The following is a 50,674-nucleotide window of genomic DNA, read 5'->3' as shown; positions in this document are numbered from 1 at the left end:
GAAGGCCACGAGGCCGAGGATCGTGTTGTGCTGCTCGAGCGTGTAGTCGGTGTCCTCGACCGTGTCGTGCAGCAGCGCGGCGACCAGGGTGGCCCCCGTCATGCCCAGCTCGGCGAGGATCGTGGTCACGGCCACGGGGTGGGTGATGTAGGGGTCCCCGCTCTTGCGCTTCTGCCCCTCGTGGCACTTCTCCGCGACCTTGAACGCGCGCGCCAGGACCTCGATGTCCTCTTCCGGGTGGGTGGCGCGCACGGTGTGCAGCAGCACACGTCAGCTCGACGACCGGGGCGGCGGCCGCACGGCCGCCGCCCCGGTCGTCGATGGGAAGGGAGCTACGGCCATGAGCTCGTCCGACGACGGGGGCGTCCCCGCCGGTCAGGGCACCGCCCCGACACCGCCGCGCCGTTCGGACATGGCCGGCACGCACTACGTCGTGCCCGCCTCCCGGCCGCTGCAGGGCCGGGCCGTGTTCCCGGGCCGCAGTGACCGCACCCGCTCGAGCCTGTCCTACCTCTCCGGCCGGCCGATGGACCACTCGCCGATCCTGGAACCGCTGCTGCACACCGTGCGCGCCACCCACCCGGAAGAGGACATCGAGGTCCTGGCGCGCGCGTTCAAGGTCGCGGAGAAGTGCCACGAGGGGCAGAAGCGCAAGAGCGGGGACCCCTACATCACCCACCCCGTGGCCGTGACCACGATCCTCGCCGAGCTGGGCATGACGGGGGCCACCCTGGTCGCCGCGCTGCTGCACGACACGGTCGAGGACACCGACTACACGCTCGAGCAGCTGCGCGCGGAGTTCGGGGACGAGGTGGCCGCGCTCGTCGACGGCGTGACGAAGCTGGACAAGGTCCAGTACGGGGACGCCGCGCAGGCCGAGACGGTGCGCAAGATGATCGTGGCGATGGCCAAGGACATCCGCGTGCTCGTCATCAAGCTCGCCGACCGGCTGCACAACGCCCGCACGTGGCGCTTCGTCTCCCAGTCCTCCTCCTCGAAGAAGGCGCGGGAGACCCTGGAGATCTTCGCCCCGCTGGCGCACCGGCTGGGCATGAACACCATCAAGTGGGAGCTCGAGGACCTGGCCTTCGCGGCGCTCTACCCCAAGGTCTACGAGGAGATCGTGCGGATGGTGGGGGAGCGCCAGCCCCAGCGCGAGCGCTCCCTGGCCAAGATCCGGGAGCGGATCGCCCTGGACCTCTCCGAGGCGGGGATCGAGGCGACCATCACGGGCCGGCCCAAGCACTACTACTCGATCTACCAGAAGATGATCGTGCGCGGGAAGGACTTCGACGAGATCCAGGACCTGCAGGCGGTCCGGGTGCTCGTGAACACGGTGCGGGAGTGCTACGCGGCGCTGGGCGCCCTGCACGCGCGGTGGCGGCCGCTGCCGGGGCGGTTCAAGGACTACATCGCCATGCCGAAGTTCAACATGTACCAGTCCCTGCACACCACGGTGATCGGCCCGGACGGGCGGCCGGTGGAGATCCAGATCCGCACCCACGAGATGCACCGGCGGGCGGAGTACGGCGTGGCCGCGCACTGGAAGTACAAGGACCAGGCCAACCAGGCGAACTCCGCCACGCCCAAGGCGCAGGAGGGGGACCTCGCGTGGCTGAGCTCCCTGGTCTCCTGGCAGGAGGAGACGCAGGACTCCTCCGAGTTCCTCGACTCGCTGCGCTACCAGATCAACACCTCCGAGGTGTACGTCTTCACGCCCAAGGGCGAGGTCATGGCCCTGCCGGCCGGCTCCACGCCGGTGGACTTCGCCTACGCGGTGCACACCGAGGTGGGGCACAAGACCATCGGCGCCCGGGTCAACGGCAAGCTCGTGCCGCTGTCCTCGGAGCTGCAGCACGGGGACTGGGTGGAGGTGCTCACCTCCAAGTCAGAGCACGCCGGGCCCTCCCAGGACTGGCTGAAGTTCGTGAAGTCCCCGCGGGCCCGCAACAAGATCCGGCAGTGGTTCTCCAAGGAGCGCCGCGAGGAGGCCATCGAGAAGGGCAAGGACGCCCTCACCCGCGCCCTGCGCAAGCACCACCTGCCGCTGCAGCGCACCCTCACCCAGGAGTCCCTGCTGGCGGTGGCCCAGGACTTCCACCGCACCGACATCAGCTCGCTCTACGAGGCGATCGGCTCGGACGTGGTCAGCGCCCAGGACGTGGTGGAGAAGATCGTCGGCAACCTGGGCGGGGCCGACGGCGCGGAGGAGGACTTCGCGGAGACGACCATCGCCACCCAGCCGGTGCGCCCGCGCGTGTCCGACTCCGGGGTCGTGGTCAAGGGCGCCACGGACGTCTACGTCAAGCTCGCCCGCTGCTGCACCCCGGTGCCGCCGGACGAGATCATGGGCTTCGTCACCCGCGGCGCCGGCATCTCGGTGCACCGCAAGGACTGCGTCAACATGCTGGCGCTGACCTCCACCGAGCGGGTGGTCGAGGTGGAGTGGGCCCCGACGCAGTCCAGCGTGTTCCTGGTGGAGATCCAGGTGGAGGCCCTCGACCGGAAGTCCCTGCTCTCGGACGTCACCCGGGTGCTCTCGGAGAACCACGTCAACATCCTCGCCGCCTCGGTGCACACCTCCAAGGCCCGGCTGGCCATCTCCCGGTTCGCCTTCGAGATGGGCGACCCGCGCTACCTGGACCACGTGCTCAACCAGGTCCGCCGGATCGACGGGGTCTACGACGTCTACCGCACCTCCGGCAACCGGCCCATCTCGGAGCCGTCCTCCCGCTGACCCGGTGGGCCGGGCGCCCGCGGCGCCGGGTCACGGCACGGGCCGGCCGATCGTCCGCGCGGCGCGGCGCACCCGCAGCAGCGCCGCCTGCCGTCCGGGCATCCGCTCGAAGCTCTCGAGCGCGGCCTGCACCAGCGGCGGCGGGCAGTGCAGGTGCGGTGCGTGCATCAGCCGCTCCAGGGCCGTCAGCCCCTCATGCTCGGGGACGTGCAGGGCGAGGTCCACGGCCGTGCGCAGCGGTGTGGTGACCCGCACGGGGCCGGCGTCGTGCACGTCGTAGCCCCCCAGGGTGACCTGGTGCAGCGCCATCCCGTCCGGCACCGGGGACATCGTGGTGCGCCGCAGCTTGTCCAGCAGCACCGGGAGCACGGTGGGGCGCGGGGCGCAGTCGTAGAACCACGCGGCCGAGAGCCGCCCGAGCACCCCGCGGCCCAGCAGGTGCGGGGGCAGCTGCGCCTCGAGGGCCGCGAGCTTCACCGCCCGCGTCACCGGGCGCCCGCGCAGCACGTGGGCCTCCAGCACCACGGGCACGAGCACGCCGTCGGCGACGAGGGCGGAGAGCTCGCCGCGGGAGAAGGGCCGGTCCGGCAGCAGCAGCGTGTCCGGGGTCCAGGGCGGGTCGTGCATGGGGCCAGCCTCGTCTACGGGCCGGGCACGGGGAAGGCCCCGGGCCGGTGCTGTGGACAGCACGGGCCCGGGGCCTCCCGGGCGCCGCCGACGACCGGCGCGGGCCGGTGCGGCCCGGCCGATCCGGGTGGTTCGGCAGTAGCGGTTCGGCGGTACCGGTCAAGCGTCGGCGGTACGGCGCCGGTGGTGTCAGCGCAGGTCGGCCGAGGAGCGGCGCAGGGTCTCCAGCCACTGCCGGCTGGTGGCGAGCTCGCCCTCCAGCTTGGCCGCGCGCCGGGTGTCCCCGGTGGCCTGCGCCTTGGCCAGGGCGGCCTCCTGGTCCTCGATCTTCGTCTCGAGCTGGCTGAGCATCGAGTTGGAGCGGGCCTTCGTCTCGGGGTTGGAGCGCTGCCACTTCTCGTCCTCGGCCTGGCGCACGGCGTCCTCGACGGTGCGCAGCTCGGCCTCCACCCGGCGCATGTGGGCGCGCGGGACCTTCCCGGCCTGCTCCCACCGGTCCAGGATGTCGCCGAGGGTGCGCTTGGCGACCTTGAGGTCCGCGACGGGCAGCAGGGCCTTGGCCTCGGCGAGCAGCTGCTCCTTCACCGCCAGGTTGCCCTCGAACTCCTCGTCGATCCGGTCGTTGTCGGCCTTGCGGGCCTCGAAGAACCTGTCCTGGGCGGCGCGGAAGCGGGCCCAGAGGGCGTCGTCGTCCTTCTTCGACGCCCGCTTGGACTCCTTCCACCGGTCCATGAGCCGGCGGTACTCCGCGGCCGTGGCGCCCCAGTCGGTGGAGCCCGAGAGGGCCTCGGCCTCGGCGATGAGGGCCTCCTTGGCCTTCTTGGCCTCGGCGTTGTCGGCGTCGAGCTGGGAGAAGAACGCGCGGCGGTGGCGGTCGAAGGTGGTGCGGGCGGTGCGGAACCGCTTCCACAGCGCGTCCTCCGCGGCCCGGCCCAGCCGGATCCCGGACTTCTGGTGGGCCTTCCACTGATCGAACAGCTCGGCCATCCGGGCGGAGGACTGCTTCCACTGGGTGCGCTGCGGCTCCTGGGCGGCGATCTGCTCCGCCTCCGCGACGATCGCCTCGCGCGCGGCGACGTTCTGGGCCCGCTGGGCCTCGTGGGCGGCCCGCTCGGCCGCCTCGAGCTCGCGGATCGCCGGGCGCAGGGCCTCGAGCCGTCCCTCGAGGCCGCGGATGTCCCCGAGCATGTTGCGCTGGCCCACCTGCTCGGCGAGGTGGTCGAGGGTGGTCAGCATGTCCGCCGAGGGGGCGCCGGCCGACACCCGCTGCTCGAGCAGGGCGACCTGCGCCTCGACGTCGTCGTACTTGCGGGCGAAGTAGCCCAGCGCCTCGTCCTCCGTGGCGTCGGGGAACTGCCCGCACAGCACCTCCTCGCCGTCCACGACGACGTAGACGTGCCCGTCCTCGGTCACCCGCCCGAAGGCGCGGGCCCGGGCCACGGACTCCGGCGAGGCCAGCGCGGGAGCCGCCGCCGGCGGGGCCGCCACGGGCTGCGCGGCGCCCGGCTGGACGGCCGCCGGGCCGGGGGCGGGAGCCGCCGGGACCGCGGGGCGGGGCGCACCGGGCTTGGGGGCGCCGGTCTTCGCGGTGCCGGGCTTCGGCACGCCGGGCTTCGGCGCGGCTCCGGGGCCGGGAACGGGGCGGGGGGTGGGCTGGTCGTCGGATTCGAGACGTTCTGTCACCGCTACAACTCTTTCGCTCTCGCCGGGCCGGCACCGACATCGGATCCGGCGCCGTCGCCCGGCTTCGGACAATCGTCCTGTCCATACTACCGAGGCCGCGCCCTCACCACGGCGGCCCGCGAGCCCGTCCCGGGGCCCGCCGCGGGGCCCGGTCCGGGGCGGGCGAGGGCCGGGGCGCCGTGCCCTGCTCCGGGCCGTGCTCCGGGCCGTGCTCCGGGCCGTGCTCCGGGCCGGGCTTTGGGCCGGGCGGGGGCGGCTCTCTAGGATGAGGGCGGAACCGACCGGCCCCATCCGCCCGCACGGTCCGCCCGCCCACCACCGTCCCACCCGAGGAGCACCTCCCCATGGCCCGCAAGACGTCCCTGTCCGGTTTCCCCGAATGGCTTCCGGAGGAGCGTCTGGTCGAGCTGCACGTCCTGGACGTGCTGCGGGAGACCTTCGAGCTGCACGGCTTCTCCTCGATCGAGACGCGGGCGGTGGAGACGGTCGAGCAGCTGCTGCGCAAGGGCGAGATCGACAAGGAGGTCTACGTCGTCTCGCGCCTGCAGGAGGACGAGGACGCCCCCGAGAAGGACGACGCCCGGCTGGCCCTGCACTTCGACCTCACCGTGCCCTTCGCCCGGTACGTGGTCGAGAACGGCGGGCACCTCACCTTCCCCTTCCGCCGCTACCAGATGCAGAAGGTCTGGCGCGGCGAGCGCCCGCAGGAGGGCCGCGCCCGCGAGTTCACCCAGGCGGACATCGACGTGGTCGGCGACGGCGCCCTGCCGTTCCGCTACGACGTGGAGCTGGCGCTGGTGATGATCGACGCGCTGGCGAAGCTGCCGATCCCGCCGTTCGTGCTGCGGGTCAACAACCGCAAGCTGGCGGAGGGGTTCTACCGCGGCATCGGCCTGCAGGACACGGCCGGCGTGCTGCGCAACATCGACAAGCTCGAGAAGATCGGCCCCGAGAAGGTCGCCCAGGCCCTCTGCGACGAGCTCGGGGCGTCGCCCGAGCAGGCCCGGGCCGCGCTGCAGCTGGCGTCCATCCGCACCGAGGACACGTCCTTCGTGGAGCAGGTCCGCGCGCTCGGGGTGAACACCCAGCTGCTCGAGGAGGGACTGCAGGAGCTCGCCGAGGTGGTGGGCGAGGCCTCCCGCCGGGCCCCCGGGACGGTGGTGGCCGATCTGTCCATCGCCCGCGGCCTGGACTACTACACGGGCACCGTCTACGAGACCGTGCTGGTGGGCCACGAGCAGCTGGGCTCCGTGTGCTCCGGCGGGCGCTACGAGTCCCTGGCGTCCACGGGCAAGAAGACCTATCCCGGCGTGGGCCTGTCCGTGGGCGTCACCCGCCTGGTCTCCCGCATCCTCGCCCAGGGCATGGCCGAGGCCTCCCGGAAGGTCCCCACCGCGGTCCTGGTCTCGCTCGTGGACGAGGAGTCCTGGTCGCAGGCCCAGGACGTCGCCGGGCAGCTGCGCGCCCGCGGCATCGCGTGCGAGGTCTCGGCCAGCGCCGCGAAGTTCGGCAAGCAGATCCGCTACGCCGAGCGCCGCGGCATCCCCTACGTGTGGTTCACGGTCCGGGCCGAGGACGGGTCCCTCGCCCACGAGGTCAAGGACATCCGCTCCGGCGAGCAGGTCCGCGCCGACCCCGCCGCCTGGGCCCCGCCGGCCGAGGACCTGCGCCCCGTGGTGCGCCCCGCCGGAGCCTGACCGTTCCGGTCCGCCCGGCGCCCGCCGAGCCCCCGCGTCCCCGGCTGCGGGCCGCGGCGGCGGGTGTGCGGGTCCGGCTCAGCGCCGCCGGGACAGGGCCACGGCGCGGCCGGCCAGGCCGACCGCGAACACGCCGAGCATCGTCAGCACCGAGGCCGCCGGGAGCGTGAAGGCCAGCAGCAGGCAGCCGGCCAGGCCCAGGGCGTTGACGGCCCGCGGCGCCCAGCCGGGACGCTCGGTCAGCGTGAGGGCGGAGAGGTTGGCCAGGGCGTAGTAGACGAGCACCCCGAAGCTGGAGAACCCGATCACGGTGCGCACGTCCCCGGCCAGCACGAGCACCACCACGACCCCGGCCACGGCCAGCTCCGCGGCCCACGGCGCCCGGTGCCGCTGGGAGACCGCGCCCAGCCGGCCGGGCAGGTCCCGCTGCCGGGCCATGGCCAGCACCGTCCGTGAGATCCCGGCGACCAGGGCCAGCAGCGCCCCCAGCGTGGCCAGGGCCGCGGCGGCGGTGACCAGCACGGCGCCGGCGGCCGTGGTCCCGGCGGACCATCCCGCGCGCTCGACCACCGTGAGCAGCGGCGCGGTCGCCGCCGCGAGCCGGTCCGCCCCGAGGAACCGGAGCAGGCCCAGCCCCAGCGCAGCGTAGAGCAGCAGGGTGAGCGCCAGGGCGCCGAGCACCGCCCGGGGGATGGTCCGGGCCGGGTCGCGGACCTCCTCGCCGAGGGTGGCCACGCGGGCGTAGCCGGCGAAGGCGAAGAAGAGGGTCCCCGCCGCGGGCAGCACGCCCCATCCGCTGCCCTCCCACCCGGGCACCGCGCCGGCCGCCGGGCCCGGGACGGTGTGGAGCAGCACCACCACGGCCAGCAGCACGGCCAGGACGGGGACGACCAGCAGCTTCGTCAGCCGGGCGGTGCGGCTCACCCCGCCGAGGTTCACCGCCGTCAACCCCAGGACGGCGACGACGGCGAGCAGCCGCGCCCCGGCGTCGCCGGCCCCCAGCAGCTCGGCGGTGTACAGGCCGAAGGTCAGCGACATGGCCGCCGCGGAGGCGGTCTTGCCGGTGACGAAGCCCCACCCGGCCACGAAGCCCGGCCACGGGCCGAGCTGCCGGTTCGCGTAGAGGTAGGTCCCGCCCGAGGCCGGGTGCACGGCGGCCAGCTGGGCGGTGGACGTCGCGTTGCACCAGGCGACCACCGCCGCGAGCAGCAGCGCCGCGGGCAGCCACGGCCCGGCGTGGGCGGCGGCCGGGGCGAACGCCACGAACACCCCCGCCCCGACCATGGAGCCCACCCCGATCACGGTGGCGTCGAAGGTGCCCAGACGGCGGGCGAGGGCCGGCTGGCCGGAGGCGCTGCTCATGGGTGGTCCTGTCGTCGTCCCGGGGCCCGGAGGGCGGGCTGTAAACTCGTTCCCGAACGAGAGTAGGGGCACCGGGTGAACCCCCGGCAAACGCGCGATCCGCGCGGCCCCGTCCGGACCTCCCGAACAACGAAGGGTTTTTGAGTGCTGCGCACACACAACCTCGGCGAGCTGCGCGCCGAGCACATCGGAGAGACCGTCACGCTGGCCGGCTGGGTCGGCCGGCGCCGCGACCACGGAGGGGTGGCCTTCCTGGATCTGCGCGACGCCTCCGGGGTCGCGCAGATCGTGGTGCGCGACGAGGCGGACTTCCACCACCTGCGCAACGAGTTCGTGCTCCGGATCACCGGCACCGTGGAGCGCCGCCCGGAGGGCAACGAGAACCCGGCCCTGGCCACCGGCGAGGTCGAGGTCATCGCCGAGACCGTGACCGTGCTCAACACCGCGGCCGCGCTGCCCTTCCAGATCGACGAGCACGTGGAGGTCGGCGAGGACGCCCGCCTGCGGCACCGCTACCTGGACCTGCGCCGGCCCGAGCCGGCCCGCATCATGCGGCTGCGCTCCGACGCCAACCGGGTGGCCCGGGATCTGCTGCACGAGGACGGGTTCACGGAGGTCGAGACCCCCACGCTGACCCGCTCCACCCCCGAGGGCGCCCGCGACTTCCTGGTGCCGGCCCGCCTGGCCCCCGGCTCCTGGTACGCCCTGCCGCAGTCCCCGCAGCTGTTCAAGCAGCTGCTGCAGGTCGGCGGGATCGAGAAGTACTACCAGATCGCCCGCTGCTACCGGGACGAGGACTTCCGCGCCGACCGCCAGCCGGAGTTCACCCAGCTCGACATCGAGGCCTCCTTCGTGGAGCAGGACGACGTCATCGCCCTGGGCGAGCGCATCGTGGCCGCCCTGTGGAAGCTCATCGGGGTGGAGATCCCCACCCCGATCCGCCGGATGACCTACGCCGAGGCGATGGCGAAGTACGGCTCCGACAAGCCGGACCTGCGCTTCGGCCTCGAGCTCACCGAGCTCACCGACTACTTCCAGGACACCACCTTCCGCGTGTTCAAGGCCCCCTACGTGGGTGCCGTGGTCATGCCCGGCGGGGCCTCCCAGCCGCGCCGCACCCTGGACGCGTGGCAGGAGTGGGCCAAGCAGCGCGGCGCCAAGGGCCTGGCCTACGTGCTGGTCGGGGAGGACGGCACGCTGAGCGGTCCCGTGGCCAAGAACATCACCGAGGCCGAACGCGAGGGCCTGCCCGCCGCGACCGGCGCGCAGCCCGGGGACTGCATCTTCTTCGCCGCCGGTGAGAAGAAGTCCTCCCGCGCCCTGCTGGGGGCGGCGCGCGTGGAGATCGGCCACCGCACCGGGCTGATCGACGAGGACGCCTGGGCGTTCGTGTGGGTCGTGGACGCGCCCCTGTTCGAGTCGGCCGCCGAGGCCGTGGAGTCCGGCGACGTCGCCGTGGGCGCGGGCCAGTGGACCGCCGTGCACCACGCGTTCACCTCGCCCAAGCCCGAGTTCCTGGACACCTTCGACCAGGACCCCGAGCACGCCCTGGCCTACGCCTACGACATCGTGTGCAACGGCAACGAGATCGGCGGCGGCTCCATCCGCATCCACCAGCAGGACGTCCAGCGGCGGGTCTTCGAGGTCATGGGCATCGGCCAGGAGGAGGCCGACGAGAAGTTCGGCTTCCTGCTCGAGGGCTTCAAGTACGGCGCGCCCCCGCACGGCGGCATCGCCTTCGGCTGGGACCGCGTGGTCGCCCTGCTGGCCGGGACCGACTCCATCCGCGAGGTCATCGCGTTCCCGAAGACCGGCAACGGCTACGACCCGCTGACGGCCGCCCCGGCGCCGATCACCCCGCAGCAGCGCAAGGAGGCCGGGGTCGACGCCAGGCCCGAGCCCAAGGCCGCGTCCCAGGGCAAGCAGGCCGAGGGCAAGCAGGCCGAGGGCAAGCAGGCCGACGGCCGGGCGTCCGGAACGCCGCGGGGCGAGGACGTCCGCGCCGCACAGGACGTCACGGAGCAGGCCACCGGCGGCGGGTTCGGGGCCGCGGCCACGCCCGCGCAGTAGGCTACGGCTCACCGGAGGGCCGGGCCCCGTCCTTCCGGACGGGGCCCGGCCCTCGCCGTGCGGTCCGGTCCCGGCCGCCGCGATCCAGGGGGATGCCGTGACCCGAGACCCTGCCGCCGCCCGCGCCGCCTTCCTCGAGGCCGGGGCGTGGTTCGCCGAGCTCGTCGAGGAGCTGCGGCCGCACCACTGGACCCGCCCCGCGCTGGGCTCCTGGGACGTCCGCGCCCTCGTGGGCCACACCCACCGGGCCCTCGTCACCCTCGCCGACTACCTGGGCACGCCGGCGGAGGAGGCGGTGTGCACCGCCACCGGGCAGTACTACGCCCTGTCCGCCGCGGCCACGGATCCAGCGGAGGTCGCCGCCCGCGGCACGGCGGCCGGCCAGGAGCTGGGCCGGCACCCGGGGGCCACGGTCCGGGCGTCCCTGGAGCGGGCCCGCCGGGCGCTGGCCCGGGTGCCCGTCGAGGAGGACCCGGTGATCCGCACCGTGGTCGGCGGCACGCGGCTCGGCGCCTACGTCCCCACGCGCACCTTCGAGCTGGCCGTCCACGGCCTCGACGTCGCCACGGCCTGCGGCCTGGACCGCCGGCCCCCGGAGGCCGTGCTGGCCGACGCCGGGCACACCGCGATCGAGATCGCGGTACCGGCCGGACGGCTGCCCGAGATGCTGCTGGCGCTCACGGGCCGACGGGGGCTGCCGCCGGGCTTCACCGTGCTGCCCTGAGCCCGGTGCTGGGCTGAGCGCACGTCCGTTGTGCGTCCCGTGCCGCTGTGCGACCCGGCCCGCTGCCGGCGCCCTGTAGCTGCCCGCCCGTCGCCCGGCGAGCGCCGTGCTGCTGCCCGTCCCTCGCCGCCGTGGGAGCACTGCCGCCGCGAACTCCGTCCCGCGGCGTGCCTTCCGGCGCTGTGGGCGCGCTGCTGCCGCGAGCCCCGCTGCTCGCAGCCCCGTGCCGCTCCCGGCGCACCGGTCAGTTGCGCAGGCTCTCCAGGTGCGGGGCGCGCTCGTGCGCGCCGGGCAGCGGCTCGCGGCCACGGCCCAGCAGGAACCACAGCGGCACCACCAGCAGCACGAGGACCGCGCCCGCCCACACCCAGGCGGCCGAGAGCACGTACTCCAGGCCCGTCAGCACCAGGGCCACGGCCATCAGCGCGGCCCCGGCCGCCCCGAGGAGGCGGGCGCCCGCCGTGCGCGCGAGCTTGGCGGTGGCCGCGCAGGCCAGCCCGTAGTACAGCGCCACGAGCACCGAGATCACCCCGACCGTGTCGTCGAAGAGCCGGCCCGAGAACGTCATCCAGGCCGCGGCCACGGCCGCGGTGGTCCACGTCGCGAAGGACAGGGACAGGAACCGCCGGGGCAGGTGCCCGCCGCGCGCCATCGACATCAGCCCGCGCGAGGTGGGGATCATGGTCGTCCCGATCGAGGCGGCCGCCGAGACCGCCACGAGCCCGGCCAGCAGCGGTGAGCCCACCGAGGCCCCGGGCACGTAGGACCAGCCGATGACGGCGTAGACGGCGGCGACCACCGTCAGCGCGATCCACGCCGAGACGCGCGGCGCGCGCTGGGTGGTGGACTCCTCGGTGAGGGAGAACGTCGAGTCCCAGCCCCAGTACAGGAACAGGGCCAGGAGCAGGGCGGCGGCCACGTTGCCCGCCGTGAGCTCCCCGCCGGCCAGGACGGCGGTGTAGAAACCGCTCCACTCGCCCCCGGCCTCGGCCGCGCCCTCGACGACGGGGGCCGTGCGCGTGGCCCACACCAGCAGCCCCACCCCGGCCAGCTGCAGGGCGGCGAAGACCGCCTGCACGGCCGCGGAGACGCGGATCCCGGTCGAGGAGATCGCCGCGAAGACCGCCATGAGCGCCGCGGCCACCGCGGTGACGGCCCACGGGCCGGGCTCGGCGCCCAGGGCGAAGAGCGCCGAGTCGGCCGTGACCCACGCCAGGGAGGCGAGCACGAGGGTCGCGGAGAGCCACAGCCCCCACCCGCCCAGGAAGCCCACGAACGCCCCGTAGGCCTCCCGGGCCCAGCGGTAGACGGTGCCCTGGTCCTCGTAGAGCTCGTCCAGCCGGGCGAAGCAGACGGAGACGACCGCCATCGGGACCACCGCGGCCACCAGCACCACCGGGGTCCACCGGCCCACCAGGGCGTGCATGAGCCCGAGCGTGACCACCACGGAGTAGAGCGGGGCGATCGAGGTCGCGCCGATCACGGCGGAGGTGGCCGTGGAGATGGACCGGGGGAGCAGGTGGGCGGTCACAGCAGGCCCTTCTTGTCGATGATGTTGGGCACGAAGCGGCACCAGTAGTCGGTGAGCGGGCCGTCGGACTCGCGGATGCCGATGCCGGCGGCGCCGTCGTCGCCGACCACCCAGGAGCCCACCACGGGGTGGTTGGGCGCCCCGTCCGAGCCGGGGAAGTTCCGCAGCGGCACGTAGGCCTGCCACACGTCCATCGGGGAGTCGTGGGGGCGCGGGGAGCGCACGTGCACGTCCCGGGCGCGGATCTCGATCCCGTCGCCCTCGCGGCCGAAGATGGGCTTGCGCACCCATTCCGCCAGGCCGTTCGGCCCGTCCGTGTAGGCGGGCAGCAGCAGGGGGTGGTCGGGGAAGCACCGCCACAGCGCCACGAGCAGCAGCTTGGTGGAGCAGAACATCTTCCAGGCGGGCTCGTACCAGTGGTGCATCAGCAGCGGGTCGTGCAGCACGAAGCCGCCCGGCTCGTCGTCGACCATCACCTCCCACGGGTGCAGGGCGAAGAGCTCCTCGATGCCGGAGACCACCGTGGGGTCGTCGACGTCCCCGGAGGCGTGCACCCAGGAGTTCGAGCGGGTGTCGAAGCGCACGTCCTCCACGGGCAGCAGCACCGTGCGGTAGCCGGCCTCCGCGGCGGTCGCGGCGAGCACCGCCGCGTTCGCGGCGTCCTCCCCGCTCTCCTCCGCGCGGGTGTAGGCCACGTGCAGGGTCTTCGTCGCGGACGACGGCAGCCGCTGCCGCCAGCGCTGGACGAGCATCGGCCACAGGCCGTTGAGCTGGTCGAACTCCGCGTGGTCCTCGCCGAGTCCGGGGTGCAGCGCCTCCATGCGCGACCACTGGCACACGGCGCCCTCCACCAGGCCGGTGGGGGTGTCGCCGTTGAACTCGAGCATCTTCGCCGGGCCCGTGCCGTCCCAGGCCAGGTCGAAGCGGCCGTAGACCGAGGGCTCGCGCAGGCTCAGAGAGTGCTGGGCGAGCTCGAACGCGGCCTCGGAGAGCCCGAGGGTGCCCAGCGCGCCGGTGGCCATGTAGCGGGCGGCCTCCATCGTCATCCGGTAGAGCTCGTCGGTGGCGGCCTCCAGCTCGGCCACCTCGTCCGGGGACAGGACGTAGGCGGCCGTCTCGTTCCAGTAGGAGAACCGGGTGCCGTCCGGGCGCTCGGTGAGGGCGTAGGTGAGGCCCTCCTCGTGCACGGTCCGCTCCCACCCGGGCCGGGGCGGGAGCCCGTCGACGCGCCGCATCAGGAGCCCCAGCCGCTCGTGGAGCCGCCGAAGCCCTTCGACACCCCGGACCGGCCCACAGAGGTCCCGGACGGGGCGAAGCCCCGGGCCACGGTGGCGGAGGCCGGCGGGCGTGCGGTCGTGAAGCCGGAGGAGGGCGGCACGGGGGAGCCCACCGGCGGCACGGTGAGGGAGCGGCCGGCGTTGAGGAACAGGAACATGGGCACGAACGAGCCGCGCGGGCGCGCGGCGTCATCGCACTCGTCGTCGTCCACGCGCACCTCCTCGCCCGTCTCCGGGTCCTGCTGCACGCAGATCTGGGCGTAGTCGGCGTCGACCTCCTGCGCGTCCTCGCCGCAGCCGGTGAGCGTGACGACGAGGGCGCCGATCGAGGCGGCGCTCATGATGCGGGTCGTGGGGCGTGGTGACACGGCGGGTCCTCGGGTCTCGGGTCGTCGGGGCGGCCGGGAGCCGTCCGCCCTCCCATCCTCGGGCACGGGGGGCCCCGCTGTCGCGCGGCCGCGCCGCTGCCGCCGGTGCGGGCGGCGGTGCGGGGCCGGGCACGGCGACGGTCCGGGGCGCCGACTCATCCCAGCGAGATCACGGCGGCGGTGTGGGCCAGGCCGATCAGCACGCCGATCAGCGCTCCGGCCACCGTCTGCCCCGGGGTGTGGTCGCCCGTGCGCACCCGGGACAGGGCCACCAGGACCGGGACCGGGGCCGCGAGCGGCACGGCCCACGGGGCGGTCAGGGCGCCGAGGCCCACGGCCCAGCACGCGGCCATCGCCACGTGGGCGGAGACCTTCCAGCGCAGCGTCAGGGCCAGCAGCACGAGGAGGCCCAGCAGGACGAACGCGGTGGTCACCGGCACGAGCACCGGGGCCCCCAGCCGCAGCTCAGCCTCCAGCACCAGGGCGGTGAGCACGCCCGTGGCGGCGTGGACGGGCAGCCGCTGCGCCCGTGAGCGCACGAAGTGCCCGTCCACCATCCCGCGGCGGGCGAGGACGCGCAGCACGAGCATCGGCAGCGACGCCACGAGCACCGCCGTCCCGAGTCCCCACAGCACCCCCGTCCACCCGGCGGACCGCCACCCGGCGAGCACCAGGAGGCACAGCACCAGCGGGGCCGGCGCGAACACCTCCGCCACCAGGGCGGCGGGCCGCGCCCGCACGGGTGCCGGGGCCGCGGGGGACGTCATGGCACGAGGGTAGCCGGGACCCCGCCCCACCCTGTGGTGGACTGGACCCATGCGCATCGTTCTGCAACGGGTGACCCGGGCCGTCGTGACCGTCGAGGGCACGGTGGTGGGCCGGCTCGAGGAGCCCGGGCTGGTCGCCCTGGTGGGCGTCACCCACGACGACGACGCCGCCACCGCGGCGCGGCTGGCCGAGCGCACCTGGCACCTGCGGCTGCTGGAGGGCGAGCGCTCCTGCGCGGAGCTCGGCGCCCCGGTGCTGGCGATCAGCCAGTTCACCCTCTACGGCGACGCCCGCCGGGGCCGGCGCCCCTCGTGGTCGGCCGCCGCGCCCGGAGCGGTCTCGGAGCCGCTCTTCGACGCCTACGTGCACGCGCTGCGCGAGCTCGGCGCGCACGTGGAGACCGGCCGCTTCGGGGCCCGGATGCAGGTGGAGCTCGTCAACGACGGCCCGGTCACCCTGGTCCTGGACAGCGCCGAGCTGGATCGGCCGCGGCGGGCCTGAGCGCGGCCGGACAGCCGCCCCGGCACGGGCCGGGACCGGGCACCGGGCCGAGGGCTAGTCTGGACGGCGTGACCGGCTCCCTCTTCGACGACCTCGACCCCACCGGCTCCGGCGCGAGCGGGCCCCACGAGGAGGCCCCGCCCGGCCGGGCACGGCGGCCCCGCGGCCGCTCCCCGCTGGCGGTGCGGATGCGCCCGCGCAGCCTCGACGAGATCGTCGGCCAGCAGCACCTGCTCCGCCCCGGGTCCCCGCTGCGGGTGCTGGCGGGGGAGGACCGCGGCCCGGCCGGACCGTCGTCGATCATCCTCTGGGGCCCCCCGGGCACCGGCAAGACCACCCTGGCCCACGTGATCGCCCGCGGGGTGTCCCGCAAGTTCGTGGAGCTGTCCGCGATCACCGCCGGCGTCAAGGACGTGCGCCGGGTGATGGACGAGGCGCTGACCGACCGGGACCTGCACGGGCGCACCACGGTGCTGTTCCTGGACGAGATCCACCGCTTCACCAAGGCCCAGCAGGACGCCCTGCTGCCCGGGGTGGAGAACCAGTGGGTGGTGCTGGTGGCGGCCACCACGGAGAACCCGTCGTTCTCCGTGATCTCCCCGCTGCTCTCGCGCTCGCTGCTGCTGACCCTGCAGCCGCTGCAGCGGGCCGACATCGCCGGGCTGCTGGAGCGCGCCGTCGCCGACCCCCGGGGGCTCGACGGGAAGGTGGAGCTGTCCGCGGAGGCGCGCGAGCACCTGCTGGACCTGTGCGGCGGGGACGCCCGCAAGGCCCTGACCTCCTTGGAGGCGGCCGCCGGCGTGGCCTTCTCGGAGCTGGACCGGGAACCGGGCCCCGAGCCGGACCGGGAGCCCGCGGACGGGGGCGCCGCGGTTCCCGTGATCACCCGCGAGCACGCGGAGGAGGCCCTGGACCGGGCCGCCGTGCGCTACGACAAGAACGGGGACCAGCACTACGACGTGGTGAGCGCCTTCATCAAGTCGATCCGCGGCTCCGACGTGGACGCCGCGATGCACTACCTCGCCCGGATGCTCGAGGCCGGGGAGGACCCGCGGTTCATCGCCCGCCGGCTCATCATCTCCGCCTCGGAGGACATCGGCACCGCCGACCCCACCGCGCTGCAGACCGCGGTGGCCGCCGCCGAAGCCGTCCAGCTCATCGGCATGCCGGAGGGACGGATCCCGCTGGCCCAGGCCGTCGCCCACCTCGCCACGGCCCCGAAGTCCAATGCCGCCTACACCGCGCTCAACGAGGCGGTCGCCGACGTCCGCGCGGGCCGGGCCGGGCCGGTGCCGCTGCACCTGCGCGACGCCCACTACCCGGGAGCCGGACAGCTCGGCCACGGCCGGGACTACGTGTACTCCCACGACGAGCCCAACGGCGTGGCCGCCCAGCAGTACCCGCCCGACGAGCTCGTCGGCACCGACTACTACCGGCCCGTCGACCGGGGGCGGGAGCGCCAGATCGCCCAGCAGCTGGAGGTGCTGCGCGGCATCGTCCGGGGCCGGTGACCGCCCACCGGGCCCACCTCACCGGCCGAACAGGTGGCGCACCACCGAGGCCGCCGTGCGCTCGTCGATCACCAGGTCCGTGACCACCCCGGCGCGCAGGGCCCCCACCACGCCCGGCACCTTGTGGTCCCCGGCCACCACGCACAGCCGGCGCGGGATCCGCCGCAGCTCCATCGGCGTGGGCCCGCTCGCCCGGCGGTTGAGGTCCAGGTCGGCGTAGGACCCGTCCTCGCGCAGGAAGACCGTGCACACGTCCCCGACCACCCGCTGCGCCGCCAGCTCCCGGAAGTCCTCGTCCGAGAGGTAGCCGTTGCTGTACACCTGGGAGATCATCGGCCCCCGGAACGCCCCCACGCTGAACACCGCCAGGTCCGCGCCGTTGCGCGCCGCCAGGACCCGGCGCACCGAGGACTCCTGCCACATCAGCGTGCGGGTCTGGACGTTGTCGAAGAACGCCGGGGTGGGGAAGGGCAGCAGCGCGGCCCCGAACGCGGTCGACATCCGGCCCAGCAGGGCCGAGGACTGCGCCGCCCCCGGGGAGCGGGCGCTGAACGCGCCGTTCATCTGCACCACGAGGGTGTCGCGCGTCGTCTTGGGGTGCAGGTGGCCGGCGATCGCGGAGGTCGTCGTGCCCCACGCGACCGCCAGGGTCATCCCGTCCCCGAACCACTCCCCGAGCATCCCCGCGGCCGAGCGCGCCACCGACTCCAGCCGCTGCGGGTCCGTGGCCCCCCGCGGGGTGCCGGTCACGTGCACCGTGACCCCGAAGGCCTCCCGCAGCCGGTGGGACAGGTCGTGCCCCGCGTCCGGGGGAGCGGAGAGGCTGATCCGCACGATGCCCCGGTCCCGCGCCGCCTGCAGCATCCGCGAGACCGTGGGGCGGGAGACGCCGAAACGGTCCGCGACCGCCTCCATCGTCATGCCCTGCACGTAGTACAGCTCGGCCGCGTGGTGGAGCTCGGCATCACCGTGCACTGTTACGTCCCTTCCCTGCACGTCCGTTCATTCCATTTGAGCATAGGTGCACTTCCCCGCAGAGTGTGAGTCAGACCACAGCGCCATTCCACGACCTGCCCGAAAGGCTCTCCACCATGGCCCATCCCACCCTGTCCCCCGCCGCGCGGGAGCACGCGCTCGCCGAGTTCGCGGACGGTCCCGAGCTGGACGTCCTCGTCGTCGGCGGCGGCATCACCGGCGCCGGCATCGCCCTCGACGCCGTCACCCGCGGCCTGCGCACCGGCATCGTCGAGGCCCAGGACTGGGCCGGCGGCACGTCCCAGTGGTCCTCCAAGCTCGTCCACGGCGGACTGCGCTATCTCCAGCAGCTCGACTTCAAGCTCGTCTCCGAGGCGTTGCGGGAGCGCGAGCTGCTGCTGGACTTCCTCGCACCCCACCTCGTGAAGCCCGTGCCCTTCCTGTACCCGCTGACCCACCGCTTCTGGGAGCGGCCCTACGTGACGGCCGGCATCGGCCTCTACGACGCCCTCGCCCACATCGGCGCCAAGGTCGCGACGCTGCCCTACCAGCGCCACTACGGCTTCAAGGGCGTCCAGCGGGTCTTTCCCGACGTCAAGCCCGGGTCCATGGTCGGCGCGGTGAAGTACTGGGACGGGCAGGTGGACGACGCCCGCCTCGTCCTGACCATCGTGCGCACCGCCGTGCGCTACGGCGCGCTGGCCGCCAACCGGACCCGGGCGGTGGACTTCCCGAAGGACGAGTCCGGGCGCGTGGTCGGGGCCACCCTCCAGGACCTCGAGACGGGTGAGCGGCGCACGGTCCGGGCCAAGACCGTGATCGCCGCCACCGGGGTGTGGACGGAGCAGACCCAGGACCTGGCCCACGCCGAGGGCGGACTGAAGGTGCTCGCCTCCAAGGGCATCCACATCATCGTGCCGCGCGAGCGGATCCGCGGCGAGAGCGGGCTGATCCTGCAGACGGAGAAGTCCGTGCTGTTCATCATCCCGTGGGCGCGGTACTGGATCATCGGCACGACCGACACCCCCTATCACCAGGACCTCGTGAACCCGGTGGCCACCGCGGAGGACATCGACTACGTCATCGACCACGCCAACGTGGTCCTGGACCGGCCGCTCACCCGCGAGGACGTCATCGGCACCTACGCCGGGCTGCGGCCGCTGCTGCAGCCGGGCACGAAGAAGGGCGACGGGGACGCGCAGTCCACGAAGATCTCCCGCGAGCACACCGTCACCGAGGTCGCCCCCGGCATGATCACCATCGCCGGCGGCAAGCTCACCACCTACCGGGTGATGGCCGAGGACGCCGTGGACCTCGCCCTGGGGAAGGAGCGGGCCGAGGCCGTGCCCTCGGTCACCGACCGCACCCCGCTGCTGGGTGCGGAGGGGTACCTGGCGCTGAGCCGCCAGGCCGCGGCACTGGGCGCACGCTACGACTGGAACGAGGAGCGGGTGCAGCACCTGCTCGGCCGCTACGGTTCTGCCATCACCGAGATCACCGAGCTCGTGGAGGACCGCCCCGACCTGGGCCGCCCCCTGGAGGGCGCCCCGGCCTACCTGCGGGCGGAGATCGTCCACGCCTGCACCCACGAGGGCGCGCTGCACCTGGAGGACCTCTACGACACCCGCACCCGGCTCACCTGGGAGCAGGCCCGCCACGGGCTGGACGCGGTCGAGGAGATCGCCGACCTCGCCGCCGAGGCCCTCGGCTGGGACGGGCGCCGGCGCGCGGCGGAGGTCGAGGCCTACCGGGCCCGCTGCCAGGCGGAGGACGCGGCCGCGGCCGCCCCCGACGAGGCCGCGGCCGCGGCGGCCCGGGCCGCCGCACCCGACGTGCTGGACCTCGTCCGCCCGTCCGGCGGCTGAGGCCGCCCCACCAGCCACCACCTCTCCACCCCCGGCCCGCCCGACGGGCGGGCCGGTCCGTCCGCACCCACCGAGGAGTCGCAGTGCTGTCCATGTCCAACGTCCTGGCCCAGACCGTGGTGCCAACCGTTCCCATCCCGCTCTCCACCGTGTTCTGGTCCGAGGTCGCCGGCACCGCGATGCTGCTGCTGCTCGGCTGCGGTGTCGTCGCCAACGCCGTGCTGCCGAGGACCAAGGGCCTCGGCGGCGGGTTCCTGATGATCAACTTCGGCTGGGGCCTGGCCGTGTTCGCCGGTGTGTTCGTGGCCTACCAGTCCGGCGCCCACATCAACCCCGCCGTGACCGTGGGCCTGTGGGCCAGCGGCGCCGAGGAGTACGCCCCCGGCGTGGCCATCACCCTGGTCAGCACGCTCGTCTACTTCGCCGGCGAGCTCCTCGGCGGCATCCTGGGCGCCGTCCTCGCGTTCCTGGCCTACAAGAAGCACTTCGACGAGGACATCGAGGAGGAGGTGCTCGGGGAGACCAAGCTCGCCGTGTTCTCCACCGGCCCGGCGGTGCGCTCCTACGGCTGGAACCTGGTCACCGAGATCATCGGCACCTTCGTCCTGGTCGCGGTGATCCTGCTCTTCGGCAACACCCCGTCCCAGCTCGGCCCGCTGGCCGTGGCCCTGCTCGTGGTCGGCATCGGCGCCAGCCTCGGCGGGCCCACGGGCTACGCCATCAACCCCGCCCGTGACCTCGGCCCGCGCATCGCCCACGCCCTCCTGCCCATCCGCGGCAAGGGCGGCAGCGACTGGGCCTACGCCTGGGTGCCGGTCCTCGGGCCGATCCTCGGCGCCCTGCTCGCCGGCGGCTTCTACCAGCTCTACTCGAACCCGCCGGCCTGATCCGGCCACCCCACCCGTCCGACCCGCAGCACACCACCCCGCAGCACACCACAACGAAGTGAGGTACTACCCGTGAGCACCGAACCGCAGCACGTCATGGCCATCGACCAGGGCACCACCAGCACCCGGGCGATCATCTTCGACCACCGGGGCGCCATCGTCAGCACCGGCCAGCTCGAGCACGAGCAGATCTTCCCGCGCGCCGGCTGGGTGGAGCACGACGCGATGGAGATCTGGCGCAACGTCCGCAAGGTCGTCGCCGACGCCGAGGCCTCCGCCGAGATCGGCGCCCGGGACCTGGCCGCCGTGGGCATCACCAACCAGCGCGAGACCACGGTGGTCTGGGACCGCACCACCGGCGAGCCCGTCTACAACGCCATCGTCTGGCAGGACACCCGGACCCAGAAGATCGTCGAGGAGCTCGGCGGCGACGCCGGCCCCGACCGCTACAAGGACCGGGTGGGGCTGCCGCTGGCCAGCTACTTCTCCGGCCCGAAGGTCAAGTGGATCCTGGACAACGTGGACGGTGCCCGGGAGCGCGCCGAGCGCGGGGACCTGCTGATGGGCAACACCGACGCGTGGCTGGTGTGGAACATGACCGGCGGCGTGGACGGCGGGGTGCACGTCACCGACGTGACCAACGCCTCGCGCACCATGCTGATGAACCTGGAGACCCTCGACTGGAACGAGGAGATCTGCGCCGACATGGGCATCCCCATGTCGATGCTGCCCCAGATCCGCTCCTCCTCCGAGGTCTACGGCAAGGGCCGCACCCGCGGCTTCCTCAAGGACGTGCCCATCGCCGGCATCCTGGGCGACCAGCAGGCCGCGATGTTCGGGCAGGCCTGCTTCGAGAAGGGCATGGGCAAGAACACCTACGGCACGGGCAGCTTCGTGCTGATGAACGTGGGCACCGAGGTGGTGCACTCCCAGAACGGCCTGCTGAGCACCGTGTGCTACAAGATCGGCGACCAGGACGCCGTCTACGCCCTGGAGGGCTCGATCGCGGTGACCGGGTCCCTGGTCCAGTGGCTGCGCGACAACCTGGGGATCATCTCCTCCGCGCCCCAGGTCGAGTCCCTGGCCGCGTCGGTCGAGGACAACGGCGGGGCCTACTTCGTCCCGGCCTTCAGCGGGCTCTTCGCCCCGTACTGGCGCTCGGACGCCCGCGGCGCCCTCGTGGGGCTGACCCGCTACGTGAACAAGGGCCACATCGCCCGGGCCGCCCTGGAGGCCACGGCCTACCAGTCCCGCGAGGTGGTCGAGGCCATGAACGCCGACGCCGGGGTGGACATCACCGAGCTCAAGGTGGACGGCGGGATGACCGCCAACGAACTGCTCATGCAGTTCCAGGCGGACCAGCTCGGGGTGCCCGTGATCCGCCCGCAGGTCACCGAGACCACGGCCCTCGGCGCCGCCTACGCCGCCGGCATCGCCGTGGGCTTCTGGTCCGGGACGGAGGAGGTCACCGCGAACTGGGCCGAGGACAAGCGCTGGGAGCCGCAGGTGGACGACGCCGAGCGGGGGCGGCTGTTCCGCAACTGGCAGAAGGCCGTGACCAAGACCTTCGACTGGGTGGACGAGGACGTCGACTGACCCCTCCGCCACGGCGGGCCCACCGCGGGGCGCCACCCGGCACGTCCGGGTGGCGCCCCGCCACGTCCCCCGGGGGCGCGCCGCGGGCCCGTGCACGCTATACTGGACCGTCGGCCGGCAAGGCCCGTGCTCCCGCACGTCCGGCGCACCGCCTCAACCACGGTGCGCGGCGCGCGGCCACGGCGCTTGTAGGACCGGAGGATTGCGGCTGATCCTCACCTCTCCGGCGGGACCGATCCCGTCCTCGGAGGCCGGACCGACCAGAACACGCTGCCCCCGCACCGCACCCCGGGCGGGGGAGAGCACCGCATTGTGAAAGGTAAACGTGGCTAACAACACGCGTGCGCGCCGTCAGGTGCGCAAGTCCCGCGCCCTCGGGATCGCCCTGACCCCGAAGGCCGAGAAGTACTTCGAGCGCCGTCCCTACGGCCCCGGTGAGCACGGCCGTGCCCGCCGCAAGGCCGACTCGGACTACGCCGTCCGTCTGCGCGAGAAGCAGCGTCTCCGCGCGCAGTACAACATCCGCGAGAAGCAGATGCACATCGCCTACGTGGAGGCCAAGCGCCAGGAGGGGCAGACCGGTGAGAACCTGGTCGCCCTGCTGGAGTCCCGCCTCGACGCCCTGGTGCTGCGCTCCGGCTTCGCCCGGACCATGGCCCAGGCCCGTCAGATGGTCGTGCACCGCCACATCATGGTGGACGGCCAGCGGGTGGACCGCCCCTCCTACAGCGTGAAGGAGGGCCAGCTCATCCACGTGCACCCCAAGTCGGAGAAGATGGCGCCCTTCCAGGTCGCCGCCGCCGGCGCGCACCAGGCCGTGCTGCCCGACACCCCGGGCTACCTCGACGTGTCGATCGAGAAGCTGCAGGCCAAGCTGGTGCGCAAGCCCAAGCGCGCCGAGGTCCCCGTGACCTGCGAGGAGCAGCTCGTGGTGGAGTACTACGCCCGCATGGCCTGATCCCTGCGGGCTCCTGTCCCGGCACGGCCGGGACAGGGCCTCACCGGCGGAGAGCCCGCGGCGCCAGCGCCGCGGGCTCTTCCGTTGGGTACAGTTGATCCCCGGGCACCGCACCGGTGCCCGTGCCGAACGCCCGGGGCGGTCCCGCCGCCCCGTCCCCCAGGACCCGACCAGCAAGGAGCGCGCCGCCCCATGACCGGTGGAGAAATCGCAGGACTGCTCGCCGCGGGGGTGTTCGCCGTGCTGGTTCTCCTGCTTGCCGTGCCGATCCTCAAGCTCGGCAGGGTCTTCGACGAGCTGCGGCTGACGATCCGCTCGCTCAACAACGAGACCGTCCCGCTGATCGACGAGGTCACCCGCACCGTGTCGACCACGAACTCCCAGCTCGAGAAGGTCGACGGCATCACGACCAACGTCTCCGACGCCTCCGCGAACGTCTCGGCGCTGTCCTCCCTGGTGGCCTCCACCGTGGGGCAGCCGCTGATCAAGGTCGCGGCGTTCTCCCACGGGGTCCGCCGCGCGTTCACCGGTGACGCCGCCGCCCCGGGCTCCCACCGGGCCGAGCGCTTCGGCCCCGCCGAGGGGCCCGGCCGCGCCGCGGGCACCGCGGGCCCGGGGGGGGACCGGCCATGAGCTTCTGGGGCAAGATCGCCCTCGTGGCCGCCGGCGGCCTGCTGGGCGCCGCCGCCACGCGGATCCCCCGCACCCCGGGCCGGGACCTCTCGGTGCCCGGAGCAGCCGGGCCGGGACGCACCCCGCGGGCCGGCGACTGGCGCTCCCGGCTCTACCGCTTCGCCGCCACCGTCCGGGCGGGGATGGACGAGCGGGAGGCCGAGCTGCGCGAGTCCTTCGGCGTGCGCGCCCCCGGGACCGGGTCCTCCCGCCTGACCGGCGGCACGGCGGCCCCGCGCGTGCTCGACGGCACCGCGGCCCCGCAGGAGGGCCGCGCCCCGGAGGAGCCCACCGACCCCCCGACACCCCCGTCGACACCCCCCTCGACCCACCGCGAAGGAAAGCACCGGTAATGCTGTCTCAGGAAATCACCAAGCGCTGGCTGGACTACTTCGAAGGCCAGGGCCACACCGTGGTGCCCTCCGCCTCGCTGATCTCCAGCCAGCCCGGTGCCATGTTCACGATCGCCGGCATGGTGCCGTTCATCCCGTACTTCCTCGGTCAGGAGACGGCCCCCTACCGGCGGGCCACCTCCATCCAGAAGTGCATCCGCACCCTCGACATCGAGGAGGTCGGCAAGACCGCCCGCCACGGCACGTTCTTCCAGATGGCCGGCAACTTCTCCTTCGGCGACTACTTCAAGGAGCGCGCCATCCCCATGGCGTGGGAGCTGCTCACCGGCCCGCTCGAGAAGGGCGGCTTCGGCCTCGACCCGGAGCGGCTGTGGGTGACCGTCTACGAGGGGGACGAGGAGTCGTACGCCCTGTGGAAGGACACCGTGGGCGTGCCCGCCGAGCGGATCCAGCGGATGGGCCGCGACGAGAACTACTGGGACACCGGCCAGCCCGGCCCCGCGGGCCCGGACTCCGAGATCTTCTACGACCGCGGTCCCCGCTACGGCCGGGAGGGCGGCCCGGCGGTCGACGACGACCGCTACATCGAGATCTGGAACCTCGTGTTCATGCAGTACCAGCGCGGCGAGGGCTCCGGCAAGGACTACGAGATCCTCGGCGACCTGCCGGAGCAGAACATCGACACCGGGCTGGGCGTCGAGCGCCTGGCCATGCTGCTGCAGGGCGTGGAGAACTTCTACGAGACCGACCAGGTCCGGCCCGTGCTGGACAAGGCGGCCGAGCTGTCCGGGAAGCAGTACCGCGGCTCCGAGAAGCCGGAGGAGGAGGGCTACGACGACGACGTGCGGATGCGCGTGGTCGCGGACCACGTCCGGTCCTCCCTGATGCTCATCGCCGACGGCGTCACCCCGTCCAACGAGGGCCGCGGCTACATCCTGCGCCGCCTGCTGCGCCGGGCGATCCGCGCGATGCGCCTGATGGGCGTCACCGAGCCCTGCCTGCCCGTGCTGCTGCCCGCCTCCCGGGACGCCATGCAGGGCGTGTACCCCTACGTGGGTGAGGACTTCGAGCGCATCTCCCGGGTCGCCTACGCCGAGGAGAAGGCGTTCCTGAAGACCATCGAGTCCGGCACCACGCGCCTGAACGAGGCCGTGGCCGGGGCCAGGCGCCAGGGCCAGGCGGTCTCCGGGGCCGAGGCCTTCGCCCTGCACGACACTTACGGCTTCCCGATCGACCTGACCCTCGAGATGGCCGCCGAGGCCGGGGTCGCCGTCGACGAGACCGCCTTCCGCGGGCTCATGGAGGAGCAGCGGCGCCGCGCCCAGCAGGACGCGCGCGCCAAGAAGGGCGCCCACGCCGACCTCTCGGTGTTCCGCCGGCTGGTGGACGAGGGCGGCTCGGTCTTCACCGGCTACGACCGGCTGCGCGGCGAGACGGTCCTGCGGGCCCTCCTGCAGGACGGGGTGACCGTGCCCGCCGCCTCGGCGGGGGACGCCGTCGAGGTCGTCCTCGACGAGACCCCGTTCTACGCGGAGGCGGGCGGCCAGGCCGCCGACCGGGGCACGATCACCGGCGACGGGTTCGTCCTCGAGGTCACCGACGTGCAGCAGCCGGTGAAGGGCCTGTCCGTGCACAAGGCCGTCGTGCGCGAGGGCGAGGTGGTCTCCGGCAGCACGGTGCTCGCGCAGGTGGACGTGGCCCGGCGGCGCGCCGCCGAGGCCGCTCACTCCGGCACGCACATCGTCCACGCGGCCCTGCACGACATCCTCGGCCCGGAGGCCGTGCAGCGCGGGTCCTTCAACAAGGAGGGCTACCTGCGCTTCGACTTCGCCTGGGGCGAGGGCCTGCAGGAGGCCCAGCGCCAGGAGATCGAGGAGGTCTCCAACGCCGCGATCCACGAGAACTACGAGGTCGTGACGCAGGAGATGGGCCTCGCCGAGGCCAAGGCCATGGGCGCCACGTCCCTGTTCGGCGAGAAGTACGGGGACCGCGTGCGGGTGGTCGAGATGAACGGGCCGTGGTCGCGCGAGCTCTGCGGCGGCACCCACGTGGGCGCCACCGCCCAGATCGGCTCGCTCACCCTGCTCACCGAGCAGTCGGTGGGCTCCGGCAATCGCCGCGTGGAGGCGCTGGTGGGCCTGGACTCCTTCCGGCACCTCGCCGCCGAGCGCACCCTCGTGCACCAGCTCACCGACATGCTGAAGGTGCAGAGCTCCGCCGAGCTGCCCGAGCGGCTCGCCGCCACCCTCGACAAGCTCAAGTCCGCGGAGAAGGAGCTCGCCGGCCTGCGCCGCGAGAAGCTCCAGGCCCAGGCCGGCGCGCTGCTGGACGATGCCCGGCGGATCGGCCCGGTCACCGCGCTCGTGCACGACGCCGGTGAGGTGGCCGGCGCCGACGACGTCCGCACCCTCGCCCTGGACCTGCGCGGCCGGCTCGGCCAGACCGCCGCGGTCGTCGCGGTGGCCGGTGTGGCCAAGGGCCGCCCGCTCGTCCTGGTCGCCACCACGGAGGGCGCCCGCGAGGCCGGGGTCAAGGCCGGCCGTCTGGTGCGCACCGCCGCGCAGGTCCTCGGCGGCGGCGGCGGCGGTAAGGACGACATCGCCCAGGGCGGCGGGCAGGACGCCTCCCGGATCGGGGCGGCGCTCGACGCGGTGCTGGCCGAGGTCGCCCGCGCGACAGGCGGCGCCGCCGCGTGAGCGACGACTACGTGCGGGGCCGCAGGATCGGGGTCGACGTCGGCCTGGTCCGCGTCGGGGTCGCCCTCAGCGACCCCGACGGCATCCTCGCGACCCCGCTCACCACGCTGCAGCGGGACCCCCGGAAGGGCTTCGACGTGAAGCTCCTGGCCGGGCTGGTGCAGGAGCACGGCGCCGTGGGCGTCTACGTGGGGCTGCCGCGCAGCCTGGACGGCGGGGAGAACGCCTCGACCGCGATGGCCCGCGACTACGCCGCCGCGCTCGTGCGGCGCCTGCGGGCCAAGGGCTGGGAGGTGCCGGTGCGGCTGGTCGACGAGCGGCTGAGCACCGTGGACGCCCACCGGGCCCTGCTCGAGGCCGGGGTCTCGCGCCGGGAGCACAAGGACAAGGTCGACCAGGTGGCCGCCGTCACCATCCTGCAGAGCGCCGTGGACCGGGCCCGGTCCACCGGCGCGGAGCCCGGCACGCCGGTGGACCCGGCCGCACCCGGCCCGGTGCGGGCCGTCCCGACGGGAGATCTCACGCATAATGGTGGAGACCTCGACGCGGACGGTCCCGTCGCGGAGCATCCCGGGCACGGCCCCGCCCACTCCCGGGGCACCGCCGAGGACACCGCCGGACCGCCCGACCGGGCGCGGACGGAACCGTTGACGACCACCGATCCGGACGGAGAGCATTCGTGAGCGACGACCCGTACGACCAGTCGGCGCCCCGCCGCCCCGAGACCGCCCGCGAGTCCTCCGGCTCGGGCGGCCTGGGCAGCCTGTTGGACGCCCCGTCGTCGCGGGAGCCCTCCACAGGCCTGCGCGGCGTCTTCGAGCACGAGGAGCTGACCCCCGAGCAGGTCAAGCGCCGGCGCCGCCGCGGCCGGGTCTCCCTCACCACCGCCATCGCCCTGTTCCTGCTGGCCGGGCTGATCACCGTGTCCGTGCTGGCCTCCACCTTCGGCTGGTTCGAGGTGCGCGACTACCGCGGCGACGGCGAGGACCCGGTGACCTTCGCGGTGAGCGAGGGCGCCACCACCGGCCAGGTCGCCGTGGCCCTCGAGCAGCAGGGCATCGTCGCCGACGCCGAGACCTTCGTGGAGAACTTCCAGGAGGAGTACTCCGGGGAGTTCATCCAGCCGGGCGAGTACGAGCTGCGCACCGAGATGAGCTCGGAGGCCGCCGTGGGCGCGCTCATGGAGGAGGACGAGGCCACCCACTACGCGGCCATCGACCAGACCCAGCGCATGTCCGACGTCTTCGGCGTCCTCAGCGAGTCCACCGGCATCCCGGTCGAGGAGTTCGAGGCCTACTCGGAGGACACCGAGACCTTCGGCATCCCCGCCCGCTTCCCGACCCTCGAGGGCTGGCTGCACCCGGGCGAGTACCGGTTCCCGCTCGACGCCACCGCCGAGGAGGTCCTGCGGGCCATGGTCGACCGCACCCGGGCGACGCTCGAGGACAACGGGATCACCGACGAGGACGAGATCTTCGAGGTGCTCACCATCGGCTCGATCATCGAGTTCGAGGTCCAGCCCGAGCACTACGACGTCGTGGCCGGGGCCATCGAGAACCGGCTGCAGAACCCCGACGGGGAGACCTCCGGGTTCATCCAGTCCGACGCCTCCGTGACCTACGGCCTCGGCCGGAAGAGCTACGACTTCTCCGAGGAGGAGCGCCGCGACGAGTCGAACCGGTACAACACCTTCGCCAACCCGGGGCTGCCGATCGGGCCGATCGGCTCCCCGGGGGACGCCGCGATCAAGGCGGCCGCCGACCCCGAGGAGACCGGCTACTACTTCTGGGTGACCGTCGACCTGGACACCGGCGAGACGAAGTTCGCCGAGACCTACGCCGAGCACCTGGAGAACGTCGAGGAGTACAACCAGTGGTGCAGCGAGAACGAGGGCCGGTGCGGGTGAGCCCCGCCCGCGCCGCCGTGGTGGGCCACCCCATCGGGCACTCGCGCTCCCCGGACCTGCACCGGGCCGCGTACGCGGTGCTCGGCGAGGCCGTCGACTACGACGCCCACGACCTCGTCGAGGAGCAGCTGCCGGCGTTCGTCGACGCCCGCCGGGGCGACCCCGCCTGGCGCGGGCTGTCGGTGACGATGCCCCTGAAGTCGGCGGCCGCCGCGTGCGCCGACGAGCTCACGGAGCTGGGCGCCGCCGTCGGCGCGGTCAACACCCTGGTCTTCCGCCCCGACGGCACGGTGCTGGGGCACAACACGGACGTCGCTGGGATCGTGGGCGCGGTGCGCGCCGCCGGGCCCGTGCCCGCGGCGCCCCGGGCCGCGGTGCTCGGCGGGGGCGGGACGGCCACGGCCGCCGTGGCCGCCGCCGGCCGCCTGGGCGCCCGCGCCGTCGACGTCTTCGTGCGCTCCGCCGCCCGGGCCGGGCGCGCGGTGGAGGCCGGGCGCCGGCTCGGGCTGCCGGTGCGGCTGCGGGCGTGGGACGAGGCTCCCGCCGCCCTGCCCGGCTACGACGTCGTCGTCTGCACCCTGCCCCCGCACGGGGCGGACGAGCTCGCCCGGGACGCGGCCCGGCTGTCCCCGGTCACCACGGGCGTCCTCCTGGACGCCGCCTACGACCCGTGGCCGTCGGCGATCGCACGGACCTGGGCGCAGGCCGGGGGAGCGGTGGCCCCGGGGATCGATATGCTGATCTTCCAGGCGGTGGACCAGATCCGCCTGTTCACCGGTCGCGGCCCGGGCACACCCCTGCCCCGCGAGCAGGACGTGGTCGCGGCGCTGTGCACGGCGGTGGGCCGGCCCGTCCGCGACGTCCCGCCCCCGCCGGCCTCCTGACCCCTGGCGGCAGGGCGCGCCCCCGGGCGCCGTCCGCCGCCGAGACCACGAACGGAAAAGAGTTGCTATGTTGCGTTGGCTCACGGCCGGCGAGTCCCACGGCGAGGCGCTCGTCGGGATCATCGAGGGTGTGCCGGCGGGGGTGCCCCTGACCAGCCAGGACATCCGCGACGCCCTGGCCCGGCGCCGGCTCGGCTACGGGCGCGGGGCCCGGATGAAGTTCGAGCAGGACGAGGTGCGCCTGCTGGCCGGGGTGCGCCACGGCGTGACCCAGGGCGGGCCGGTGGCGATCGAGATCGCCAACACCGAGTGGCCCAAGTGGCGCGACGTCATGTCGGCCGACCCGGTGGACCCGGAGGTGCTGGACGGGCGGGCCCGCAACGCCCCCCTGACCCGGCCCCGTCCCGGTCACGCCGACCTCACTGGGATGCAAAAGTACGGCTTCGACGAGGCCCGCCCCGTCCTGGAGCGGGCCAGCGCCCGCGAGACCGCCACCCGGGTGGCCCTCGGTGCGGTGGCCGCGAAGCTGCTCGAGGCCCTCGGGGTGCGCCTCGTCTCCCACACGACCGCGGTCGGTGCGGTGAGCGCCCCGGTAAACGCCCCCCGCCCGCTGCCCGCGGACGTGCCCGCCCTGGACGCCGATCCGCTGCGCTGCCACGACTCCGCCACCGCGGAGGCGATGGTGGCCGCCGTGGACGCCGCGCACAAGCAGGGCGAGACCCTCGGCGGGGTCGTGGAGGTCCTCGCCTACGGCCTGCCGCCGGGACTGGGCTCCTACGTGCACTGGGACCGCCGGCTGGACTCGCGCCTGGCCGGGGCGCTCATGGGCATCCAGGCCATCAAGGGCGTGGAGGTCGGGGACGGCTTCCTGACCGCCGCGCGGCCCGGCTCCGCGGCCCACGACGAGATCGCCCGCGGCGACGACGGCCTCGTGCGCCGGGTGAGCAATCGGGCGGGCGGGATCGAGGGCGGCATGTCGATCGGCGACGTGCTGCGGGTGCGGGCGGCCATGAAGCCCATCGCCACCGTCCCCAAGGCCCTGCGCACCGTCGACGTCGCCACCGGCGAGGCGGCCCGCGCCCACCACCAGCGCTCCGACGTCTGTGCCGTGCCCGCCGCCGGCGTCGTGGCCGAGGCGATGGTCGCCCTCGTCCTCGCCGACGCCGTGACGGAGAAGTTCGGGGGGGACTCCGTCGCCGAGCTGGTCCGCAACCAGGACGCCTACCTCGCGGCGATCCCGGCGTCCCTCGCCTCCGCGGGGGAGCTCGGCGTCCTCGACGACGACGTGGCCGCGACCGCCGGGGACCACATGGGCGACCCCCTGGTGGCCCCGGCGGAGACCCCCGCCGAGACCCCCGCCGAGCCTGCTGCGGGCGCCGAGGGAGGCCGCGCGTGAACGCGCAGTTCCCCGCCCCGGTCGACGCCGCCCCCGTGCCCCAGCGGCCCGTGGTCCTGATCGGGCCGATGGCCGCCGGCAAGTCCTTCCTGGCCCTGCACATGTCCAAGTTCTACGGCTACGACTTCGTGGACGCGGACCAGCTGATCGTCTCCCGCCACGGGGTGATCTCGACGATCTTCAGCGAGCACGGCGAGAAGTACTTCCGCGACCTCGAGGCGGACACCGTGGCCGAGGTGCTGCGCGACCCCGACCACGCCAACGCGATCTTCTCCGTGGGCGGCGGCGCCCCCATGACCCCGTCGGTGCGGGAGATGCTGCGCCACGAGCTCGTCGCCTACCTCGAGGTCGACGCCGAGACCGTGCTGCCCCGGATCAGCGGCAACCGCACCCGGCCCATGCTCCGGCCCGACCCGGAGCGGCGCTGGCAGGAGCTCTACGAGTCCCGGCGGGCCTGCTACGAGGAGCTGGCCGACATCCGGCTCGACGGGACCCGCAACCGCCCCGTCGCCGAGATCGGCGCCGACCTCGAGGAGGCCCTCGTCCGGCTGCGCGCCCAGCGCACCGACCGGGGCGCCCCCGCGGGCGACCGGCCCGCGACCGACCGACCCGCGACCGACCAGGAGGCCCAGGCATGAGCGAGCCCGCTCCCGGCACCGTCACCACCATTCCCGTCACCGGCACCGGCCCGGCCGACGACTACGACGTCCTCGTGGGCCACGGCCTGCTCGGACAGGTCCCCCGGGTGCTGGGGGACCGCGTCCAGCGGGTGCTGGTCATCCACCCGCGGGCGCTGCGCAGCACCGGCGACGTGGTGATGGAGGAGCTGCGCGCCCAGGGCTACCAGGCCTTCACCGCCGAGATCCCCGACGCCGAGGAGGGCAAGCACATCCAGGTGGCGTCCTTCTGCTGGCAGGTCCTGGGGCAGAACGACTTCACCCGCTCCGACGCGATCGTCTCCGTGGGCGGGGGAGCGGTCTCCGACCTCGCCGGCTTCGTGGCCGCCACCTGGCTGCGCGGCGTGCGCGTGGTGCACGTGCCCACGACCCTGCTGGGCATGGTCGACGCCGCCGTCGGGGGCAAGACCGGCATCAACACCGCCGAGGGCAAGAACCTCGTGGGGGCCTTCCACCCGCCCGCGGCCGTGCTGTGCGACCTCGACACGCTCCGGACGCTGCCGGAGAACGAGCTGCTCACCGGCATGGCCGAGGTGGTCAAGTGCGGCTTCATCGCCGACGAGCGGATCCTGGAGCTGATCGAGGCGAACCCGGAGGCGGTGCGCGACGGGCAGTCCGCGGTGGTCCGCGAGCTCGTGGAGCGCGCGATCCGGGTCAAGGCGGAGGTCGTCTCCGGGGACCTGCGCGAGGCCGGACGACGCGAGATGCTCAACTACGGGCACACCCTCGGCCACGCCATCGAGCACAACGAGCGCTACCAGTGGCGCCACGGCGCCGCCGTGGCTGTCGGCATGGTCTTCGCCGCCGAGCTCGCCCGGACCGCCGGCACCCTCGCCGACGACGTCGTCGAGCGCCACCGCAGCGTCCTGGCCGCCCTGGGCCTGCCCACCACCTACCGGTGGGACCAGTGGCCGCGGCTGCTGGAGGTCATGAAGCGGGACAAGAAGACCCGGGGCAGCCTGCTCCGGTTCGTGGTGCTGGACGCCGTGGCCCGGCCGCGGATCCTCGAGGTCCCGGACCAGGCGATCCTCTTCGCGACCTACCAGGAGATCGCCGAGGGCGCGCCCGGCTAGACTGGTCGGCGGTCCGGGGCGACGCCCCCGGGCCCACCAACCTGCCGCCCGCGCCGGCGGAGCGGCGCGGACCCACCCGCGCGGACGGCCCGGGCGGACAGCACCACGAAGACCGACCGGCGCCGACCCAACGGCGCAGACAGACCGACGCGCACCGACCGACGCGCACCGACCGACGCGGACCGACCAGAGAGAGAACCTGTGGCTACCACCAACGACATCAAGAACGGCACCGTGCTCAAGCTCGAGGGCAACCTGTGGAACGTCATCGAGTTCCAGCACGTCAAGCCGGGCAAGGGCGGGGCGTTCGTGCGCACGAAGATGCGCAACATCACCTCGGGCAAGGTGGTCGACAAGACCTTCAACGCCGGCGCCAAGATCGAGACCGCCACCGTGGACCGCAGCGAGTACCAGTACCTGTACCAGGACGGCGCCGACTACGTCTTCATGGACAACAAGACCTACGACCAGATCACCGTCCCCGGTGAGGTCGTCGGCGACGCCGCCAACTTCATGCTCGAGAACCTCAACGCGACGATCGCCATGCACGAGGGCGCCCCGCTGTACATCGAGCTGCCCGCGTCCGTGGTGCTGGAGATCACCTACACCGAGCCGGGCCTGCAGGGCGACCGCTCCACCGGCGGCACCAAGCCCGCCACCGTGGAGACCGGCTACCAGATCCAGGTGCCCCTGTTCCTCGAGCAGGGCACGAAGGTCAAGGTCGACACCCGCACGGGTGACTACCTGGGCCGCGTCAACGAGTGAGCGCCCGGGGCAAGGCGCGCCGCCGCGCCGTGGAGATCCTCTTCGAGGCCGAGCAGCGCGGCGAGGACGCCCGTGAGGTCATGGAGCGGCGCCGGCTGCACAGCGACGCACTCGTCTCCCCGTACGCCGAGGAGCTGGTGCTCGGGGTGACCATGCGCCGCGGCGAGCTCGACGAGTACCTCGAGACCTACTCCCAGGGCTGGACGCTGGAGCGGATGCCCGCCGTGGACCGCAACGTCCTGCGCGTGGGGGCCTGGGAGCTGCTGTTCAACGACGACGTCCCCGACGGCGTCGCCGTGGCCGAGTCCGTGAGCCTGGCCAAGGACCTCGGCGGGGACGACTCCCCGCGCTTCGTCAACGGCCTGCTCGGCCGGCTGCAGAAGATGAAGCCGACCCTGCTCGGCTGAGTCCCCGGCCCCGCCGCCGGTCGGCACCCCGTCCCGCCCGGGCCCCGGGCCGGGCGGGGTGCCGGTCGTCGCGGGCCCTCACCGGCTCGCCCCGGGCGCGCTAGGATCCTGGCAGGACGAGCACGGGAGGCTGCCATGACGGCTCCGGCGCTCCGGCTGCGGGGCCTGTCGAAGCACTACGGTCCCGTGCCGGCCGTGCAGGGGGTCGACCTCGAGGTGCGGGCGGGGGAGATCTACGCGCTGCTGGGGCTCAACGGCGCCGGGAAGACCACGCTGATGCGGATGGTCCTGGGCATGGTCCGCCCCGGTACCGGTTCGGTCACCGTCCTGGGCCGCGGTCCCCGCGAGCGCTCCGCCCGGGCGGAGGTGGGCTACCTGGTGGAGGCGGCCACCGCCTACCCGGAGCTGACCGTGCGGGAGAACCTGGAGGTCGCCCGGCGCCTGCACCGGGTGCGCGACCCGCACGCGGTCGGGGACGCGGTGGAGCTCTTCGGCCTCGGCGAGCACGCCGACCGCCGCGCCCGCGACCTCTCCCAGGGCAACCGGCAGCGGCTGGCCCTGGCCCGGGCGGTGCTGCACCGGCCGTCCGTGCTGGTGCTCGACGAGCCGGTCAACGGCCTGGACCCGGCCGGAGTGGTGGAGGTCCGCACCCTCCTGACGGACCTGGCCCGCGGGCACGGCACCACGGTCCTGCTCTCCAGCCACCTGCTGGGCGAGGTCGCCCGCCTGGCCACCCGGGTCGGGGTGCTGCACCGGGGCCGGCTGGTGGAGGAGTTCCCCACCGGCTCCCTGCCCGAGCGGGTGCACCGCCACCTGGAGCTCACCACGCGCGACGACGACCGGGCCGTGGAGGTGCTGACCGCGGCGGGCTTCCCCGCCCGCCGCCGGGCCGGGGTCGTCGTGCTCGCCGGGGACCGGGCGACGCGCCGGCCGGAGGACGTGGCGGCCGCGCTCGTGCACGCCGGGGTGGCCCTCACCGGGCTCGCGGAGGTCCGGGAGGACCTCGAGAGCCACTTCCTGCGCCTGGTGCAGGCGCCCCCCGGGGCGCCCGGAGCCGGGGAGGCACCCCGTGCGCGGTGACCTGGCCGCCGCCGTGCACGCGGAGGCCCTCAAGCTGCGCCGCTCCCGGGTGCCCTGGGCCACCGCGGGCGCCACGGTCCTGGCCGGGCTGGTCGGCGCCTTCTTCATGTTCGTGCTCCAGGACCCGGACCGGGCCCGGACCCTGGGGCTGCTCGGGGCCAAGGCCCAGCTGTCGGGCGGCACCGCCGACTGGCCCGGGTACTTCTCCCTGGCCGCCCAGACGCTCGCCGTGGGCGGGCTGCTGATCTTCGGCACCGCGGCCATCTGGCTCTTCGGCCGGGAGTTCTCCGACCGGACCGTCACCGACCTGCTGGCCGTGCCCACCTCCCGCACGGCCGTGGTGCTGGCCAAGCTGCTGCTGGGCCTCGTGTGGTGCGCGCTGCTCACGCTGCTCCTCGTCGGCCTCGTGCTCGGGCTGGGCGCGCTGCTCGGGCTGCCCGGTTGGTCCGCGGCGACGGCCGTCCGCGGGGCCGGGACGGTGCTGGGCGCCGGCCTGCTGACCGCCGGGCTGGCGGCCGGCTACGGTCTGGCCGCCAGCGTGGGACGCGGCTACCTGCCCGCCGTCGGCGTGCTGTTCCTGACCGTCCTGCTGGCCCAGGTGCTCGCGGCCGTGGGCCACGGCGGGTGGTTCCCGTGGGCGGTGCCGGCCCTGCTCTCCGGGGCGGCCGGGCCCGGCCGGTCCGGCGTCGGCTGGGCCGGGATCCTGGGCGTGGTGCTCGTGGCCCTCGGCTCGGCCGCCGCCACCGCGCTCTGGTGGGAACGGGCCGACCACCGGTAGCACCGGGCCCGGAGCCTCGGGACGGAGCTCCGGGAGCGCGGCGCCGCCTGTGAGACTGCCCACGTCCGGTGCGGTCAGCAGGGGCGGGCGGCCCGCGGGCCCCGGTGCGCTGTGCTAGTTTGGGGCGAGCAAGCAACCTTTAAGTCCGTCCTGTGAGGCGGGGAAGGAGGCGGCACCCATGATCGACGACACCTCCGCGGACGGTCCCTCGAAGGGACCCGCACCCGCGCGCGTCATCCTCTCGGCAGCCGACATCGACCGCGCGCTCACGCGCATCGCCCACGAGATCCTCGAGGCCAACAAGGGCAGCTCGGACCTCGTCCTGCTCGGCATCCCGCGCCGCGGCTATCCGCTGGCCCAGCGGATCGCCGCCAAGATCGCCGCGACCGACCCCGGCTTCGACGCCGCCGCGAGCCTCGGCCAGCTCGACGTGACGATGTTCCGCGACGACCTGCGCAAGAACCCCGCCCGCGCCCCGCAGCCCACCCGCATCCCGGTGCAGGGCATCGACGGGCGCACCGTGGTGCTCGTCGACGACGTGCTCTACTCCGGGCGCACCGTGCGCGCCGCCCTCGACGCCCTCGTCGACGTCGGCCGGCCCCGCGTGGTCCGCCTCGCCGTGCTGGTGGACCGCGGCCACCGGGAGCTGCCCATCCGTGCCGACCACGTGGGCAAGAACCTGCCCACCTCCTCCCAGGAGAAGGTCCGGGTCCGCCTGGCCGAGACCGACCCCGACCCGCGGCCGGCCGAGCACGCCGACTGCGTGGTCATCGAGACCCCCGTGCCGGCGGTCCGCGCATGAGGCACCTGCTGTCCACCCGGGACCTCTCCCACGCCGCCGCCCTGACCGTCCTCGACACCGCCGACCAGATGGCCGAGGTGGGCCACCGGTCAGTGAAGAAGCTGCCGGCCCTGCGCGGGCGCACCGTGGTCAACCTCTTCTTCGAGGACTCGACCCGCACCCGGATCTCCTTCGAGACGGCCGCCAAGCGGCTCTCCGCGGACGTCATCAACTTCTCCGCCAAGGGCTCCTCCGTCTCCAAGGGCGAGTCGCTGAAGGACACCGCCCAGACGCTGGCGGCGATGAGCGCCGACGCGGTGGTCATCCGGCACTCGGCCTCGGGCTCCCCCCAGCAGCTGGCCGAGTCCGGCTGGATCGACGCCGCGGTGGTCAACGCCGGCGACGGGACGCACGAGCACCCCACCCAGGCCCTGCTCGACGCCATGACGCTGCGCCAGCACCGGGCCCGCACCGAGGGCCGGGAGAGCACCCGCGGGCTCGACCTCGAGGGCATGCACGTGGTGATCGTCGGCGACGTCCTGCACTCCCGCGTCGCCCGCTCCGACCTCTGGCTGTTCACGACCCTCGGTGCCCGCGTCACCTTCGTGGCCCCGCCCACGCTGCTGCCGGTGGGCATCGCCGACTGGCCGTGCGAGGTCGTGTACTCCCTGGACCAGGCGCTGGACCCGGCCCCGGACGCGGTGATGATGCTGCGCGTGCAGCGCGAGCGGATGCACGCCGCCTTCTTCCCCACCGCTCAGGAGTACGCCCGCGAGTGGGGCCTGACCCCCGAGCGCGTCGCGGCCCTGGACACCGCCGGGGCGCCCACGGCGATCATGCACCCGGGGCCGATGAACCGGGGCCTGGAGATCTCCTCCGCCGCGGCCGACTCCCCGCGCTCCACGGTCCTGGACCAGGTCCGCAACGGCGTCTCCGTCCGGATGTCGGTGCTCTACCTGCTGCTGGCCGGCGACGACCTCGGCGCCCCCTCCACCCCCGCATCCCCAGGAGTTCTCATCCCATGACCTCGTACCTCATCCAGGGCGCCCGGCCGTACGGCGAGCAGCCGGCCGACCTCCTCGTGGAGGACGGCCTGATCCGGCGCGTGGCGCCCGGCCAGGCCGCCCCGGAGGGCGCGCAGATCGTCGACGGGACCGGGCTGGTGGCCCTGCCCGGGCTCGTGGACATCCACACCCACCTGCGCGAGCCCGGCCGCGAGGACGCCGAGACGGTGCAGACGGGCACCCGGGCCGCCGCGCTGGGGGGCTACACCGCGGTGTTCGCCATGGCCAACTCCGACCCCGTGGCCGACACCGCCGGGGTCGTCGAGCAGGTCCACGAGCTGGGCCGTGCCGCCGGCTGGGTGGACGTCCGCCCGGTCGGGGCGGTGACCGTGGGCCTGCAGGGCGAACGGCTGTCGGAGATCAAGGCGATGGCCGACTCCCGCGCCGCGGTGCGGGTCTTCTCCGACGACGGCATGTGCGTGCACGACCCGGTGCTGATGCGCCGGGCCCTGGAGTACGTCAAGGGCTTCGACGGCGTCGTCGCCCAGCACGCCCAGGAGCCGCGGCTCACGGAGGGCGCCCAGATGAACGAGGGCGCCGTCTCCGCCGAGCTGGGGCTGACCGGCTGGCCGGCGGTGGCCGAGGAGGCGATCATCGCCCGCGACGTGCTGCTCGCCGAGCACGTGGGCTCCCGGGTGCACATCTGCCACCTCTCCACCCGGGGCTCGGTGGACATCGTGCGCTGGGCCAAGCAGCGCGGCATCGACGTCACCGCCGAGGCCACCCCCCACCACCTGCTGCTCACCGACGAGCGGGTCCGCAGCTTCGACCCCGTCTTCAAGGTCAACCCGCCGCTGCGCACCGACGAGGACGTGCACGCGCTGCGGGCGGCCGTGGCCGACGGCACCATCGACGTCATCGGCACCGACCACGCCCCGCACCCGGCCGAGGACAAGGAGTGCGAGTGGTCGTGCGCGGCCAACGGCATGACCGGGCTGGAGACCGCCCTGTCCGTGGTGCAGCACACCCTCGTGGACACCGGCCTGCTGACCTGGCGCGACGTCGCCCGGATCGCCTCCGAGACCCCGGCCCGGATCGGGCGCCTGGCCGGTCAGGGCAGGCCCCTCGCGGAGGGCGAGCCGGCGAACATCGTGCTGTGGGACCCGGCGGCGACCACCGTGGTCGACCCGGCCCGGCACGCCTCGAAGGGCCGCAACAGCCCGTACCGCGGGATGGAGCTGCCCGGCGCGGTGCGCGCCACCTTCTTCCGCGGCCACCCCACGGTCCTGGACGGCGCGCTGAACAGCCCCTCACCGCGCGCCTGATCCGCCGCACCCCCGCCCCGTCCACCCCTTCCACCGCCCGGAGGCCCCCGCCCCATGGACCAGCTCACCACCGTGCTCGGCACGCTGCTCCTGCTCGCCCTGCTCTTCGCCCTGATCCGCCGGGGCTGGGCCGGGCGCGTGCGGCGCCAGGCCGGGATCGCGGCGCCGCCGGCCCCGCCGGCCGGCGCCGAGGAGCGCGAGCCCCGGCTGGCCGTGCCGGGCATGTACGTGGCCACCACCGAGACCGGCGCCCCGCTCGAGCGCATCGCCGCCCACGGGCTGGGCGTGCGCGCCCGGGCGCGGGCGCTCGTGCTGGACGAGGGGGTGCTCTTCGAGCGGCAGGGCGCGGCCCCGCTGTTCGTCCCGGCGGCCGACGTCGTGGCCGTGGGCACCTCCTCCGGCATGGTCGGGAAGTTCGTCGAGAAGGACGGACTGGCCGTGCTGACCTGGTCCCTGGGCGGCACCGTGGTGGACACCGGCTTCCGGACCCAGCGCGCCGAGGACAAGCGGCGCCTGCTCGCCGAGGTGGAGGCGATCGCCCCCGCAGCGCGCTCCTGACCGCCCCGCGGCTGCCCGCAGCCGCCCGACACTTCCCGACCCGCAGACACGAACGTGAGGACGACCTTGAGCTCGATCACCACCGAACCCGCCGTGCTGGTGCTGGAGGACGGCCGCGTCTTCCGCGGCCGCGCCTACGGCGCCCTCGGCACCGCCCTCGGCGAGGCGGTCTTCTCCACCGGCATGACCGGCTACCAGGAGACCATCACCGACCCCTCCTACGCCGGCCAGCTGGTCGTGCAGACCGCCCCGCACATCGGCAACACCGGCGTCAACGCCGCCGACGCCGAGTCCCGCCGGATCTGGGTGTCCGGCTACGTGGTGCGCGACGCCGCCCGCCGCCCGTCCAACTGGCGCTCCGAGGGCTCCCTCGACGAGCAGCTGCGCGACCAGGGCGTCGTGGGCATCCAGGACGTCGACACCCGGGCGATCACCCGCCACCTGCGCGACCGCGGCGCGATGCGCGGCGGGATCTTCTCCGGGGACGCCGCCCTCCGGCCCGAGCCGGAGCTCGTGGCCGCGGTGGCCGCGGCCGAGCGGATGGAGGGCCGCCGGCTCGCCGAGACCGTCTCGGTGGCCGAGTCCTACGTGGTGGAGCCCGCCGAGCACGGCTGGCGGGGAGAGGTCCGGCACGAGCTCGTGGCCGTGGACCTCGGCATCAAGTCCATGACCCCGCACCGGTTCGCCGAGCGCGGCGTGCGCGTGCACGTGGTGCCGGCGGACACGACCTTCGAGCAGATCCGGGCCCTGGGCCCGCGCGGGGTGTTCTTCTCCAACGGCCCCGGCGACCCGGCCACCGCCGAGCGGCAGGTGGAGACCCTGCGCCAGGTGCTGCGCGCCGGGATCCCGTTCTTCGGCATCTGCTTCGGCAACCAGCTGCTGGGCCGGGCCCTGGGCTTCGGCACCTACAAGCTCGTCTTCGGCCACCGCGGGATCAACCAGCCGGTGCTCGACCGCCGGACCGGGCGCGTGGAGATCACCGCGCACAACCACGGCTTCGCCGTGGACGCCCCGCTCGACGGCCCGGTCACCGCGCCGCTGGAGGAGTTCGGGGACGTGGAGGTCAGCCACGTGTGCCTCAACGACGACGTGGTCGAGGGCCTCAACTGCCGCGACCTGCCGGCGTTCTCGGTGCAGTACCACCCCGAGGCCGCCGCCGGCCCGCACGACGCCTCCTACCTCTTCGGCCGGTTCATCGAGCTCATGGACAGCCACCGGGACGGCCGCGCCGACCCGACCATCGACAACGCCGTCCCCGGCGGCGCGCAGGGCGCGCGCCCGGACCGGGACGCCAGCACGGAAGGGCAGCACTGACATGCCGCGCAGGACAGATCTCACCAGCGTTCTGGTCATCGGCTCGGGGCCGATCGTCATCGGCCAGGCCGCGGAGTTCGACTACTCGGGCACGCAGGCGCTGCGGGTGCTCCGGGAGGAGGGGCTGCGGGTCATCCTCGTCAACTCCAACCCGGCGACCATCATGACCGACCCCGAGTTCGCCGACGCGACCTACGTGGAGCCCATCACCCCGGAGGTGGTCGAGAAGATCATCACCAAGGAGCGCCCGGACGCGCTGCTGCCCACCCTCGGCGGGCAGACCGCGCTGAACACCGCGATCGCCCTCGACGCCAACGGCGTGCTCGAGAAGTACGGGGTCGAGCTGATCGGCGCCAACGTCGAGGCGATCAACCTCGGCGAGGACCGCGAGAAGTTCAAGGGCGTCGTGGAGCGCTGCGGCGCCGAGTCCGCCCGCTCGGTCATCGTGCACTCCATGGCCGAGGCCCTCGCCGCGGCCGACGAGCTCGGCTACCCCATGGTCGTGCGCCCGTCCTTCACCATGGGTGGGCTCGGCTCGGGCATGGCCTACGACGAGGAGGACCTGCACCGCATCGCCGGCGCCGGCATCCAGTACAGCCCGACCTCCGAGGTGCTCCTGGAGGAGTCCATCCTCGGCTGGAAGGAGTACGAGCTGGAGATGATGCGCGACAAGCACGACAACGTCGTGGTCGTGTGCTCCATCGAGAACTTCGACCCGGTGGGCGTGCACACCGGCGACTCCATCACCGTGGCCCCGGCCATGACGCTGACCGACCGCGAGTACCAGAACCTGCGCGACATCGCGATCGCCGTGATCCGCGAGGTCGGGGTGGACACCGGCGGGTGCAACATCCAGTTCGCGATCGAGCCGGACACCGGCCGCGTGGTGGTCATCGAGATGAACCCGCGGGTCTCCCGCTCCTCCGCCCTGGCCTCCAAGGCCACCGGCTTCCCGATCGCCAAGATCGCCACGAAGCTGTCGCTGGGCTACACCCTGGACGAGATCCCCAACGACATCACCCGCAAGACCCCGGCGTCCTTCGAGCCGACCCTGGACTACGTCGTCGTGAAGGTCCCGCGCTTCGCCTTCGAGAAGTTCCCCGCGGCGGACCCCACGCTGACGACCACCATGAAGTCGGTGGGGGAGGCCATGGCGATCGGGCGCAACTTCACCGAGGCCCTGCAGAAGGCCATGCGCTCCCTGGAGCAGAAGGGCTCCTCCTTCTCCTTCGTGCCCCCCGAGCTCGACGACGCCGGGCTCGATCGCCTGGTCGAGGCCGCCCGCACCCCGACCACGGAGCGGATCCGGCAGGTCCAGCAGGCCCTGCTCGCCGGGGCGTCCGTGGAGCGGCTCTACGAGGCCACGGGCATCGACCCGTGGTTCCTCGACCAGCTGGTGCTGCTCAACGAGGTCGCCGCCGCGGTGGTCGAGGACGGCGACCTGAGCGAGCGCACCCTGCGCCTGGCCAAGCGGCACGGCTTCTCCGACGAGCAGATCGGCGAGCTGGCCCACCTGGACGAGGCCGTGGTCCGCGGGGTGCGCCACGCCCTGGGCATCCGCCCGGTGTTCAAGACCGTGGACACCTGCGCGGCGGAGTTCGAGGCCTTCACCCCGTACCACTACTCCTCCTACGACGAGGAGTCGGAGGTCGGCCGGCACGCGCAGCCCTCGATCATGATCCTGGGCTCGGGCCCGAACCGGATCGGGCAGGGCATCGAGTTCGACTACTCCTGCGTGCACGCCTCGATGGCCCTGCGCGCCGCCGGCCACGAGACGGTGATGGTCAACTGCAACCCGGAGACCGTCTCCACCGACTACGACGTCTCCACCCGGCTGTACTTCGAGCCGCTGACCTTCGAGGACGTCATGGAGGTCGTGGAGACCGAGCGGCGCACCGGCGGACTGCTCGGGGTGTTCGTGCAGCTGGGCGGGCAGACCCCGCTGAAGCTGGCCGCCCGGCTCAAGGCCGCGGGCGTGCCGGTCCTGGGCACCACCCCGGAGGCCATCGACCTGGCCGAGGACCGCGGCGAGTTCGCCCGGGTGCTCGGGGAGGCCGGGCTGCGCCAGCCCAAGAACGGCACCGCCTCGACCTTCGAGGACGCCAAGCGGATCGCCGACGAGATCGGCTACCCGGTGCTCGTGCGCCCCTCCTACGTGCTCGGCGGGCGCGGCATGGAGATCGTCTACGACGAGCCGGCCCTGGCCCGGTACCTGCAGAACGCCACGGAGGTCTCCTCCTCCCGGCCGGCGCTGATCGACAAGTTCCTCGAGGACGCGATCGAGATCGACGTGGACGCCCTCTACGACGGCGAGGAGCTCTACGTGGGCGGCGTCATGGAGCACATCGAGGAGGCCGGGATCCACTCCGGGGACTCCGCGTGCACCCTGCCCTCGATCACGCTGGGCCCGGACGTCGTCGCGCGGGTGCGCGAGGCCACCCTGGCCATCGCCCGGGGCGTGGGCGTGCGCGGGCTGATCAACATCCAGTTCGCCGTGGCCTCCGACGTCCTCTACGTCATCGAGGCCAACCCGCGCGCCTCGCGCACGGTCCCGTTCGTCTCGAAGGCCACGGGCGTGCAGCTGGCCAAGGCAGCCGCCCTGATCGGCACCGGCACGACCATCGCCGAGCTGCGCGCCCAGGGGCACCTGCCGGAGCGTCTGGACGGGTCCACCCTGCCGGCCTCCGCGCCGGTGGCCGTGAAGGAGGCCGTGCTGCCCTTCGCCCGGTTCCGCACCGCCGAGGGCGCCGTGGTGGACTCCCTGCTCGGCCCGGAGATGCGCTCCACCGGCGAGGTCATGGGACTGGACAAGTACTTCGACACGGCCTTCGCCAAGGCCCAGGCCGCGGCGAACGTGTCCCTGCCGACGTCGGGGCGGATGTTCGTCTCCGTGGCGAACAAGGACAAGCGCTCCTCGATCGCCTACGTGCGGATGTTCCGCGACCTCGGCTTCGAGATCCTGGCCACCAGCGGCACGGCGCAGGTGCTGCGGCGCAACGGCATCGAGTCCACCGTGGTCCGCAAGATCAGCGAGACGGCCCCCGGGGAGCGGACCATCGTGGACCTCATCGGCGACGGGGAGATCGACCTGATCTTCAACACCCCCGCCGGCGGCGCCGCCCGCGGCGACGGCTACGAGATCCGGGCGGCGGCCACGAGCGTGGGCGTGCCGCTGATGACGACCGTCTCCGTGCTCGGGGCTGCCCTGCAGGCGGTCACCGCGCTGCGGTCCTACACGTGGGACGTCACCAGCCTGCAGGAGCACGAGCAGCGGCTGCACGCCCTCACCGCCCCGGCCCAGCCCGAGGTCGTCGGTGCCTGAGCGCCCCGGCGCACCGCTCCCGGGGCCCGGCCGCGCCCCCTTCGGGACGCGGCTGGCCCGGGCGATGGACGCCCACGGTCCGCTGTGCGTGGGCATCGACCCGCACCCGGGGCTGCTCGACGCGTGGGGGCTGCCCCGCACCGCGGAGGGGCTGCGCCGCTTCTCCCTGACGGTGCTCGAGGCCGCCGCCGGGTGGGCCGCGGCCGTGAAGCCGCAGGTGGCCCTGTACGAGTCCTACGGGGCCGCGGGCATCGCCGTGCTCGAGGAGCTGCTCGCCGGGGCCCGCGCCGCGGACCTGCTCACGGTGGCCGACGCCAAGCGCGGCGACATCGGCTCCACGATGGAGGCCTACGCCGCCGCGTGGCTGGCGGAGGGGTCCCCTCTCGCCGCGGACGCCGTGACCCTGAGCCCCTACCTCGGCTTCGAGTCGCTGCGCCCGGCCCTGGACCTGGCCGCGCGCACGGGCCGCGGCACGTTCGTGCTCGCGCTCACCTCCAACCCCGAGGGCCGCTCGGTGCAGCACGTCGGAGGCGCCGATTCGGTGGCCCGGGCCGTGTGCTCGGCGGCCGCGGCGGAGAACGCCCGGGTGCTCGGCGGCGCTGAGGGCCCCGCCCCCGCCGGCGCCGCCGCGGCGGGCCGCACCGGCCTGGGCCCGTGCGGGCTGGTGGTGGGCGCCACGGTCGGCGACGCCCTGGCGGCGCTGGGCATCGACCTGGCCGGGGTCCGCGGGCCGCTGCTGGCCCCCGGCTACGGGGCCCAGGGCGCCCGCGCCGAGGACCTCCCGGCCGTGTTCGGTGCCGCCGCCGGGCAGGTGCTGGCCACCTCGAGCCGGGCGATCCTGCGCCGCGGCCCGGCCGTGCCCGCCCTGCGGGAGGCCGTCGAGCGCTCCGCGGCGGAGCTGGCGGCGGCCCTGGGCTGAGCGGCGGCGGTGCCCCCGCCGGTCCCGGCGTTCTGCCGGCGGTGCGCTGACGGTCCTCCGGCGGGGGCGGCCGGGGACGACACCCCTGGTCACGCCACGGTCGTGTCGCCTTGCGATGGATTGTTAATCATGTAGTTTCTTTAGCAAACGGGCTGGCCGTCCTGCTGCGGGACGGAGGCTGCAGTCCGTGGCGACGAGGAGGAACCACATGGCACTGCGTCCGCTGACCGACGACGAGCGAGCCGCCGCGCGGGAGAAGGCCACCCAGGCACGGACGGCGCGCGCCGACGTGAAGAAGGGCCTGCGCGAGCGCCGGATGACGGTGGCCCAGATCCTCGAACGGGCCGACCAGGAGGAGGCCGTGAGCCGGCTGAAGGTCTCCGACCTGCTCGAGGCCACCCCGGGGATCGGGAAGGTCCGCTCGGCCGCCATCATGGAGGAGATCGGCATCGCCCGCACGCGGCGGCTGCGCGGGCTCGGCGTGCACCAGCGCAAGGCGCTCATCGAGTACCTCGACCGCTGAGCCCGCCCGCCGGGCGCCGGGGGAGCGGGCGCCGGGGGGAGCGGGCGCGATCCGGTAGATTGGGGTGTTCCCCACCCCGTATCCAGGAGGTTTCCCGTGACTCCCGACGCGCCCCGCCCCGCGCGCCCGTCCCTGACCGTGCTCGCCGGACCCACGGCCGTCGGCAAGGGCACCGTCTCGACCTACGTCCGGGACCACTATCCGCAGGTGTGGCTGTCCGTGTCGGCGACCACCCGCGCCCCGCGCCCGGGGGAGGTCGACGGGGTGCACTACTTCTTCGTGTCCGACGAGCAGTTCGACGCCCTGGCCCGGGACGGGCAGCTGCTCGAGTGGGCGGTGGTGCACAACTCCCACCGCTACGGCACGCTGCGCTCCACCGTGGAGCAGGCGCTGGCGGGCGGGCGCTGCGTGCTGCTGGAGATCGACCTGCAGGGGGCGCGGCAGATCCGCGGCACGATGCCGGAGGCCAATTTCGTCTTCCTGGCCCCGCCCAGCTGGGACGAGATGGTCGCCCGGCTGGTCGGCCGGGGCACCGAGACGCCCGAGGAACAGCGGGTCCGGCTCGAAACCGCTAAACTGGAGCTCGCGGCAGAGCCGGAGTTCGACCACACCGTCGTCAACGACAGCGTCGAGCGGGCCGCCGCCGAACTCGTGCAGCTCATGGGGGCCGACCCCGAGCAGGCATCCTGATACCCGTCCACCGCGTTTGGAGCAAGAGCTTGTCTACCCACACCGAAGGCATCATCAACCCGCCGATCGACGCCCTGCTGAAGAAGTCCGACTCCAAGTACGGGCTCGTGATCTTCGGCGCCCGGCGTGCCCGGCAGATCAATGCCTACTACTCGCAGCTGCACGAGGGGCTGTTCGAGTACGTCGGTCCGCTCGTCGACACGCAGCTCAACGAGAAGCCGCTGTCCATCTCCTTCCGGGAGATCGACGCGGGCCTCATCGAGGGCCGCCCGGTGGAGCACGCCGGGTTCGCCGAGAACGGCCAGCTCACCACGGAGGCGGACCTCGCCGCCGACGTCTTCGGCGCCGACTTCTTCGCCCAGGGCACGGAGGACGACTTCTCCGCCGGCGCGGCGTTCTCCGACGAGGCGACCGTGGACTTCTCCGCGGGCGAGTCCAGCACCCCGCTCGAGCCGCTGGGCGACCTGCCCGGCAGCGGCGAGGACAACCCGGTCAACGGGGCCGGTGACGCCGCCGACGCCGCCCCGGAGGAGCCGGGGCGGGAGCCCGGGGACCTCCGGGACCTGTGAGCCGCCTCCGGCCCGTCCGGCGGGGCGGCACGGCGTGAAGGTCGTCCTCGGCATCGGCGGGGGCATCGCCGCCTACAAGGCCGCGCTGCTGCTGCGGCTGTTCACCGAGGACGGCCACACGGTCGTGCCCGTGCCCACCGAGTCCGCGCTGCGCTTCGTGGGCGCCCCCACCTGGGAGGCCCTGTCCGGCCAGCGCGTCAGCACGGGGGTCTTCGAGCGGGTGGACGAGGTCAACCACGTCCACCAGGGGCAGAGCGCCGACCTCGTCGTCGTCGCCCCCGCGACCGCCGACCTGCTCGCGCGCGCGGCGCACGGACTGGCCGACGACCTGCTCACCACCACGCTGCTGGCCACCCGCGCCCCGGTGCTCTTCGCCCCGGCGATGCACACCGAGATGTGGCTGAACCCCGCCGTCCAGGCCAACGTGACCACCCTGCGCGGCCACGGGCACACCGTCCTGGAGCCCGCCGTGGGCCGCCTGACCGGCCCCGACTCCGGGCCCGGCCGGCTGCCCGAGCCGGAGGACATCCACGCCGCCGCCCTGCGCCTGGTCCGGGGCGGGCCGACGCCCGACGGGCCGCTGGCGGGCGCCCGGGTCCTGGTCAGCGCCGGCGGCACCCGCGAGCCGCTGGACCCGGTCCGCTTCCTCGGCAACCGCTCCTCCGGCAAGCAGGGCGTGGCGATCGCCGCCGCCGCCCGCGACGCCGGGGCGGAGGTCACCCTGGTGGCCGCCCACCTCGAGACCCCGGTCCCGGCCGGGGTGGAGGTCGTCCACGCCGGCACCGCCGAGCAGCTGCGCCGGGCGTGCGTGCGGGCGGCCGCGCGGGCCGACGTGGTGGTGATGGCCGCCGCGGTGGCCGACTACCGCCCGGCCCGGGTGGCCGACGCGAAGCTGAAGAAGGCCGAGGACGGCACCGACCCGGTGCTCCAGCTGGTGCGCAACCCCGACGTCCTGCGCGAGCTCGTGGACCTGCGCAACACCGCCCGGCGCCGCCAGCTGCTCGTGGGCTTCGCCGCCGAGACCGGCGACGCCGAGACCGACCCGCTGACGTTCGGGCGCCGGAAGCTCGCGCGCAAGGGCTGCGACCTGCTGGCCGTCAACCACGTGGGCGAGAGCCTGGTCTTCGGTCAGGACACCACCTCCCTCACGGTGCTCAGCGCCGCCGGCGGCCCGGAGCAGGTGCTCGAGGGCCCCAAGGACGAGGTCGCCCGCGCTCTCGTGCAGCGGATCGCGCAGGACCTGGCCGGCGTCCGCGGCTGATCCCGGCCCGCCCTGCCGCGCCCGGTGCGGCAGGGCGGGCGCGTTCCGCCGTCCGGGGCGGACGGTAGTATGGTCTCCCGTGAGCGAGACGACCCAGCACCTGAGACTGTTCACCTCCGAGTCCGTCACGGAGGGCCACCCCGACAAGATCTGCGACCAGATCAGCGACTCGATCCTCGACGACCTGCTGCGCCAGGACCCCGAGTCCTCCGTGGCGGTCGAGACGATGGTGACCACCGGGCTGGTCCACGTGGCCGGGGAGGTGAAGACCCGGGGCTACGTCGAGATCCCCAACGTGGTGCGCAAGACGCTGCTGGACATCGGCTACAACTCCTCGGTGCACGGCTTCGACGGGGAGTTCTGCGGGGTGTCGATCAGCGTGGGCGAGCAGTCCCCGGAGATCTACGAGGGCGTGTTCCAGTCCCTCGAGGTCCGTGAGGGCACCGCCCGCGACGCCCGGGACGCCCAGGGCGCCGGGGACCAGGGCATCATGTTCGGCTACGCCTCGGACGAGACCGAGGTGCTGATGCCGGCGCCGATCTTCATCGCCCACCGCCTCTCCGAGCAGCTCACCCGGGTCCGCAAGACCGCGGTGCTGCCCGGGCTGCGCCCGGACGGCAAGACCCAGGTCACCCTCGGCTACGACGGCCACCGCCCGGTCGCCGTGGACACCGTGGTGGTCTCCGCCCAGCACGTGGAGGGCTACGACCTCGACCAGCTGGCCTCGGACCTGCGCCAGTGCGTGATCGGCCCCGTGCTCGAGGAGACCGGCCTGGACCTGTCCGCGACCCAGCTGATCATCAACCCGGCCGGCAACTTCGTGCGCGGCGGGCCGGTGGGCGACGCCGGGCTGACCGGGCGCAAGATCATCGTGGACACCTACGGGGGGATGGCCCGCCACGGCGGTGGGGCCTTCTCGGGCAAGGACCCCTCCAAGGTCGACCGCTCCGCGGCCTACGCGATGCGCTGGGTCGCCAAGAACGTCGTGGCCGCCGGTCTCGCCGACCGCGTGGAGGTGCAGGTGGCCTACGCGATCGGGCGCGCCGCCCCGGTCGGGCTCTACGTGGAGACCTTCGGCACCGCGCACGTGGACCCGCTGCGGATCGAACGGGCCGTGCACGAGGTCTTCGACCTGCGCCCGCTGGCGATCATCGAGGACCTGGACCTCAAGCGCCCGATCTACGCGCGCACCGCCGCGCACGGGCACTTCGGCCGCACCGAGCCCGAGTTCACCTGGGAGCGCACCGACCGCGTCGCGGACCTGCGGTCGGCCGCCGGGCTCTGAGCATGACCCGGGAGGCCGCTGAGGCCGCCGCGGAGGCCCCGCGGCAGCTGTCGCTCCTCTCGGGCTTCCCGCCGCGCCCGCCGCGGCCGGACACCAAGGGCGTGGGCGCGGCGCTGCTGGCCGAGCCCGATCCCGTGGCCCGGGTGCTGCTGGACACCCACGTCCCGCACCTGGACCGGGCCTTCGACTACGCCGTGCCCGCCGAGCTGGCGGACACGGCGGTGCCCGGTGCCCGGGTCAAGGTCGGCTTCGCGGGCCAGGAGCTGACCGGCTACGTGCTCGAGCGGGCCGCCGACTCGGAGGTGATGGCCCGGATCCAGCCGCTGCGCCGGGTGCTGTCCCCGCTGCCCGTGCTGACCCCGGAGATCGCCCTGCTCGCCGAGGACATCGCCGCGCGCGCGGCCGGCACCACCGCCGACGTCGTGCGGCTGGCGGTCCCGCCGCGGGTCGCCCGGGTGGAGAAGGAGGTCGAGCAGCGCCTGGCCGAGGCGCCGGGGCACTCGACCGGCCTGTCCCCGCACGTGCCCGGACCCTCCCACGACGCCGCCCTGGCGGACTACGCCGGCGGGCCGGAGTTCCTGGCCGAGCTCGGCGCCGGCGGTGCCCCGCGCGCCGTGGTCGAGGTGCTGCCCGCCCATCCCGCCCACGACTGGACGGACGTGCTGGCCGCCGCAATCGGTGCCGCCTGGCGGGCCGGGCGCGGGGCGGTGGCGGTCGTGGCCGACCAGAAGGCGCTGGCCCGGCTGGAGCGCTCGGTGGTGGACGAGATCGGCGCCGAGCACCTGGTGCGCCTGCACGCCGAGGACGGGCCCACCCCGCGCTACCGGGCGTTCCTCGCCGCGGCCACCGGCCAGGTCCGGGTGGTCCTGGGCACCCGCTCGGCCGCCTACGCGCCCGTGGACGACCTCGGGCTCGTGGCCTGCTTCGACGACGGCGACGAGAACCTCGTGGAGCAGCGCGCGCCCTACCAGCACGTGCGCGACGTGCTGTTGCTGCGGGCCGGGCGCAGCGGGTGCGGGGCGCTGTTCGCCGGGCACGCGGTCAGCCCCGAGGCCCAGCGGCTCGTGGTCTCCGGCTGGGCCCGGCGGCTGGCCCCGGCGCGGGAGGTGCTGCGGGTGCACATGCCGCGGATCGTCTCGACCGCCGACTCCTTCCACGCCGCCCGGGACCCGCTGGCCTCCCGCGCCCGGCTGCCCGAGACGGCCTACCGGGCGGCCCGGGAGGGGCTGGAGCGGGGCCCGGTCCTGGTGCAGGTGGCCCGCGCCGGCTACGCCCCCCACCTGGCCTGCGAGCGGTGCC

At 74.1% G+C, this 50,674-nt stretch carries 44 protein-coding genes and 1 pseudogene; 36 read left to right on the top strand and 9 right to left on the bottom strand.

The annotated features are described in order from the left end of the window. Positions 1 to 267: HD domain-containing protein (locus tag ABL57_RS10075; RefSeq protein ID WP_047803330.1), on the bottom strand; the 267-nt coding region annotated here is incomplete at its 3' end. Positions 268 to 412: 145 nt separating this feature from the next. On the opposite strand from ABL57_RS10075, the gene ABL57_RS10070 reads away from it, so the two are divergent. Further along, positions 413 to 2,737: a bifunctional (p)ppGpp synthetase/guanosine-3',5'-bis(diphosphate) 3'-pyrophosphohydrolase gene (locus ABL57_RS10070; protein WP_062736845.1), complete on the top strand. Its 2,325-nt coding sequence runs from the start codon at positions 413 to 415 to the stop codon at positions 2,735 to 2,737. A gap of 30 nt (positions 2,738 to 2,767) precedes the next feature. On the opposite strand, the gene ABL57_RS10065 is transcribed toward ABL57_RS10070, so the two are convergent. Both ABL57_RS10065 and ABL57_RS10060 read right to left on the bottom strand, forming a co-directional pair. Continuing rightward, positions 2,768 to 3,364, bottom strand: a complete 597-nt coding sequence (locus ABL57_RS10065) for a type IV toxin-antitoxin system AbiEi family antitoxin (protein ID WP_047803328.1) — start codon at positions 3,362 to 3,364, stop codon at positions 2,768 to 2,770. Between the two features lie 189 nt (positions 3,365 to 3,553). Continuing rightward, on the bottom strand, positions 3,554 to 5,047 hold the full coding sequence (locus ABL57_RS10060) for a DUF349 domain-containing protein (RefSeq protein WP_371212474.1): 1,494 nt from the start codon (positions 5,045 to 5,047) through the stop codon (positions 3,554 to 3,556). A gap of 344 nt (positions 5,048 to 5,391) precedes the next feature. Here ABL57_RS10060 and hisS point away from each other — a divergent pair, with 344 nt between their 5' ends. Beyond that, positions 5,392 to 6,744: a histidine--tRNA ligase gene (gene hisS, locus ABL57_RS10055; protein ID WP_047803327.1), complete on the top strand. Its 1,353-nt coding sequence runs from the start codon at positions 5,392 to 5,394 to the stop codon at positions 6,742 to 6,744. A 78-nt stretch (positions 6,745 to 6,822) separates the two neighbouring features. Here hisS and ABL57_RS10050 read toward each other — a convergent pair whose 3' ends face one another. After that, positions 6,823 to 8,106: an APC family permease gene (locus ABL57_RS10050; RefSeq protein WP_047803326.1), complete on the bottom strand. Its 1,284-nt coding sequence runs from the start codon at positions 8,104 to 8,106 to the stop codon at positions 6,823 to 6,825. 144 nt (positions 8,107 to 8,250) lie between these two features. Here ABL57_RS10050 and aspS point away from each other — a divergent pair, with 144 nt between their 5' ends. Further along, positions 8,251 to 10,176: an aspartate--tRNA ligase gene (gene aspS / locus ABL57_RS10045; RefSeq protein WP_238986027.1), complete on the top strand. Its 1,926-nt coding sequence runs from the start codon at positions 8,251 to 8,253 to the stop codon at positions 10,174 to 10,176. 97 nt (positions 10,177 to 10,273) lie between these two features. Beyond that, positions 10,274 to 10,900 (top strand): maleylpyruvate isomerase family mycothiol-dependent enzyme, encoded by a 627-nt coding sequence (locus ABL57_RS10040; RefSeq protein ID WP_047803325.1) that lies wholly within the window; start codon positions 10,274 to 10,276, stop codon positions 10,898 to 10,900. A 244-nt stretch (positions 10,901 to 11,144) separates the two neighbouring features. Here the strand turns inward: ABL57_RS10040 and ABL57_RS10035 are convergent, their stop codons facing one another. From ABL57_RS10035 to ABL57_RS10020, 4 genes are all read right to left on the bottom strand, one after another. Continuing rightward, complete coding sequence (locus tag ABL57_RS10035; RefSeq protein ID WP_047803324.1) at positions 11,145 to 12,431, bottom strand: amino acid permease; 1,287 nt, start codon at positions 12,429 to 12,431, stop codon at positions 11,145 to 11,147. Next, positions 12,428 to 13,666 carry a glutathionylspermidine synthase family protein gene (locus ABL57_RS10030; RefSeq protein WP_047803323.1) on the bottom strand — a complete coding sequence of 413 codons (1,239 nt, stop codon included), beginning with the start codon at positions 13,664 to 13,666 and terminating at the stop codon, positions 12,428 to 12,430. Before ABL57_RS10030 ends, ABL57_RS10035 begins: the two co-directional genes overlap by 4 nt. Next, a complete protein-coding gene (locus tag ABL57_RS10025; protein ID WP_152683353.1) occupies positions 13,666 to 14,076 on the bottom strand; it encodes a hypothetical protein in 411 nt (136 codons plus the stop codon). Before ABL57_RS10025 ends, ABL57_RS10030 begins: the two co-directional genes overlap by 1 nt. A gap of 155 nt (positions 14,077 to 14,231) precedes the next feature. Then, positions 14,232 to 14,843 (bottom strand): phosphatase PAP2 family protein, encoded by a 612-nt coding sequence (locus ABL57_RS10020; RefSeq protein WP_047803321.1) that lies wholly within the window; start codon positions 14,841 to 14,843, stop codon positions 14,232 to 14,234. 49 nt (positions 14,844 to 14,892) lie between these two features. On the opposite strand from ABL57_RS10020, the gene dtd reads away from it, so the two are divergent. Then, positions 14,893 to 15,345, top strand: coding sequence for a D-aminoacyl-tRNA deacylase (dtd, locus tag ABL57_RS10015; RefSeq protein ID WP_047803320.1), 453 nt, complete (start codon positions 14,893 to 14,895; stop codon positions 15,343 to 15,345). A gap of 68 nt (positions 15,346 to 15,413) precedes the next feature. Continuing rightward, positions 15,414 to 16,856, top strand: a complete 1,443-nt coding sequence (locus ABL57_RS10010) for a replication-associated recombination protein A (RefSeq protein WP_047803319.1) — start codon at positions 15,414 to 15,416, stop codon at positions 16,854 to 16,856. 18 nt (positions 16,857 to 16,874) lie between these two features. Here the strand turns inward: ABL57_RS10010 and ABL57_RS10005 are convergent, their stop codons facing one another. Next, positions 16,875 to 17,831 (bottom strand): sugar-binding transcriptional regulator, encoded by a 957-nt coding sequence (locus tag ABL57_RS10005; protein WP_075872497.1) that lies wholly within the window; start codon positions 17,829 to 17,831, stop codon positions 16,875 to 16,877. Positions 17,832 to 17,947: 116 nt separating this feature from the next. Between ABL57_RS10005 and ABL57_RS10000 the strand changes: the two genes are divergently transcribed. The 30 genes and pseudogenes from ABL57_RS10000 to ABL57_RS09855 form a co-directional block, all read left to right on the top strand. Then, entirely contained in the window at positions 17,948 to 19,696 is a 1,749-nt protein-coding gene (locus ABL57_RS10000) for a glycerol-3-phosphate dehydrogenase/oxidase (RefSeq protein ID WP_047803318.1), read from the top strand. A gap of 92 nt (positions 19,697 to 19,788) precedes the next feature. Next, positions 19,789 to 20,583, top strand: a complete 795-nt coding sequence (locus tag ABL57_RS09995; protein WP_047803338.1) for an MIP/aquaporin family protein — start codon at positions 19,789 to 19,791, stop codon at positions 20,581 to 20,583. Between the two features lie 72 nt (positions 20,584 to 20,655). Continuing rightward, a complete protein-coding gene (gene glpK, locus ABL57_RS09990; protein WP_255396265.1) occupies positions 20,656 to 22,179 on the top strand; it encodes a glycerol kinase GlpK in 1,524 nt (507 codons plus the stop codon). Positions 22,180 to 22,504: 325 nt separating this feature from the next. Further along, positions 22,505 to 23,137, top strand: a complete 633-nt coding sequence (gene rpsD, locus ABL57_RS09985) for a 30S ribosomal protein S4 (protein WP_047803317.1) — start codon at positions 22,505 to 22,507, stop codon at positions 23,135 to 23,137. Positions 23,138 to 23,329: 192 nt separating this feature from the next. After that, positions 23,330 to 23,770, top strand: a complete 441-nt coding sequence (locus ABL57_RS09980) for a DUF948 domain-containing protein (protein ID WP_047803316.1) — start codon at positions 23,330 to 23,332, stop codon at positions 23,768 to 23,770. Then, entirely contained in the window at positions 23,767 to 24,162 is a 396-nt protein-coding gene (locus ABL57_RS20725; RefSeq protein WP_053004877.1) for a hypothetical protein, read from the top strand. Before ABL57_RS09980 ends, ABL57_RS20725 begins: the two co-directional genes overlap by 4 nt. Then, the gene (alaS, locus tag ABL57_RS09970; RefSeq protein WP_047803315.1) at positions 24,162 to 26,858 is read left to right on the top strand and encodes an alanine--tRNA ligase; all 2,697 of its coding nucleotides are present in this window, start codon (positions 24,162 to 24,164) and stop codon (positions 26,856 to 26,858) included. Before ABL57_RS20725 ends, alaS begins: the two co-directional genes overlap by 1 nt. Further along, complete coding sequence (gene ruvX / locus ABL57_RS09965) at positions 26,855 to 27,541, top strand: Holliday junction resolvase RuvX (protein WP_082157355.1); 687 nt, start codon at positions 26,855 to 26,857, stop codon at positions 27,539 to 27,541. The genes alaS and ruvX overlap by 4 nt, the downstream gene beginning before the upstream one ends. Further along, positions 27,538 to 28,764: an endolytic transglycosylase MltG gene (gene mltG / locus ABL57_RS09960; RefSeq protein ID WP_053004876.1), complete on the top strand. Its 1,227-nt coding sequence runs from the start codon at positions 27,538 to 27,540 to the stop codon at positions 28,762 to 28,764. Before ruvX ends, mltG begins: the two co-directional genes overlap by 4 nt. Next, positions 28,734 to 29,648: a shikimate dehydrogenase gene (locus tag ABL57_RS09955; RefSeq protein ID WP_238986026.1), complete on the top strand. Its 915-nt coding sequence runs from the start codon at positions 28,734 to 28,736 to the stop codon at positions 29,646 to 29,648. The genes mltG and ABL57_RS09955 overlap by 31 nt, the downstream gene beginning before the upstream one ends. Before the next feature lie 67 nt (positions 29,649 to 29,715). Further along, positions 29,716 to 31,044 carry a chorismate synthase gene (gene aroC / locus ABL57_RS09950; RefSeq protein ID WP_047803313.1) on the top strand — a complete coding sequence of 443 codons (1,329 nt, stop codon included), beginning with the start codon at positions 29,716 to 29,718 and terminating at the stop codon, positions 31,042 to 31,044. Then, positions 31,041 to 31,682 (top strand): shikimate kinase, encoded by a 642-nt coding sequence (locus tag ABL57_RS09945; RefSeq protein ID WP_082157354.1) that lies wholly within the window; start codon positions 31,041 to 31,043, stop codon positions 31,680 to 31,682. The genes aroC and ABL57_RS09945 overlap by 4 nt, the downstream gene beginning before the upstream one ends. Continuing rightward, a complete protein-coding gene (gene aroB, locus ABL57_RS09940; protein WP_047803312.1) occupies positions 31,679 to 32,794 on the top strand; it encodes a 3-dehydroquinate synthase in 1,116 nt (371 codons plus the stop codon). The genes ABL57_RS09945 and aroB overlap by 4 nt, the downstream gene beginning before the upstream one ends. Positions 32,795 to 32,995: 201 nt before the next feature. Further along, positions 32,996 to 33,559, top strand: a complete 564-nt coding sequence (gene efp, locus ABL57_RS09935; protein WP_047803311.1) for an elongation factor P — start codon at positions 32,996 to 32,998, stop codon at positions 33,557 to 33,559. Beyond that, complete coding sequence (gene nusB / locus ABL57_RS09930; protein ID WP_047803310.1) at positions 33,556 to 33,966, top strand: transcription antitermination factor NusB; 411 nt, start codon at positions 33,556 to 33,558, stop codon at positions 33,964 to 33,966. The genes efp and nusB overlap by 4 nt, the downstream gene beginning before the upstream one ends. Before the next feature lie 135 nt (positions 33,967 to 34,101). After that, a complete protein-coding gene (locus ABL57_RS09925; protein WP_047803309.1) occupies positions 34,102 to 35,046 on the top strand; it encodes an ABC transporter ATP-binding protein in 945 nt (314 codons plus the stop codon). Beyond that, positions 35,036 to 35,824, top strand: coding sequence for an ABC transporter permease (locus tag ABL57_RS09920; RefSeq protein WP_203225592.1), 789 nt, complete (start codon positions 35,036 to 35,038; stop codon positions 35,822 to 35,824). Before ABL57_RS09925 ends, ABL57_RS09920 begins: the two co-directional genes overlap by 11 nt. A 178-nt stretch (positions 35,825 to 36,002) precedes the next feature. Next, positions 36,003 to 36,626, top strand: coding sequence for a bifunctional pyr operon transcriptional regulator/uracil phosphoribosyltransferase PyrR (gene pyrR / locus ABL57_RS09915; protein WP_047803308.1), 624 nt, complete (start codon positions 36,003 to 36,005; stop codon positions 36,624 to 36,626). After that, entirely contained in the window at positions 36,623 to 37,630 is a 1,008-nt protein-coding gene (locus ABL57_RS09910) for an aspartate carbamoyltransferase catalytic subunit (protein ID WP_047803307.1), read from the top strand. Before pyrR ends, ABL57_RS09910 begins: the two co-directional genes overlap by 4 nt. Next, positions 37,627 to 38,934 (top strand): dihydroorotase, encoded by a 1,308-nt coding sequence (locus ABL57_RS09905; protein WP_047803306.1) that lies wholly within the window; start codon positions 37,627 to 37,629, stop codon positions 38,932 to 38,934. The genes ABL57_RS09910 and ABL57_RS09905 overlap by 4 nt, the downstream gene beginning before the upstream one ends. Before the next feature lie 54 nt (positions 38,935 to 38,988). After that, complete coding sequence (locus ABL57_RS09900) at positions 38,989 to 39,492, top strand: hypothetical protein (RefSeq protein ID WP_047803305.1); 504 nt, start codon at positions 38,989 to 38,991, stop codon at positions 39,490 to 39,492. Positions 39,493 to 39,558: 66 nt separating this feature from the next. Next, positions 39,559 to 40,806 carry a glutamine-hydrolyzing carbamoyl-phosphate synthase small subunit gene (gene carA / locus ABL57_RS09895; RefSeq protein ID WP_047803304.1) on the top strand — a complete coding sequence of 416 codons (1,248 nt, stop codon included), beginning with the start codon at positions 39,559 to 39,561 and terminating at the stop codon, positions 40,804 to 40,806. A 1-nt stretch (position 40,807) separates the two neighbouring features. Beyond that, positions 40,808 to 44,128, top strand: a complete 3,321-nt coding sequence (gene carB / locus ABL57_RS09890; RefSeq protein ID WP_047803303.1) for a carbamoyl-phosphate synthase large subunit — start codon at positions 40,808 to 40,810, stop codon at positions 44,126 to 44,128. Beyond that, positions 44,121 to 45,047 (top strand): orotidine-5'-phosphate decarboxylase, encoded by a 927-nt coding sequence (gene pyrF, locus ABL57_RS09885; protein WP_047803302.1) that lies wholly within the window; start codon positions 44,121 to 44,123, stop codon positions 45,045 to 45,047. The genes carB and pyrF overlap by 8 nt, the downstream gene beginning before the upstream one ends. Before the next feature lie 208 nt (positions 45,048 to 45,255). Continuing rightward, positions 45,256 to 45,570 carry an integration host factor, actinobacterial type gene (gene mihF / locus ABL57_RS09880; RefSeq protein ID WP_047803301.1) on the top strand — a complete coding sequence of 105 codons (315 nt, stop codon included), beginning with the start codon at positions 45,256 to 45,258 and terminating at the stop codon, positions 45,568 to 45,570. 96 nt (positions 45,571 to 45,666) lie between these two features. Next, positions 45,667 to 46,260, top strand: a complete 594-nt coding sequence (gmk, locus tag ABL57_RS09875) for a guanylate kinase (protein ID WP_047803300.1) — start codon at positions 45,667 to 45,669, stop codon at positions 46,258 to 46,260. Between the two features lie 29 nt (positions 46,261 to 46,289). Then, entirely contained in the window at positions 46,290 to 46,829 is a 540-nt protein-coding gene (gene rpoZ / locus ABL57_RS21215; protein WP_082157353.1) for a DNA-directed RNA polymerase subunit omega, read from the top strand. Between the two features lie 34 nt (positions 46,830 to 46,863). After that, positions 46,864 to 48,090: a bifunctional phosphopantothenoylcysteine decarboxylase/phosphopantothenate--cysteine ligase CoaBC gene (gene coaBC, locus ABL57_RS09865; protein ID WP_047803299.1), complete on the top strand. Its 1,227-nt coding sequence runs from the start codon at positions 46,864 to 46,866 to the stop codon at positions 48,088 to 48,090. A gap of 79 nt (positions 48,091 to 48,169) precedes the next feature. After that, entirely contained in the window at positions 48,170 to 49,375 is a 1,206-nt protein-coding gene (gene metK, locus ABL57_RS09860; protein ID WP_047803298.1) for a methionine adenosyltransferase, read from the top strand. Between the two features lie 2 nt (positions 49,376 to 49,377). Then, positions 49,378 to 50,674 (top strand): annotated as a pseudogene (locus tag ABL57_RS09855) (primosomal protein N'); the annotation flags it as partial.

Source organism: Kocuria sp. SM24M-10, assembly GCF_001027955.1.
In the GTDB taxonomy this organism is placed as follows: domain Bacteria; phylum Actinomycetota; class Actinomycetes; order Actinomycetales; family Micrococcaceae; genus Kocuria; species Kocuria oceani.
This window is presented reverse-complemented; position numbering and strand designations above follow the sequence as displayed.

What these genes read in the sequence shown, in the direction of transcription:
- ABL57_RS10070 (WP_062736845.1), top strand. Translation starts at nt 413, where the DNA reads ATGGCCGGCACGCACTACGTCGTGCCCGCCTCCCGGCCGCTGCAGGGC.
- ABL57_RS10065 (WP_047803328.1), bottom strand. Translation starts at nt 3,364, where the DNA reads ATGCACGACCCGCCCTGGACCCCGGACACGCTGCTGCTGCCGGACCGG.
- hisS (WP_047803327.1), top strand. Translation starts at nt 5,392, where the DNA reads ATGGCCCGCAAGACGTCCCTGTCCGGTTTCCCCGAATGGCTTCCGGAG.
- ABL57_RS10050 (WP_047803326.1), bottom strand. Translation starts at nt 8,106, where the DNA reads ATGAGCAGCGCCTCCGGCCAGCCGGCCCTCGCCCGCCGTCTGGGCACC.
- ABL57_RS10030 (WP_047803323.1), bottom strand. Translation starts at nt 13,666, where the DNA reads ATGCGGCGCGTCGACGGGCTCCCGCCCCGGCCCGGGTGGGAGCGGACC.
- ABL57_RS10020 (WP_047803321.1), bottom strand. Translation starts at nt 14,843, where the DNA reads ATGACGTCCCCCGCGGCCCCGGCACCCGTGCGGGCGCGGCCCGCCGCC.
- dtd (WP_047803320.1), top strand. Translation starts at nt 14,893, where the DNA reads ATGCGCATCGTTCTGCAACGGGTGACCCGGGCCGTCGTGACCGTCGAG.
- ABL57_RS10000 (WP_047803318.1), top strand. Translation starts at nt 17,948, where the DNA reads ATGGCCCATCCCACCCTGTCCCCCGCCGCGCGGGAGCACGCGCTCGCC.
- ABL57_RS09995 (WP_047803338.1), top strand. Translation starts at nt 19,789, where the DNA reads ATGTCCAACGTCCTGGCCCAGACCGTGGTGCCAACCGTTCCCATCCCG.
- ABL57_RS09980 (WP_047803316.1), top strand. Translation starts at nt 23,330, where the DNA reads ATGACCGGTGGAGAAATCGCAGGACTGCTCGCCGCGGGGGTGTTCGCC.
- ABL57_RS20725 (WP_053004877.1), top strand. Translation starts at nt 23,767, where the DNA reads ATGAGCTTCTGGGGCAAGATCGCCCTCGTGGCCGCCGGCGGCCTGCTG.
- alaS (WP_047803315.1), top strand. Translation starts at nt 24,162, where the DNA reads ATGCTGTCTCAGGAAATCACCAAGCGCTGGCTGGACTACTTCGAAGGC.
- aroC (WP_047803313.1), top strand. Translation starts at nt 29,716, where the DNA reads ATGTTGCGTTGGCTCACGGCCGGCGAGTCCCACGGCGAGGCGCTCGTC.
- aroB (WP_047803312.1), top strand. Translation starts at nt 31,679, where the DNA reads ATGAGCGAGCCCGCTCCCGGCACCGTCACCACCATTCCCGTCACCGGC.
- ABL57_RS09925 (WP_047803309.1), top strand. Translation starts at nt 34,102, where the DNA reads ATGACGGCTCCGGCGCTCCGGCTGCGGGGCCTGTCGAAGCACTACGGT.
- pyrR (WP_047803308.1), top strand. Translation starts at nt 36,003, where the DNA reads ATGATCGACGACACCTCCGCGGACGGTCCCTCGAAGGGACCCGCACCC.
- ABL57_RS09910 (WP_047803307.1), top strand. Translation starts at nt 36,623, where the DNA reads ATGAGGCACCTGCTGTCCACCCGGGACCTCTCCCACGCCGCCGCCCTG.
- ABL57_RS09905 (WP_047803306.1), top strand. Translation starts at nt 37,627, where the DNA reads ATGACCTCGTACCTCATCCAGGGCGCCCGGCCGTACGGCGAGCAGCCG.
- ABL57_RS09900 (WP_047803305.1), top strand. Translation starts at nt 38,989, where the DNA reads ATGGACCAGCTCACCACCGTGCTCGGCACGCTGCTCCTGCTCGCCCTG.
- carB (WP_047803303.1), top strand. Translation starts at nt 40,808, where the DNA reads ATGCCGCGCAGGACAGATCTCACCAGCGTTCTGGTCATCGGCTCGGGG.
- mihF (WP_047803301.1), top strand. Translation starts at nt 45,256, where the DNA reads ATGGCACTGCGTCCGCTGACCGACGACGAGCGAGCCGCCGCGCGGGAG.